This window comes from Sphingomonas beigongshangi (genome assembly GCF_016820445.1).
Taxonomy (GTDB): Bacteria; Pseudomonadota; Alphaproteobacteria; order Sphingomonadales; family Sphingomonadaceae; genus Sphingomonas; species Sphingomonas beigongshangi.
This window is the reverse complement of the sequence record NZ_JADHDT010000008.1, coordinates 230,207-277,557: the sequence shown is the minus strand read 5'-3', so window position 1 is coordinate 277,557 and position 47,351 is coordinate 230,207. Positions and strand designations below refer to the sequence as shown.

General features: G+C 67.7%; 39 protein-coding genes. 15 read left to right on the top strand and 24 right to left on the bottom strand.

Annotation, left to right across the window (positions count from 1 at the left end; translation table 11 throughout):
- Window positions 1-349: 349 nt before the first annotated feature.
- From IQ292_RS15810 to IQ292_RS15755, 12 genes are all read right to left on the bottom strand, one after another.
- The gene (locus IQ292_RS15810) at window positions 350-2,014 is read right to left on the bottom strand and encodes a putative bifunctional diguanylate cyclase/phosphodiesterase (protein ID WP_203311265.1); all 1,665 of its coding nucleotides are present in this window, start codon (window positions 2,012-2,014) and stop codon (window positions 350-352) included.
- Between the two features lie 136 nt (window positions 2,015-2,150).
- On the bottom strand, window positions 2,151-2,312 hold the full coding sequence (locus tag IQ292_RS15805) for a hypothetical protein (RefSeq protein WP_203311264.1): 162 nt from the start codon (window positions 2,310-2,312) through the stop codon (window positions 2,151-2,153).
- A gap of 105 nt (window positions 2,313-2,417) precedes the next feature.
- Window positions 2,418-3,482 (bottom strand): ACR3 family arsenite efflux transporter, encoded by a 1,065-nt coding sequence (arsB, locus tag IQ292_RS15800; protein WP_203311263.1) that lies wholly within the window; start codon window positions 3,480-3,482, stop codon window positions 2,418-2,420.
- Window positions 3,482-3,910, bottom strand: a complete 429-nt coding sequence (gene arsC / locus IQ292_RS15795) for an arsenate reductase (glutaredoxin) (RefSeq protein WP_203311262.1) — start codon at window positions 3,908-3,910, stop codon at window positions 3,482-3,484. The genes arsB and arsC overlap by 1 nt, the downstream gene beginning before the upstream one ends.
- Window positions 3,911-3,924: 14 nt before the next feature.
- A complete protein-coding gene (locus IQ292_RS15790; RefSeq protein ID WP_203311261.1) occupies window positions 3,925-4,254 on the bottom strand; it encodes an ArsR/SmtB family transcription factor in 330 nt (109 codons plus the stop codon).
- 73 nt (window positions 4,255-4,327) lie between these two features.
- A complete protein-coding gene (locus tag IQ292_RS15785; RefSeq protein WP_203311260.1) occupies window positions 4,328-6,154 on the bottom strand; it encodes a DUF885 domain-containing protein in 1,827 nt (608 codons plus the stop codon).
- A gap of 271 nt (window positions 6,155-6,425) precedes the next feature.
- On the bottom strand, window positions 6,426-7,778 hold the full coding sequence (locus tag IQ292_RS15780) for a transporter (RefSeq protein WP_203311259.1): 1,353 nt from the start codon (window positions 7,776-7,778) through the stop codon (window positions 6,426-6,428).
- A 38-nt stretch (window positions 7,779-7,816) separates the two neighbouring features.
- Window positions 7,817-8,539, bottom strand: a complete 723-nt coding sequence (locus IQ292_RS15775; protein WP_203311258.1) for a hypothetical protein — start codon at window positions 8,537-8,539, stop codon at window positions 7,817-7,819.
- Between the two features lie 2 nt (window positions 8,540-8,541).
- Window positions 8,542-9,249 (bottom strand): C39 family peptidase, encoded by a 708-nt coding sequence (locus tag IQ292_RS15770; RefSeq protein ID WP_203311257.1) that lies wholly within the window; start codon window positions 9,247-9,249, stop codon window positions 8,542-8,544.
- Window positions 9,246-9,614, bottom strand: coding sequence for a hypothetical protein (locus IQ292_RS15765; protein WP_203311256.1), 369 nt, complete (start codon window positions 9,612-9,614; stop codon window positions 9,246-9,248). The genes IQ292_RS15770 and IQ292_RS15765 overlap by 4 nt, the downstream gene beginning before the upstream one ends.
- 83 nt (window positions 9,615-9,697) lie before the next feature.
- Window positions 9,698-11,227: a hypothetical protein gene (locus tag IQ292_RS15760; protein ID WP_203311255.1), complete on the bottom strand. Its 1,530-nt coding sequence runs from the start codon at window positions 11,225-11,227 to the stop codon at window positions 9,698-9,700.
- Window positions 11,228-11,421: 194 nt separating this feature from the next.
- On the bottom strand, window positions 11,422-12,132 hold the full coding sequence (locus IQ292_RS15755) for a helix-turn-helix transcriptional regulator (RefSeq protein ID WP_203311254.1): 711 nt from the start codon (window positions 12,130-12,132) through the stop codon (window positions 11,422-11,424).
- 57 nt (window positions 12,133-12,189) lie between these two features.
- Here IQ292_RS15755 and IQ292_RS15750 point away from each other — a divergent pair, with 57 nt between their 5' ends.
- The 5 genes from IQ292_RS15750 (at window position 12,190) to IQ292_RS15730 (ending at window position 17,871) form a co-directional block, all read left to right on the top strand.
- Window positions 12,190-12,672, top strand: coding sequence for a hypothetical protein (locus IQ292_RS15750; RefSeq protein ID WP_203311253.1), 483 nt, complete (start codon window positions 12,190-12,192; stop codon window positions 12,670-12,672).
- Window positions 12,673-13,158: 486 nt separating this feature from the next.
- Window positions 13,159-14,622 carry a TolC family protein gene (locus IQ292_RS15745; RefSeq protein WP_238941154.1) on the top strand — a complete coding sequence of 488 codons (1,464 nt, stop codon included), beginning with the start codon at window positions 13,159-13,161 and terminating at the stop codon, window positions 14,620-14,622.
- Entirely contained in the window at window positions 14,622-15,623 is a 1,002-nt protein-coding gene (locus IQ292_RS15740) for an HlyD family secretion protein (protein ID WP_203311251.1), read from the top strand. The genes IQ292_RS15745 and IQ292_RS15740 overlap by 1 nt, the downstream gene beginning before the upstream one ends.
- Complete coding sequence (locus tag IQ292_RS15735) at window positions 15,620-16,765, top strand: ABC transporter permease (RefSeq protein ID WP_203311250.1); 1,146 nt, start codon at window positions 15,620-15,622, stop codon at window positions 16,763-16,765. Before IQ292_RS15740 ends, IQ292_RS15735 begins: the two co-directional genes overlap by 4 nt.
- The gene (locus IQ292_RS15730) at window positions 16,762-17,871 is read left to right on the top strand and encodes an ABC transporter permease (RefSeq protein WP_203311249.1); all 1,110 of its coding nucleotides are present in this window, start codon (window positions 16,762-16,764) and stop codon (window positions 17,869-17,871) included. Before IQ292_RS15735 ends, IQ292_RS15730 begins: the two co-directional genes overlap by 4 nt.
- 55 nt (window positions 17,872-17,926) lie before the next feature.
- On the opposite strand, the gene IQ292_RS15725 is transcribed toward IQ292_RS15730, so the two are convergent.
- Window positions 17,927-18,934 (bottom strand): zinc-dependent alcohol dehydrogenase family protein, encoded by a 1,008-nt coding sequence (locus IQ292_RS15725; protein ID WP_203311248.1) that lies wholly within the window; start codon window positions 18,932-18,934, stop codon window positions 17,927-17,929.
- A gap of 328 nt (window positions 18,935-19,262) precedes the next feature.
- Between IQ292_RS15725 and IQ292_RS15720 the strand changes: the two genes are divergently transcribed.
- A complete protein-coding gene (locus IQ292_RS15720; RefSeq protein ID WP_203311247.1) occupies window positions 19,263-19,823 on the top strand; it encodes an alpha-ketoglutarate-dependent dioxygenase AlkB in 561 nt (186 codons plus the stop codon).
- Window positions 19,823-20,491 (top strand): 3'-5' exonuclease, encoded by a 669-nt coding sequence (locus tag IQ292_RS15715; protein WP_238941153.1) that lies wholly within the window; start codon window positions 19,823-19,825, stop codon window positions 20,489-20,491. The genes IQ292_RS15720 and IQ292_RS15715 overlap by 1 nt, the downstream gene beginning before the upstream one ends.
- A gap of 33 nt (window positions 20,492-20,524) precedes the next feature.
- Here the strand turns inward: IQ292_RS15715 and IQ292_RS15710 are convergent, their stop codons facing one another.
- Complete coding sequence (locus IQ292_RS15710) at window positions 20,525-23,524, bottom strand: TonB-dependent receptor plug domain-containing protein (RefSeq protein ID WP_203311246.1); 3,000 nt, start codon at window positions 23,522-23,524, stop codon at window positions 20,525-20,527.
- Between the two features lie 111 nt (window positions 23,525-23,635).
- On the opposite strand from IQ292_RS15710, the gene IQ292_RS15705 reads away from it, so the two are divergent.
- From IQ292_RS15705 to IQ292_RS15695, 3 genes are read left to right on the top strand one after another with little or no spacing between them, the layout of a single operon-like run.
- Window positions 23,636-24,958 carry an extracellular solute-binding protein gene (locus IQ292_RS15705; RefSeq protein WP_203311245.1) on the top strand — a complete coding sequence of 441 codons (1,323 nt, stop codon included), beginning with the start codon at window positions 23,636-23,638 and terminating at the stop codon, window positions 24,956-24,958.
- Window positions 24,955-25,836: a carbohydrate ABC transporter permease gene (locus IQ292_RS15700; RefSeq protein ID WP_203311244.1), complete on the top strand. Its 882-nt coding sequence runs from the start codon at window positions 24,955-24,957 to the stop codon at window positions 25,834-25,836. Before IQ292_RS15705 ends, IQ292_RS15700 begins: the two co-directional genes overlap by 4 nt.
- A 5-nt stretch (window positions 25,837-25,841) precedes the next feature.
- The gene (locus IQ292_RS15695; RefSeq protein ID WP_238941152.1) at window positions 25,842-26,678 is read left to right on the top strand and encodes a carbohydrate ABC transporter permease; all 837 of its coding nucleotides are present in this window, start codon (window positions 25,842-25,844) and stop codon (window positions 26,676-26,678) included.
- Here IQ292_RS15695 and IQ292_RS15690 read toward each other — a convergent pair.
- From IQ292_RS15690 to IQ292_RS15680, 3 genes are all read right to left on the bottom strand, one after another.
- A complete protein-coding gene (locus IQ292_RS15690) occupies window positions 26,668-27,756 on the bottom strand; it encodes an ABC transporter ATP-binding protein (protein ID WP_275298335.1) in 1,089 nt (362 codons plus the stop codon). The genes IQ292_RS15695 and IQ292_RS15690 overlap by 11 nt on opposite strands.
- Before the next feature lie 49 nt (window positions 27,757-27,805).
- The gene (locus IQ292_RS15685; RefSeq protein WP_203311242.1) at window positions 27,806-29,614 is read right to left on the bottom strand and encodes a glucan ABC transporter ATP-binding protein/ permease; all 1,809 of its coding nucleotides are present in this window, start codon (window positions 29,612-29,614) and stop codon (window positions 27,806-27,808) included.
- A 220-nt stretch (window positions 29,615-29,834) separates the two neighbouring features.
- Window positions 29,835-31,385: a cation:proton antiporter gene (locus IQ292_RS15680; protein ID WP_203311241.1), complete on the bottom strand. Its 1,551-nt coding sequence runs from the start codon at window positions 31,383-31,385 to the stop codon at window positions 29,835-29,837.
- Between the two features lie 200 nt (window positions 31,386-31,585).
- Between IQ292_RS15680 and IQ292_RS15675 the strand changes: the two genes are divergently transcribed.
- The 3 genes from IQ292_RS15675 to IQ292_RS15665 are packed head-to-tail and all read left to right on the top strand — an operon-like array spanning window position 31,586 to window position 35,270.
- Entirely contained in the window at window positions 31,586-32,932 is a 1,347-nt protein-coding gene (locus tag IQ292_RS15675) for an alpha/beta hydrolase (RefSeq protein WP_288937546.1), read from the top strand.
- Window positions 32,929-34,455, top strand: a complete 1,527-nt coding sequence (locus IQ292_RS15670) for a GMC family oxidoreductase (RefSeq protein WP_203311240.1) — start codon at window positions 32,929-32,931, stop codon at window positions 34,453-34,455. Before IQ292_RS15675 ends, IQ292_RS15670 begins: the two co-directional genes overlap by 4 nt.
- An 11-nt stretch (window positions 34,456-34,466) precedes the next feature.
- Window positions 34,467-35,270 (top strand): SDR family NAD(P)-dependent oxidoreductase, encoded by an 804-nt coding sequence (locus IQ292_RS15665; protein ID WP_203311239.1) that lies wholly within the window; start codon window positions 34,467-34,469, stop codon window positions 35,268-35,270.
- Between the two features lie 51 nt (window positions 35,271-35,321).
- Here IQ292_RS15665 and IQ292_RS15660 read toward each other — a convergent pair whose 3' ends face one another.
- Together IQ292_RS15660 and IQ292_RS15655 are read right to left on the bottom strand one after the other, a co-directional pair.
- Window positions 35,322-36,215: an SDR family oxidoreductase gene (locus IQ292_RS15660; RefSeq protein WP_203311238.1), complete on the bottom strand. Its 894-nt coding sequence runs from the start codon at window positions 36,213-36,215 to the stop codon at window positions 35,322-35,324.
- 46 nt (window positions 36,216-36,261) lie between these two features.
- Window positions 36,262-38,085 carry a glycoside hydrolase family 15 protein gene (locus tag IQ292_RS15655; protein ID WP_203311295.1) on the bottom strand — a complete coding sequence of 608 codons (1,824 nt, stop codon included), beginning with the start codon at window positions 38,083-38,085 and terminating at the stop codon, window positions 36,262-36,264.
- A 212-nt stretch (window positions 38,086-38,297) separates the two neighbouring features.
- Between IQ292_RS15655 and IQ292_RS15650 the strand changes: the two genes are divergently transcribed.
- Both IQ292_RS15650 and IQ292_RS15645 read left to right on the top strand, forming a co-directional pair.
- Window positions 38,298-38,867 (top strand): Dps family protein, encoded by a 570-nt coding sequence (locus tag IQ292_RS15650; RefSeq protein ID WP_203311237.1) that lies wholly within the window; start codon window positions 38,298-38,300, stop codon window positions 38,865-38,867.
- 21 nt (window positions 38,868-38,888) lie between these two features.
- Entirely contained in the window at window positions 38,889-40,376 is a 1,488-nt protein-coding gene (locus IQ292_RS15645; RefSeq protein ID WP_203311236.1) for an FAD-dependent oxidoreductase, read from the top strand.
- Here the strand turns inward: IQ292_RS15645 and IQ292_RS15640 are convergent.
- The 5 genes from IQ292_RS15640 to IQ292_RS15620 all read right to left on the bottom strand — a co-directional run bounded on the left by IQ292_RS15640 (window position 40,373) and on the right by IQ292_RS15620 (window position 47,281).
- The gene (locus tag IQ292_RS15640; RefSeq protein WP_338057647.1) at window positions 40,373-40,765 is read right to left on the bottom strand and encodes a hypothetical protein; all 393 of its coding nucleotides are present in this window, start codon (window positions 40,763-40,765) and stop codon (window positions 40,373-40,375) included. The two genes, IQ292_RS15645 and IQ292_RS15640, sit on opposite strands and share 4 nt — an antisense overlap.
- 8 nt (window positions 40,766-40,773) lie before the next feature.
- Window positions 40,774-43,920, bottom strand: coding sequence for a TRCF domain-containing protein (locus IQ292_RS15635; RefSeq protein ID WP_238941150.1), 3,147 nt, complete (start codon window positions 43,918-43,920; stop codon window positions 40,774-40,776).
- Window positions 43,921-44,118: 198 nt separating this feature from the next.
- Complete coding sequence (locus IQ292_RS15630) at window positions 44,119-45,138, bottom strand: SDR family oxidoreductase (protein ID WP_238941149.1); 1,020 nt, start codon at window positions 45,136-45,138, stop codon at window positions 44,119-44,121.
- A 68-nt stretch (window positions 45,139-45,206) separates the two neighbouring features.
- Window positions 45,207-45,788, bottom strand: a complete 582-nt coding sequence (locus tag IQ292_RS15625) for a phosphatase PAP2 family protein (RefSeq protein ID WP_203311234.1) — start codon at window positions 45,786-45,788, stop codon at window positions 45,207-45,209.
- Between the two features lie 5 nt (window positions 45,789-45,793).
- Window positions 45,794-47,281 (bottom strand): aminotransferase class I/II-fold pyridoxal phosphate-dependent enzyme, encoded by a 1,488-nt coding sequence (locus IQ292_RS15620; RefSeq protein WP_203311233.1) that lies wholly within the window; start codon window positions 47,279-47,281, stop codon window positions 45,794-45,796.
- Window positions 47,282-47,351: the final 70 nt, after the last annotated feature.

The window sequence follows — 47,351 nt, the reverse complement described above, 5'->3', positions numbered from 1 at the left end:
CGGGGTGGAGCAGCCCGGTAGCTCGTCAGGCTCATAACCTGAAGGTCACAGGTTCAAATCCTGTCCCCGCAACCAACGTATCATCATCCGCACCGCCCTAGGACTAGTCCAGGGCGGTTTTTTGCGTGCCATTCCGCTTGAGGCTTGGCGTCCGGCCTGTCCTTCTTCGTCGGATCGGCCGTGAGGCGCAGCGGCCGCCCCGTACGGGGGGACGATTCTGTCGAAGCCGTGCAGCTATGTGGCGCCGGCGATGTCGTACTGTCCTACGCCCGGGCGACGTGCGGCACGCCCGGTCGACGGTCGGGCGTTCGCTGGGCCATCCTCGCGCGCGCGCATCGCCACGCTGCGATCAGAGGGCGTAGCGGCTGTCGACGGTCGGCGTCGGCGACGTCGTGCGGGCGAGGAACCAGGCGGCTAGCTCCAGCGCGGGCATCGGTTTGGCGAAAAAATAGCCCTGAACGCGCTGGCAGCCGAGGTTGGTGACCCATGCGAGTTGCGCCTCGGTTTCCACGCCTTCTGCGACGCAGTCGAGTTCGAGCGTCCGGCACAAGGCCAGGATGCCCGAGAATATGTTGCGGCCGAAGGATTCATCCATGTTTTCGACGAAGCTGCGGTCTAGCTTCACCTTGTCGAATGGGAGGCGCCGCAGGTGCCCCAAGCTGGAATAGCCGACGCCGAAATCGTCCAGCGCGAAGCGGGCTCCCAGCGCCCGCAGCGACTGTATCCCCCGGACCGCCGCCTGGAAATCGCGCATCAGGGCCGTCTCGGTCAGCTCGAAGGTGATGCGCTTCGGATCGATGCCGCCTTCTTCAATCAGATCCATCAGTTTTCGAAGCGTTTCGGGGGACGTGATGTCCTTTGCGGACAGGTTGAACGACAGGCGTATCGACGGCGGCATGGCGCCGAATTCGCGCAGCGCCTTGCGGAACAGTGCGATCGTTATGTCGTGGATGATGTTCAGCTTCTCCGCGGCGACGATGAAGCGGTCGGGCGGCACGGGGCCGAGACTGGGAGACGTCCAGCGCCCGAGCGCTTCGACCGACAGCACGTCGCAGCTGTGCGTGCAGAGGATCGGCTGGTAGCAAACGTGGAGTTCGCGCTCGAGATCGGCCGCGAGCAATGCTGTCTCGACGGCGCGCTCGGATCGGATGAGGTTTTCGTGCTCGAACGAGAACAGGGCGCAACCGCCGCGTCCGTTCATCTTCATGTGATAGGCGGCGTAATCGGATCGGTCGAACAGCTCGTGCACGGCACTGCCGGCGTCGGGACAGGTGGCGATGCCGGCCGAGCAGCCGATCGAAATCGTCTGTCCTTCGATCACGAATGGCTTGGACAACGCATCGCACATGGCCTGGCCGGCGGAGCGTACGTCGCCAATCGGGTCGGCGAACAGGACGCCGAATTCGTCGCCGCCCAGCCGGGCAAGGCTGACGCGCTCGCTCGCGAAACTTTCCAGCCGCGCACCCACCTCGACGAGCAGGCGGTCCCCCCAGGCATGGCCGTAGGTGTCGTTGATCGCCTTGAAGCGGTCGAGATCGAGCACGCCGACCGCCATGCGGCGGTTCTCGCGCTTGGCGTCCTGCAGCCATTGTTCGAAGCGATTGAAGAAGAAACGACGATTGGGCAGCCCGGTGAGCATGTCGGTGTGCGCGAGATGCGCATTGTCGGCGCTGAGGCGCTGGGTCTCCTCCTGCTTGCAGACGAGTTCGGCCTTGGAGCGGATCATGTTGGTGAAGGCGGCGAAGCCATTCAGCAGCACGCGCACCATGACCCCCGTCACCAGGGCGATGTTGAGCGCCATCGCAGTGAACACGGGATCGCCCCGCCAGAGATAGTAGAGGAGATACGGCACCGTGACGATCGCGGTGACGAACATCGCCGCGGACGGCAGATTGTACAGGCAGAAGATGCAGCCGATCACGGTCGCCGCGATGAACAGCGCGACATGGGCCTGCTGTTCCACGCCGCCATATTGGTTCATCAGCATCGACCAGGCCAGGAAGACCGCACCCAATATCCCGGCAGGATCGTGGTGCTGACCAGTTGGGCCCGCGCGGCTTCCACCGTGACGGCATGGGCTTCGGGCGCGCGAAGCCAACAGACGATCCGCCACCCGCACGTCGCGATCAACGCGCCAAGGAACCCGACCGTCACCCAGACCGGCGCATAGGCGAAATGCGTGTAGGTGACGGCAGAGGCGTTGAGGATGAGCTGTACAGCAGCGGCACCTGCCGCTTCAGCTCGCGATATTGCGCCAGAATCAGGCTTGGCTCTCTGGAAATGGCCAGCCAACCGACCAGGGTCTTTGCCATGCGCCCTTCCTATCGGGGGCGGGCTAAAATACTGTAAATCCCGGCGGTTAAGAGAGATCAGGCAGGTGCGCTGCCTGACTTCCCGCGCCTTTCCCGCACCTTGGCTCAGCGGGCTGCATGCTCGTACCAGCCGCGCGTGCGCCTGACGATCGCGACCACGCTGAGCATGACCGGCACCTCCACGAGGACGCCGACCACCGTCGCCAGCGCCGCGCCGCTCTTCAGGCCGAACAGGCTGATCGCCGCTGCGACGGCCAGCTCAAAAAAGTTGGACGCGCCGATCAGCGCTGCCGGCGCCGCTACGCACCAGGCGACGCCCAACCGCCTGGACAGCCAATAGGCGATGCCGGCGTTGCAATAGACCTGGATGAGGATTGGGACCGCGATCAGCGCGATCACGGCCGGCTTGCGGACGATCTGCTCGCCCTGGAAGCCGAACAGCAGGACCAGCGTCGCGAGCAGCGCGACGAGCGAAACCGGCCCGAGCGCTGCCAGCAGCCGGTCGAGCGCCGCGCGCCCGCCCGACGCCAGTATCGCCCTCCGGAGGACTTGCGCGACGGCGACCGGCACGACGATGTAGAGGGCGACGGAAAGCAGAAGCGTAGCCCAAGGCACCGTCACCGAGGCGACGCCAAGGAGCAAGCCGACGAGCGGCGCGAAGAGGAAGACCATCAGAACGTCGTTCAGCGCAACCTGGCTGAGCGTGTAGGTCGGCTCGCCGTCGCAAAGGTTCGACCAGACAAAGACCATGGCCGTGCATGGCGCCGCGGCCAGCAGGATGAGTCCGGCGATATAGGATGGAATCTCCTCCGTCGGCAGCAGCGGCGCGAACAGCCAGCCAAGGAAAATCGTGCCCAGTGCCGCCATCGAGAAGGGCTTTACCGCCCAGTTGACGAACAGGGTAACGGCGACGCCCTTCCAATGCTGTCGTACGCTTCCAAGCGCGTCGAAATCGATTTTGAGCAGCATGGGGACGATCATCAGCCAGATCAGCCCGGCGACGATCAGGTTGACCCGCGCGATCTCCGCGGACGCGATCCTGGCGAAGGCGTCGGGCAGGAGATGCCCGAGCCCGATCCCTGCGAGAATGCAGAGCGCGACCCAAAGGGACAGGTAGCGTTCGAATGCGCGCATGCCGGAGGCAGGCGCCTCGGCCGGAACCGTCGCCATCAGCGTACCCGTCGGCCGTCGGCGTCGACGACCTGTTCGCCGTCTTCCTTGGCGAAGGCGCCGCGCTGCGGCTCGGGCAGGATGTCGAGCACCATTTCCGATGGCCGGCACAGGCGCACGCCCAATGGTGAGACGACCAGGGGACGGTTGATCAGCATCGGATGCGCCATCATCGCATCGACGAGCGCGTCGTCGGTCAGGGACTCGTCCGCCAGGCCAAGTTCGCCATAGGGCGTATTCTTCTCGCGCAGCAATTGACGCGGGGTGATGCCGGCGCGGGTTATGAGATGGGTCAATTGCGTGCGCGACGGGGGCGTCTTCAGATATTCGACGACATGCGGCTCGATGCCCGCGTTGCGGATCAGAGCCAGCGTGTTGCGTGACGTGCCGCACGCAGGATTGTGGTAGATGACGATGTCGATGGTCATAAGCGCTTCCGTCGTCAGCAGCAGGAAAGATCGGCGAGCAGCGGCTCGCACAATTCGGGTCGCCCCTCGCAGCAGTCCCTCGCCAGGAAGGTCATGAGCCTGCGCAGCGTGTCCAGATCGGCATGCTGGATCTGTTGGCGGCCACGTTTCTCGGCGACGACGAGACCCGCCTTTGCCAGAACGGCAAGGTGCGTGGACAGCGTACTCTGCGTCAGCCCGACCGCCTCGACGAGGGCGCCCGTCGAAAGCCCCTCAGGCGCGTGTCGCACCAGCAGCCGGAACGCCTCCAGGCGCGTCGGGTGCGCAAGCGCGGAGAGCGCAACCAGCGCGTCGTCGGTCATCATGCATCGGCATTACCCGATGTTTCGACCATGGTCAAATCCCATCGGAAAATGCCGATACATCTCGCCTGTGCGGTCAGACCATCCGAGCACGCTCCTCGACGATCCGCTCCAGCATGGAAAGCGGCATGGCGCCGGCCTCCAGCACGTCATGGAAATGCTTGATGTCGAACCGTGCGCCAGCGATCGCCTTGGCCTTCTCGCGCGCGCGCAGCCACGCGGCATGTCCGATCTTGTAGCTGCAGGCTTGCCCCGGCGAGACGCAATAGCGTTCGACCTCGCGCTGCGACCGACCCGGTGCGAAACCGACCGTATCCACGAGATACCGGGTCGCCTGATCGTGCGTCCAACGCTTGGTATGGATACCGGTGTCCACCACGAGCCGCGCGGCGCGGAACAGGAAGGACTGCAGATAGCCCGCGCGTTCGACGGGCGACGCATAGCCGCCGAGTTCGTCGGCCAGCTGCTCCGCATAGAGTGCCCAGCCTTCGAGATAGGCGTTGAAGAAGGCGATCTTGCGCAATGGGTGCGTAGGCGCGCGCTGCGCGGTCGAAATCTGCAGGTGATGGCCGGGCACGCCTTCGTGGTAGGTCAGGCTCGGCAGCGAGTATTTCGGCCAGTCGGCAACGCTCTTGAGATTGATCCAGTAGATCGCGGCACGCGAACCATCGAGCGGCGCGCGGAAGTAATAGCCGTTCGGTGCGCCGTCCTGGATCTCCGGCGCGACGCGCTTGATCTCCAGCGGGGCGTTGGGTGGATTGGTGAACGCCTGCGGCAGACGCGCCTGCATCGCCCGTACGCTGGCGTTGAGGCTGGCGAGCAACGCCGCTCGTCCCGCGTCGCTATCCGCAAACAGCTGCGCCGGCAGGCGGTTGAGCTGGTCGAGACGGGCGCCCACGCTGCCTTGCGTCAGACCCTGGCCGCGCAGGATCGGATCGAGCTGCGCGGTGAGTTCGGCGACCTGTTCCAGGCCCATGCGATGCACATCGTCGGGCGACAGGGTCGTGGTGGTCGCCTGCGCCAGTGCCGCGGCATAGAGCCGATCGCCGTCCGGCAAGGCCCAGACGCCGGCCGCGCTGCGAGCCGACGGTCGCAGCGAACGGAGCAAAGTGATCTGCCGGTCGAGCGCCGGATAGACCTGTTCAGCGACGATACGGGCGGCGCGGGCTTGCCAGTCACCGGTGATGTTTGCCGCGCTCGTGCGGCGGGTCAGCGCCTGGACCAGCTGACTGTCCGCGGGGGCGGGGGACCTGAGTTTCGCCATCTGGCCGAGCGCGAGATCAAGCGAGAAATCGGGGGCGACCCGGCCCTTTGCCGCCTCAAGCCGCTGCACTTCGGTCTGGTTGTCCAGTTGTCGAGACATCAGCGCGAGGCGATCGAGATAGGCCTGCGCATCCTCGGCCGTCTTGACCGGATGGGTCGAGGCGAGGAAATCCGGCAGCGAGAAGTAGACGCCATCCTGTTGGGAGATGGGGTAGGGGCGCTGCGGCGAGGACAGGCCGAACTGCTCCGGCCCGACTATGTTCGATTTGATGTTGTACAGAACAACCTCGCGATCGATGCGCGCCTGCGGCGAGAGCGAGGCAGGGTCGACGGCCGTGATCAGCGCATAGGCTTTCCGGTTTCGCGCCAGATCCCTGGCGATGGCGGCATAGCTGTTGTCACCCAGCTTGTGCCGCAGATCAGCGTTGCTGCCGGTGTCGAGGCCAAGCGAGGTGGCGAATTCCGGTGACGCGCGAACGGTTTGGTCGAGCACCTGGTCGAACGCGGCGTTCAGTCGCGCATCGCCCGGCGATGGCGTCGCTGCCGGGCCGGCGGGTGCCTGTGCCAAGCCGTTGCGGGCGGGGAGCGCGGTCAATCCGGCGGTTGCCGCACTGGAAAGAATGAAGGTGCGACGATCCATGCCGATTTCCCCTGACCATACGGTGTTTTGGCGAAAGCTAGGCGACCGAGGGGACGCGATGCAACCCAGCCTTCGCCGGATACCGCTTCCGCGCACTTGGATCAAACTAGGCCGGCGCTGGGTCTAGCGTCCCCGTCGTCATGCGCGACGGGAATGCGTGCGGGGGCACTGGCCGCATCTGGTGGGGCGGGAGCGATCGCTCGGTTGTTCGCCAGGCGCGCCGGCCAGGCCGGCTTGCAGCCCCAGGCAGTTCGGCGCCCGTGTCCCGGCGTTATTTCGGCATGATCAACACCAGCGGGACACGCAGGACGGTTCGCACATCGGCGGCGTCGTCGGTCGCGCCCACCTCCACCGACCAGTTGATGCTGGCGCGGTCGGTCGCACGATAGGTCACGCCGAACAGCAGCCGGGCAAGTTGCAGGTCACGCGACGTCTCCTCGAAAAACGCGGGATCGGTGGGCCGGGGGTTGATCAGCGAGGTGCGCGTCCGGGTGCCGAATGCCCAGCTGTGGGCATAACCCAGATTGATCGACGTGCGCTCGTTGAGCGAAATGCCGATGCCCGCGCTGAACGACAGCGCATCGCCCGGCTTGACGTAGTTGATGCGTACCGGCGGGATTTCGGTATTCACGCTCTTGCCGAAGTTGCGGGTATAGCCGATCGTCCCGAACAGGACCGCCGGATCGCTCGGCAGGATGGCCGTGATGCTGGGCGACACGCCCCAAAAGCCGGCCCCCGTCGCAGCCTTGGTGGCTTCGCCGGTTGCCAGCCGCGGTACGGCGAACGGGTCGCTGCCGGTCGGTGCGACGACCTGAAGATTGCCCACGAGATAGGGAAGACCCCGTCGCCCGGTGAGGATCTGGTAGCGCGCCGACAGTTCGACGTCGCCGATCCCGCTCCCCCGCGTGGAGCTGTTTATCTCGCGCGCGGCATCGTTGTTCGTACTGCCCTGGACAGGCACCAGCACGGAGGTGTCCCAGCGCTGCACGAAGGGTACCCGCGCGCCGAGCTCCAGCCGGTCGGTGACGCCGTAGCGCGCCGCCAGTGACCCGGTTATGATGTCCTGCCGGCTTTCGTTGATGTTGAATTCGCCGACCAGCACCGATTCGACGATTTCGATGCCGCGGAACAATGCCCGGTTACGATCGGCTCGGGCGTAGTCGAACTGAAGCTCGCCGGTAAGCTGGCCCTTGCGCGTGACGACGCTGCCCTCGCTGCCGAGGACCGCCACCTCGGGCGGACGGTCTCGATCGGCGGGACGCGTGCCGACGCTCTCGAGCCGTGGCGTGGGCGTGGCCGCGACCATCGTCGCGGGGTCGCCCGGCGTGCTGGCCGCGCTCGCCTGCGCGACGGCGGCGGCCGGCTGCGTCGCGCCCGGACCGCTGGCGGCGGCCCCCGTCGCCAAGACGAGGCTGCCCATCCGCGCTTCCAGCGCCGCGAGGCGTGCCTCCTGCGCCTCGATCTGCCGGCGCTGGGCCGCGATCTCGGCGCGCGCGGCCTCAAGCTCACGCTGCAGGATCTTCGTCTGACCGAGCGACTGACCGGAGGGCCGCGACTGCGCATGACCGGCAGCCGGCGTCAGGATCGTCGCTGCGATCAGGGCTATGCGCCAGCTTCGTATCATGTCGTTCCCCCCGGCGAATGTTCGTGTTTCCCGCACTGTCAGCGTACCATGCCCCGACCGGCGTCGGCCGCCAGTGCATCCACCTTCAACACCGCGCTGCCGAGTGTCAGTGCGGTCGCATCATGCAGATCGATGCCAATCGTCGTCACCGTATCGATCGTACGATCGTTGCCCGCATTGAGGATCGCGGTCGCGACCGATTGGCCGACCAGATGCGCGACACCGATCTGGTCCCCGACCAGCATCACCTGCGACCCGTTGGGCAGCGTGGAAAGCGAGACGAGGCCATCGGGCGTCCGCACCGCCGGGCCACCTGCCACCACGGCGATCGGCACCAAGCCCGCCTGCGCTTCGGTGGACGTAGCGCCGGTGCGGACGGTACTGACCGTGGGCAGCGTGATCTGCGCGCCCGTCGGGCGGTTGAACAGCACCGACACACCGTTCGCGAGTGTAGGGGCGGTGCCGGCGCCGGTCGCGGTTTCGGTGCCCCCGGCGGGTGTCGCGACGCTACCGTCGCGACCGAAGACCTGCAGCGTGGAGCCCTGATCGATCGTCAGCACGGTCCGCAGGATCGGCGTTCCGTTGAGCAACGTGTCGCTGGTGACCGAGAGGGCCAGCGAGCCGCCCCCCGGCAGAATGAACTTCCCGGTCTGCGTCGCGAGTTCCGCCTCGGGCAGCGGAGGGCCGAAGTCCTGGCCCCGCACGATGGTCGCCGGTGTGGCCGCTCCCACAAGTGCACAGCCGATAAGAAGTGCGCGCATCGTCAGAAGTCCCGGTAGAAGGGCGCGCTCAGCGTCAGCGCCTGCAGACTGAGCGGATCCAGGAAGGGCGTATTGATCGGCGCGCGTGCGAGCGGTTGCCATTGGCGGACGCCGTTGAAATTGCTCGTGCCGACGGGCGTCGCCGAGTTCAGCACGAAATAGACGCCGTTCCACATGCGTTGAAACGCCTCACGCGGCATGGCGTGAAGGCCCAGGCTGGGATCGCCGAGCAGCACCGTATCGGCGGTGATCCCTTTGACGACGACGAAATGACGATAGCCCTTGTAGGTGATCAACGCGATCCCGGGCAGCCGCCGTGCCGCGATCGCATCCAGCGTCACCTTGTAGCCGTCGGACTGGAGATGGCTGTCGGCGAGATAGCGTTTCATGTCGAGCAGCGAGAAGCCGACCTTGCGGATGTTGGCCTGGTCGCCCTGACGCCACATGCCGGTGAAGACGTCCGCCTCCGACCGCGGCAGGCCGTAATGATAGCGCAGCAGCGTGGCGAGTGCGGCGGAGCCGCAGCTGAAGTCATATTGCTGACGCACGACGGTAGCAAACTTGCGCGCCAGCATCGAGGCGACGGGGACCTGATAATCGGCGATCGCACCCGAGGCGCCGGCGAAATGCGGATCGGCAGGCGCGATCGTGGCGGCGCAGCCCGTCAGGCCGAGCATCGCCGGGATCAGCCAGGCCGGCGTCGGCCTCATTGCGGACCGAGGTTGATGACGACGTTCATCGCCGAATTGATCGCGACGTTGTTGCCGCTGTTGGCGCTGATGACGGCGAGGCCGGACAGGTTCGAAAACGCATGGCCGTCGATCGTCACCGACCCCGTCACCGAATTGCCGGTGACCGAATTGTTCGACACCGTGTTGCGCTGGTCGGCGGCGGCGATCTGCGTACCGCGATCCTCGCGGCCCGCAACCGTGCCGAGATCGGCGTCTCCGAGCACGGTGCCATCCGCGAAGGCCGGCGACTGCTGATCCGCCGCCGTCGTGCGGTCCTGGGCCAGGGCAGGTGTGGCAGCGGCCAGGCTGCCTATCAACGAGAGAGCGCGGATGATGCGGCGCATGACGATCCCCTTTGTCCATGCCGGACGGCGACGCTAGGAGGGAGGCGGCCGGCGCAGCGCCGACCGCCCCAGGTGGGCTGCGATCAGCGCGTAATGTTGCCGGCGGTCACCGCCACGCTCACATTGGCGTTCTGGGACGCACCCGCGCCGGTGTTGACGTTGAGCGCCTGCATGCCAGCGAAGTTCTGGAACGCAGTGTCGCCGGTCGTCAGGCTGTTGTTCGTCGTGCTCGATTCACCCGCCGAACCGGCGAAGTTCACCTTCACCCCGCTGACGTAGTTCGACAGCGCCGAGGTCGCGACGACCGCGCTGTCGCCGAACGTGCTGCTTGGCGAGACGGTGGAACTGCCGGCGGTTTCCGTGGTCGTCGTCGTATACGCCAGGGAGGTATTTTCGGTGTTGTAGGTCTGGTTGTTGTTGTTGGTCGTCGCCGTGTTGTTGCTGTTGTTCGTGGACGAGTTGCTGTTGTCGACCTGATTGTTGTTGTTGGTCGTGGCCGTGTTGCCGCTATCGTTGGTCGACGCGTTGGTGGCGTAGGTCTGATTGTTGTTGTTGGTCGTGGTATTGGTGGCGGTGTTGTTGCTGTCGGTCGTGTTGCCGCCGTTGTAGCTGCCGTTGGTCGAACTGTTCGAGTTCTGGCTGTCGGCAATCGACGTATTGCCGCTGTTGTTGGTCGAGGCGTTGGTGTTTCCACTGTCGGCCGTCGACGTGTTGCCACCGTTATTGCTGTCGTTCACCGAGTGGTTCGACGCGTCCGTCAGAGTCACGTCGCCGACCGTCGTCGATCGATCCGTGTTCGTGGTCGACGCGGTGTTGCTGGTGTTGGCGGTGTTGGTCGTGTTCGACGTGTTGCCGCCATTGTAGCTGCCGTTGGTCGAATTGTTCGTATTGTCGGTGGTCATCACGTTGCCGCTATCGGTAACGGATGCGTCGGTGTTGTTTGTCGTGGTGGTCGACGTCGTGGTATTTCCGCTGTTGTTGGTCGAGCTGTTGGACGCCAGCGACACGTCACCGACTTTCGTCGAACTGTCCGAATTGCTCGTCGTGTTGGTCGAGCTCATGTTTGACGTATTGCCGCCGTTGTAGCTGCCGTTGACGGAAGCATCGGTGTTGGTAGTGGTGGCGGTATTGGTGGTGCTGGCGGTATTGCCGCCGTTGTAGCTGCCGTTCGCCGAATTGTCGGTACTGGTGTTGGTGTTCGTATTGGTGGCCGTGTTGCCGCCGTTGTAGCTGCCATTGGCCGAATTGTCGGTGCTGGTGTTGGTGGCGGTGTTGCCACTGTTGTTGGTGGAGCTGTTCGAGGCGAGCGAGACGTCCCCGACGGTCGTCGAATTGTCGGTGTTGGCGGTGCTGCTGGTGCTCGTGTTATAGCTGCCGTTGGCCGAGTTGTTCGTGTTGTCGACCGCGACGGGATTGTAGCTGCCGTTGACCGAGTTGTTCGCGGCATCGGTCCGCGTCGTGTTGCCGGAATCGCTGATGTTTCCGGTCGCGATGCTGTCGTTGCGCGCGGCCGACTGGCCTGCGCCGGAGCTGCTGTCCTGCGCGGCAGCGGCGGAAGCGGTCGCGGCGAGCAGGGCGGCGACCGACGTACTGATGATCAGGCTCGATTTCATGCTCATTGTCCCTTCGAAGGAGTGCGAAAGGAGCGCCGTCCCCCTTTTCGCGAGGATCACCGCCCGTTCCATCGGAACAATGGTTAATTAGTCGTTCAGCTTTGCCTCATTCTCCCTTCATGTGGGAGCAAAACCATTCTCATTCGGGGTTTTTCTGCTCCCCAAAAGGGGGGGGCGCGATGCGGCGCGTCCTGTCAGGCCGCGTCGAACAGCATCTCGCCGCTGACCGCGCGTTGATAGCGGAGGAAGAGCTGCAGCAGGTCGGTCTGACGATGCATGTCGGTCTTCGCGAACACCTGCTTGAGATAGGTGCGCGCGGTATCCGTCTTGATCCGCATGCTTGTTGCCGCCTCGCCCAACGTCATGCCCCGAGCGAGCGAGGCGACGAGTTGGGTTTCGACCGGCGAGAGGCCGTGTAGCTGGCAGATCGTCTCAAATCCGTGCGCAAAGCTGGTTTCCGGGCGCATCAACCGGACGATCGCGGCGGCGCCGCCGGAAGGGGCATCGGCGTCGCCGTCGGCCCCGACGTCACTCGCATGCCCTCGGTTCGCCGGGGCAATCACGGCGATCAGTGGTCGCTCCGCTCCCGTGCGCTCCAGCAGGAGCATGGCGCCCCGTTCCCGCTGGCTTTCCCGATGCCGCGGCGGCGCGACCACCGCATCGAGCGCGGCATGGAACCGCACGGCATCATGATATCGCGTCGGGCGGAGCGCGTTGCGCCGCAATTCCACGCCGTCGCCCGCATCGAGGATGGCCTGAGCCGACGCATTGGCGAAGAGCACGGTCTGATCAGCGCTGATGATGACGACGCCGCACTCGCTTTGCTGCAACGCCGCCTCCAGCGCGCACCGCCGTCGGTCTGCCTGATCGCGTTGCGCCGAGATCGCCCGCATCGCGCCGGCCATCACGCCCAGTCCCGGTGCGAGCGTAAGCAATTGCGCGGTAACGGCGGGGTCTTCCAGATGATCGCGGGCGAAGGCGAGGATCAGATGTCCGTCACGGTCGGCACCACCCGTGGCGACAATCAGCCCGCAATGGTCGGGCGTCGCTGCTTCCCGGATCCAGCTGAAGCCCCGACGCGATATCGGCGGTGCGGCGTCGATCAGCGTCCGCATAGCGGCGCGATCCGTCTCGGTACGCGCCACGAGTCCGATCGCTTGGCTCTGCTCAGGCAATCCCCCGCTTTCGCCAGGCACGACGATGCAGCCGGCAATGGCACCGACCGCGCGGCAAAGGCCTTCGACGAAGCGATCGACCGGGGGAAGGCTGGAGATCGGTATGGGCGACTCGGCGTCCTCGGCGGGCGCCAGAAGAAGCAGCTCGGCAAGATCCAGATCCACCATTGCTCTCTCTCCCGCTTCGACGCTCTCCCAAAAGCGTCAAGTGCCGCATTCAAACGGTTCTCCGGCCGGCATCAGTGTCGTGATCGGTGCACCCTACAATAACGTAAATCATTCAGTCATGGTAAATATTACTCAAAATGGAGCGGGCGCGCCAGCGCCGGCGTCGGTGTCCCCGGCCGACCCGTAGGGAGCATCCGGCGGCATGAGCCACTCTTTTCGCCCCGGAAAACGGCCGGTGCAAAGCCGCGTGCCGAGCATCGTCGCGCCGAGTCGCGCACAGGCTTTTGACCCGGCGGCTGCTCATATTGGGTGCGTCGGCATCCGCGAAACGATGTGCCGTCGGGCCAAATTCGGTGCGCTGCAGCCAAAGCCGATATAAACGCCCTTGCTCGAGCGGTGCTCGGGAGACACCCGAGCGGACGCCGGACATCCATCCGCGGCGCTCGTCCGCGCGTCGGCCAGAGTTGGCAGCGCCGTCTTTCTTGGGCCGCCGATCCGACAGGTCGAAGGATCGTGCGTCCGCACGGATTTCGATTTGCAATCGGACTTCGGGAAGGCGAATATCGTCATCCACGCTGAATGGACGCCATGCATTCCTCCGTCACCCTGATCGCGGCCGTCGTGAGCGCGGCGGCACAGGTGCAAGAACCGTCGCTGACCTATGCGGCGGCTCGGGCGCGAATGGAATCGTCCTCGCCCAGCCTGGCGAGTGCGGAGCACGCCGTGGCGGCCGCGCGCGAGGCGGCGGCGACGACGAGAACCCTGCACCGCCCGACTGTCACCGCATCCGCGCAGGTGCTGGAATATCAGAAGACGCTGGCCGTCGATCTGTCGGATGCGCGTTCCAATGCCCTTGGCGCCACACAGGATTTCCTCGTGGGGCTGCCCAATTCCCTGCCTCCGGCGTTTCAGCAGATCGCCAACGAGGTGGTGGGGCGGATCGATCGCGCCCTGCCGGGGCTGTTCGCGCTCATCCCCGACAGCCTTTCCTATCGTTACCGCGACACGGTGTTTCGGCCGACCGTGCAGGCCGCCGTACCGTTCTACACCGGAGGGGCGATCCCCGCGATCCAGCGGGGTGCGCGTGCCGGCGTGACGATGGCGCAGGGCCGCGCGGCGCAGGCCCGGGATCTGGCGCAGGTGAATCTGGTTCGGGTGTATTTCGGCCGCATCGCAGCACGTGCCCTGCGCGCGTCCGCACAGGAGACGCGGCAGGCGCTGGGCAGCCTTTACGACGATGTGCAGCGATCCGAGATCGCCGGCGTGACGCCGCGCGCCGCGACACTGGAGGCGGCGGTCGCGCGCGACGGCGCGGAGCGCGCGCTGCAGAGGGCGATCCTCGCCGACGAGGCGGCTGATGAAGACCTGCGCGACATTCTCGACATGCCGGGGGCCGCGCCGTCGACACCGCTGTTCGTGTCCAGCACCGCATTGCCGCCGGCCGAAACCTTCATGGGGGGCGAGGGTGATACGCCGCTGAGCCGGCAAGCCGATGCCGCGCGCGAGGTAGCGGGTGCCGCAGCCGATCTGGCTAAGGCGCGGTATCGCCCGCAGGTCTTTGGCTTTGGCGAGTATAACGCCAACAGCCGCAATGCGCTGCCCACCGAGCCCGACTGGGTGGTGGGTATCGGCGCGCGCGTGACGCTGCTGTCCGGACTCGATCGCGGGCATACGCTCGCGGCGGCACGGGAGGGAGAACGTGCCGCGGCAGAGGCAGGAAGGGCTGCGCGCAAGGAAGCGCGCGAGGCGATACGTCGTGCCTGGAACCTCGTCGAAGGCGCGCGGCGCTCGTTTCTGCTGCTCGACAGTTCGATCGCGGCGGCAAGCGAGAATCTGCGCGTGCAGCGCGTCGCCCTGCGCGAGGGGGAGGGGACGGTGACGCGGGTTGCGGGTGCCGAGGCGGCGCTTGCGGCCGCGCGCGCGCAACGCGTGTCGGTGGCGTATGAATATGATCTGGCGCTGGCGGGGTTGTTGACGGCAAGTGGGCGGATGGACGAATTCGAGATGTATCTGCGCCGCGCCGATCAGCATGTAACGGCCGAAGGCGCGTGATGGTCGAGGTCGTGGACGATACCGGTCCGTCCCGGCGAGGGCGGCTGATCCTTTACGGCGTGCTGGCAGCCGTCGCGATTCTGCTCGTGGCGGGGCTGTGGCTGGCGAGCCGCCCCGCGACGCCGCCGCTGCAAGGCGAGGTGGAGGCGGACAGCGTCAATGTCGCGACCAAGGCGCTGGCGCGCGTGGACAGGCTGATGGTCGACGAAGGGGACCGCGTGCGCGCGGGGCAGGTCGTGGCGACGCTGTCGAGCCCGGAGCTGGGCAATGCCGCGGTTCAGACCGCGGCAACGCTCGAGGGCGCGCGCGCGACGCGGTCGTTGACCGACGAGGGCGCGCGGCGCGAGGATGTCGCCTCGCTCCGGTCCACGTGGCTGGCAGCGCAGGCTACCGCGGACCTCGGCGCCGTCAGCGCGCGGCGCGCCGAGACCCTGTATGCCGAAGGCGTGATCGCCGCACAGCGGCGGGACGAGGCGCGCGCGGCGCGCGACAGTAGCGCGCGTGCGGCCGAGGCGGCGCACGCCCAATATGCGAAGGCGGTGGCCGGCGCACGTCCGCAGACCCGCCGCATCGCCGATGCGCAGGTTCGGGTCGCCCAGGCGGCAGACGCCACGGCACGCGCGCTGCTCAACGAGACGCGGCTGGTGTCGCCGATCGCGGGCCAAGTTTCGCGCCGCCTCGTCCGTGCCGGCGAGATCATCGGCCCCGTGCTTCCCGCGTTGCAGATCGTCGATGTCGACCACCCCTATGTCCTGCTCACGGTGCGCGAGGACGACCTGCATGGCCTTTCCGAGGGGCAAATACTGGAGGGCCGCGTGCCCGCGCTCGACCGTACGATCGCGTTCCGGGTTCGTCACCTGGCGGTGCAGGGTGAGTTCGCGACGTTCCGCGCGGATCGACAATCCCGTGGCTACGACGTGCGCGGTTTCGAGGTGCGGCTGGTGCCGGCCGGCCCGGTCGTTGGCCTGCGGCCGGGCATGAGCGTCCTGTTCACGCGATGACGCGCGGTGCGGCGTCGGCACCGGCCGCAGCGATAGCGCGGGGCTGGCGCGCCGAATGCACACGGCTCCGCCGCTCGAGACTCGACCTGATCCTGCTGACCCTAATGCCCGCGGTGCTGCTCGGCCTCATGGGCGCGATGATCGCGCGCGGATCGGTGCGCGACGGGCCGGTGGTCATCGTCGATCATGACGGCGGTGCGCTGGCACGCGCGATCCGCAGGACGGTGGACGCGTCGCCGATGCTGAGCGTCGCTGCCGTCACCCCGGACGTCGCCACCGCCATGACGATGGTACGATCCGAAAGGGCGCTCGCCATATTGGTCATTCCGCGCGGTATCGGGCTGGCCGGATCGCCGCCGGCGGAGATCCTGTACGAAGCGCAGTTCCTTGCCGCCGGGTCGACGGCACAGGCGGCCTTGCGGGCTGCCGTGACCCTGCGCGTCGCGGAGGCGGCGCCGCGTTCCGCCGGGGTCGACGGCATTTCGCCGGGGCGCGGACCTTTGCCGGGCGTCCGCCTGACGCTTCTGGGCAATCCGACCGCCAGCCTCGGCTGGTACCTGGGATTGCTGCTTGGTCCAGCAGTGATCCACCTGTTGTTCGCAGTCTCGGCGATCGGCGCCGTGGCCCCGCTGCTGGCCGGCAAGACCTTCGCCGGATATGCTCGTGTGACGGTGCGCCCGTCGCTCGATCTCGTCGGGCGGCTCGCCCCGCATGTGCTCGCCTGCTGGTCGTGGGGCACGGCGTGGATCGTCGCGCTGACGCTGCTCGGTGACTATCGCTTCGTCGGCAGCATATGGGCGGTGGCGGGCGGACTTCTCCTGCTTGCGCTGGCGACGGTGGGCGTCGCCCTGCTGCTGATCGTGACGACGCGGGAGATGGCCACCGCCCTGTCCGCCGCGGTGATCATCACCGGATCGGCGCTCGCCTATTCGGGTGCGTCGCTGCCGATCAACGGCGCGCCGCGGCTGGCACAGGTGTGGAGTGCCGCGCTGCCGCTGACGCACTATATCCGCTTCGAGATGGACGCGCTGATCGGTGCGCATCCGTTGCCGCTGTCAGTCGAGGCGGGGGCTCTGCTGCTCTATCCGCTGATCGCCGGAGGTTTGGGCCTTTGGCTGGTCGCGCGGAGCGCACGGGCATGACCCTGCGCGAAGCGTTCGAGCGCACGCTGATCGAGATCGCGACGACGCGCGAACTGGTGTCGCTCGCGATCGCCTCGGTGCTCTTCTACGCCTTCTATTATCCCGCGCCTTATGCGCAGCAGGCGGCGGAGGGCATGAACCTCGTCGTCGTCGATCAGGGGCATTCGCCGCTCGGTCGGTCGATCACGCGGGCCCTCGAGGCGAGCCGCTCGGTCCATGTGGTGGGCGAAGCCGTCGATCTGGCAGCGGCGGAGGATGCGGTGCTCGACCGGCGCGCGGACGGTATCCTTTTCCTGTCGCGCGATCTCGACGCGATCGCGACGCATCCTGCGGCGATCAGGCCCGGGGCCGGTGCCATGCTGGTGGTGAACGCCGCCTATGCCGTGCGCGCGGAGGCGATTGCGCTGACCCTTGCCGATACGCTGGTCGACGCGATCGCGCAGCGGGGCAAGGCGATCGACCGCAGGCTGCCCGATCCGGCAGGCCTCGTCCGCGTCCAGCCGCTGTTCAACACGACCGCCGGCTATCGCGATTACATTTTCCCGGCGGTCAGCAACATCATTCTCCAGCAGACGCTGCTGTTCGCGTCGGCGCGGCTCGCCGCCGAACGACGTAGACGACGCGCGGCGTTCGGCGGATTGCGGGCATCGCTGGGGACCTGGGCAGCGATGACGCTGATCGGGATTCTCGCGCAATCGTTCTTCTTCGGCTTCGCCTATTGGATCCAGGACGTGCCGCGGGCGGGAAACATCGCCGGGGTGGTGATGGCCATGCCGCTCTTCGCCGGCGCCGTGTCCGCGCTGGGGCTCGCGATCGGCCATGCGCTCGGCGATGGCGACGCCGCGCTCAAGCTGCTGATCCCGACCTCGGTGCCGCTCGTCTTCCTGGCGGGCTTCGCCTGGCCGCTGGACCAGATGCCCCCGTGGCTGGCGACGCTGGCCTGGGCGTCGCCTGCTACGCCGGCCATGCACCTCTTCGTCCGCTTCAACCAGATGGGGGCAAGCGTCGCGGAGGCGGCGGGGCCCCTGGCAGTCATGGCGCTGCTGGCCGCGGCATACGGCATGATCGCGATGACGATGCTGGCGAGGAAGGCCGCGGTGGCCTGACCTTCCGCAGAGCGACGTGCCGCCCGCCGGCGGCGTCCCTCAAGCCGGGAGCGCCCTACCACTCGATCCCGATCTTGCCGAAATGGCCGCCGCTCATCTCGTAGCGGAAGGCGTCGGCGAGATCTTCCAGACGGAAGCGGCGGTCGATCACCGGGCGGATGCCGCTGGCGTCCAGGGCGCGGATCATGTCCTGCTGCTCGCGGCGGCTGCCGACGATCAGCCCCTGCAGCCGGGCCTGCCGCGCCATCAGGGCGGCGGTGGGAACCTCGCCGGCGCCGCCGGTCAGGACGCCGATCAGCGAGATGTGGCCGCCGACCCGAACCGCCTCGATCGACTGGGCCAGCGTGCCTGGCCCGCCCACCTCGACGACATGGTCGACGCCGCGGCCTCCGGTCCAACCGCGTATCGCGGCCCCCCAATCTGGCTGGCTACGGTAATTGAGCGTGAAGTCGGCGCCCATGTCCTTCGCTCGCTGCAGCTTCTCGTCCGACGAGGAGGTGATGGCAACGGTCGCGCCCATCAGCTTGGCCAGCTGCAAGGCCCAGATGGACACGCCGCCCGTGCCGAGCAGAAGCACGATGTCCCCGGCCTTCAGCTTGCCGTCGACGACCAGCGCACGCCAGGCGGTCAGACCCGCGGTGGTGATGGTCGCCGCTTCGACCGCGTCATAGCCCCTGGGCGCCTTGGTACAGGCCGTGGCGGGCATGACGACATGGTCGCGCGCGAACCCATCCATGCCGTCTCCGGGCGTGCGGCTGAAATCGCCCACGATGGGCGGACCGTCCTGCCAGTCGGGAAAGAAACAGGACACGACGGTGTCGCCCGGCGCGACGTCGGCGACGCCATCGCCGACGGCCTCCACGGTCCCGGCGCCATCGGCCAGCGGGATGCGCCCGTCGGCGGTCGGCATCCGCCCGGTGGCGACGCCCAGATCGTGGAAATTGAGCGAACTGCCGTGAAGCGCCACGCGGATTTCTCCCGCACCGGGAAGGCCAGGATCGGGGCGGTCCTGAAGCGTCAGGCGGTCCAGCCCGATCGGTGGTTGCAGTGTCATCGCCTTCATCTTCGAACTCCGCCGGGGTGGAGCTAGCTGAACGGATGAAGCGCCAACGCTTTCCCGCGTATGGCACGATGCCCGCGCACGCCGGTCCAAGCTGCCCGGGCCTTAGCCTCCTTGCGGCGGCGTATCCCTCGCCCTACGTGATCCGAGACGGTGCCCCGTCGGGGGGTCAGGGCGTAAAGTCGGCCGGATCCGCACGTGTCGTCGGAGGCGCTGCATGCCTCGAACTTCGACGTGGCCGGACCGGCGGCACGCAAGCAGGAGCATCTCGCATGGCTGTCGGTCGGCGCCGTACCAAGCCTTCTCCCATAGCCATGAAAGTGGCGGATTGATGCTCGATCTCTTCGGGTTACCAGCATTGCCCGGCCTTGCGACCCGCCAAAGCATGATCACGGAGGAGGAGGAAGGCGTGTTGATCGACCGGATCGACGCCACCCACCTCGAACCCTTTCGGTTCCAGGGCTGGACGGGCAAGCGACTGACGACGTCCTTCGGGTGGAGCTACGACTTCGAAGTCGGCCGGCCCAAAGATGCGCCGCCGATACCGGACTGGCTGCTCCCCATCCGCGACAGGATGGCGGCATTTGCGCGGATCGACCCGGAAAAGCTCATCCAGGCGCTGCTGATCCGCTACGATCCGGGCGCGGGGATCGGCTGGCATCGCGACCGGCCGATCTACGGCCATGTCGTCGGTATCTCGCTCGGCGAGCCAGCGACGATGCGTTTCCGGCGGCGGCGGGCCGGCGGGTTCGACCGCGTGGCCGTGCCGCTCGACCCGCGCGGCGGCTATCACATGGACGGTCCCGCCCGGTACGAATGGGAGCATAGCATCGCACCGATGGGACATCCCCGCTGGTCGATCACCTTCCGCAGCCTTGCGGAGCAGTCGTGATGGACGCGGGCTACGATGTGACGGAAGCAGCCGCCGGCCGCGCCGACACACCCGATTTCGTGGTCGTCGACGTCGAGACCGCATGCTCGCAGGTCAGCAGCATCTGCCAGATCGGGATCGTGGGCTTCCGCGATGGCAGGGAGATTTTCGCGTATGAAACGCTGATCGACCCTCTCGACCGTTTCTCTTCGTTCAACATCCGCATCCACGGTATCACGTCCGACCGCGTGATTGGTTCGCCGACGTTCGCCGAGGTCCACGGGATTGTGGCAGGACATCTGACCGGCCGCATCGCCGTCGCGCATTCGCTGTTCGACAAGGGCGCGCTGGCGGCGGCATGCCTGACCCACGGGCGCGAGCCGATCGAGGCGACGTGGCTCGACAGCGTGCGGGTGGCGAAACGCGCATGGCCGGACCTGCCCAGTCACCGTCTCAACGTCCTGACGACGTTCCTGGGCTTGCCCCACAAGCACCATGATGCGCTCAGCGACGCACGCGCCGCCGGGATGGTGATCGTCCGTGCGATCGAGCACACAGGCATGGACCTCGCCGGCTGGCTCGCACCGGCAAGTCCCAGGCGACGTTCGCGATCGTCCAAACGTGTCGACGGCGATGGCGTGTCGAACGGCGCGCCGGCCGTATCGACCGAACGACGGCCAGAGCCGTGAGCGCGATCGTCCGGCCCAGCCTGGGCCGGACGGTCAGCGCCGACCGCCGAGCTTCACGCCGATGTAGAGATAGCGCCCGAGGGACGGGATCGGATAATCGTAGCTGTCGACGTCCGGCTTCTGCCCCGTCAGGTTGTTGACGCCGCCGTACAGGGCGAAATCCGGCGTCACGGCATATTGAACCTGCACGTCATGCTGCCAGAGCTCCTTGTAGCGCAGCAGGTCGGGGGCGGCGTAGTCCGGGTTGGCGTCCGTCGCCGCCTTGGGGAAGCGACGGGTGCGGTCGAACCAGCGCAGGTTGTAGCTGATCGTCAGACGGTCGAGCGACCAGGTCGGCGAGGCGACGAAATTGAACTTCGGACGACCGGGCTGGTCGACCTGATCCTCTGGCTGCGCGCCTGGCGTCGCGATCTGCTCCAGCCGGTCGAGATAGCCGCCGACGAAGCGCAGGTCGAACGTGCCGGCGCGCGACGCGCGGATGACATAGCTGAGGTTGACGTCGAGTCCCGCGGTCCGGAAGCTCGCGACGTTCTGCGGCTGGACGGAAAAGCCGTTGATATAGCCGGTGCCCTGCCGGCGACGGATCGCGGCGCAGAAGACGTTGGCGAGCGTCGGCTGATCGACGCAGAGATTGGCGATCGTGTTGGCGTCGGCGGTGTTGATCGCGTCGCGCAGGCGGATGTCGTACCAGTCCGCCGAAACCGACAGGCCGGGCAGGAAGCGCGGGCGCAGGACGGTGCCGGCCGTCCAGGTGCGGGCGGTTTCTTCCTTCAGCCCGGGATTGCCGGTGCGCGACCCATTGATCAGCACCGCGGCATCGGGATTGTTGTTGGCGGTGAAGGTCGCGGGATTGCCGCCGAGGGTGTTGATCAGCGCGACGCAATTGGTGGCACGGGTCGCCGACCCGGCGTTGCGGTTCTCCAGATAGCATGGATCGACGAAGTAGTTGGTCGTCGGGCTCGTCGGCTGGAACAGCTCGCCGATATTGGGCGCGCGGACCGACTGTCCGTACGAGCCGCGAAACGTGATGTCCCGGATCGGTGCCCATACGCCGTTGAACTGCCAGGCCTGGGTCCGTCCGACGGTGGAATAGTCCGACAGGCGACCCGCCGCGCCGACGGACAAAGTCTGCGCGAACGGCTGATCCTTCAGCAGCGGCAGGTTGAGTTCGCCGAACGCCTCCCAGACGTCGAAGGCACCGCGCGAGCGCGAGATGACATAATTGGGGTCGAAGCTGTCCCCCTCGTCATACTGGTACCATTGCTTCCCGGTCAGGAAGCCGTTGGGATCGAAGCGGCTCGTCTCGCGCCGGTATTCGCCGCCGACCGCGAACTGGATCGGGCCGCCGGGAAGCGTGAACAGCGCGCCGAAGTCGCCGGTGAGTTGCGCGCTGACGACGGTCTGGGTCAGGCGCGCCGTGCTGACGTTGTCACGGTTGGTCGCCCAGGCCAGCGCGGCAGGGTCGTAGACTCCGGAGCCGAATGTATTGAGCGGCAGGCAGCCACTGCCGGCACCGGGCGTGAAGCTGTAGGCCGGCACCTGCAGCGCCGCGGGATTGAGGTTGGACCGGCAGGTCGGGCGGCCGGTCGACGGGTCGGTGACGACGTCGAGGGCGGCGGTGAAGCGATCGTTCCAGCGGCTGTTGAGCTTGGTGATACGCACGTCCGTCTGGCCGTAGGTCAGCGACACGTCATATTGCGCATGGTCGGTGACGCGGCCGCTGGCGTCGACCACGCCCCGCCACGTGCGGCGGCGATCGCTCTCGCCAAGCCGCGGAAAGTCGGTGTTGTTGCGGTTGGAGACGATCGTCGTCTCCCCGGCAAGCAGCGCGGCGTTGCGCAGCGCCGTGGGGATATAGGGATTGTCGAGCGTGAAGACGGCCGGATAGTTTCCGGAGAAGCCGCCGAACGTCGTCGCGGTGCTCTGGACGAACTTGCCCTCCAGGCTGAGCTTGAACGCATCGGAAACGTCATAGTGCGTGAGCAGATTGACGGCGTGGCGTTCCGTCGCCGCCAGCAGGTCGCCGACATAGCCCGCGACGGGCGTCGCGCTGCCGCCGCTGACGAAGCCGCCGCCGACCTGCGTACCCGGGTCGTAGCGGGTGCCGTCGCCGTTATAGGCGTTGCCGCCGATCTCTATATAGCCGCTGGGCGTGCCATAGGGGTAGCGCAGGTCGCCGGCGAGCACCTGCTGATACGACCCGGCTGCCGGGCCGTTATACGCCAGGTTGGGGACGAGATATCGGCGGTTCTCGCGTCGCAGGAACGCGCGGTCGTCGTTCCGCAGCGGGCTGTCGGCATTGTATTCGTAGAAAAGGGTAACGTTGCCGCGGCCGCCCGCGAAATTGCGTCCTGCGCCGATGGAAGCGAAGCGATTGCCGGCGTCGCCCTGGTCCGAGATACCCATCTGCGCCCGCGCGGTGACGCCGTCGAAATCGCGTTTGAGGATGAAATTGACCACGCCGGACACGCCGTCGGCGCCATAGACGGCGGACGCGCCGCCGGTCAGCACGTCGACGCGCTCGATCAGGTCGGTGGGTATGGCGTTGACGTCCACCGCGGCACTGTCGATCTGGCTTGCGACGTGCCGGCGACCGTTGACGAGGACGAGGGTACGCGCGGTGCCGAGACCGCGCAGGTCGAGCAGGTTGAGCCCCGCCGCGCCATAGAGCTGGCCACCCGGGCGATCGGATCCGGCGGATTGCGTGCTGTCGACCGAGTTGGTCAGCGCCGGCACGCGCTGCAGAAAGGACGTGACGTTGGTATTGCCCGACTGCTGGATGTTCGCCGCGCCGAACGATACGATCGGATTGGGCGCCGCATAGTCCGGGCGCGTGATGCGCGAGCCGGTCACCACGATGTCAGCAGATCCGGACGTCTGGTCGGCGGGGGCAGCCCTGTCGTCCGAGCCGGACTGTCCGACGGGCGCCGCGACGGGTGGTTGGGCGGGCGCCTCCTGCGCGGCCGCCTGGCCGATCGACGACAGCAGAACGCCCGCGACGATCGCGGCGCGGCAGCTTGCCTTATCCTGCATCCCATGTACCCCTTTGATGCGCCACGCGTTTCTTTTCTTGAGGCGCCAGCGGGAGGGAACGTTTCGGCTGCGCAATCGCTCCACCAACATGGGTTATATATTCGTGGCAGGATGATAAAGCTCTTCCGGCGGCACATTGCGGTGCCGTCGGGCACGTCCCGTTGGGCGGACGCGAACGCCAGCATGCCGACGGCGCCGACGCGACGCACGGTCATCGCCGCACTGCCGGCCGCTCTGCTGGCGGGGTGTTCGAACCGCCGCGACCCGCGTGCCTTGTCGGTGTGGGCGATGAGTTATGAAGGCGATTACTCGCCCCTGCTCATGCCCGCGTTCACCCGCGCCACCGGCATTCCGGTGGAGGTCCAGACGCTGCCCTGGACCGCGGCGCACGAGAAGCTGCTGACGGCTTTCTCCGGTGATTCCCTGCCCGATGTGCTGATGCTGCCCAATGGCTGGGTCGGCGAATTCGCCATGATCGGGGCCATCGCACCGCTCGCCGATCCCGCGCTCGTCGACGACGTGTTCCCTTCGGTGCGCGCGGCGATGCGCTATGGCGCCCATGACTATGGCGTCCCATGGTCGGTCGCCCCGCAGATGCAATATTATCGGGCCGACCTGCTCGCCCGCGAGGGTTTCGGTGCGGTTTCGCTCGACTGGGCTTCGTGGCGGCGCATGGGACTGGCGCTCAAGCGGCGGCGGCCCGACGACTATGTCGTGCTGTCCTACCTCAACTGGCCCGATACGTTGTTCACCTTCGCCGGTCAGGCGGGCGCGCCGCTGCTGCGCGATCGCGACACGCGCGGCGACTTCGCCGGCCCCGCCTTCACCGAGGCATTGCGATTCTACAAATCCCTTTTCGACGACGGACTGGCGCCGCGCGCGCTGTCGACCGAGCTGCAGGACCCGATCGCCGCGTTCGCGCGGGGCTATTTCGCGATCTATCCGGGCGGACCGACCTTGCTGCTGGACCTGCGCAGACGGGCGGCGGAGATCCCGCCGGACCGCTGGGCTGTGACCAGAATGCCAGGTCCGCGCGGGCCGGGCGCCGTCGACGGGATCAGTGCCTGCCTCGCGGTCGCCCGCAGCAGCCCTCGGCCGACGGAGGCCTGGGCGCTCGTCCGCCACATGACGTCGGCGCGGAGCGAGCTGCAGTTTCAGGCGATGATCGGCAATTTGCCGGCGCGGCGCAGCGCCTGGTCGTCCCCCCAACTCGCCACGCCGCGACTCGCGGCGTTCGCCGCGCAGATGCGACAGCCGGCATCCCAGCCCGCGATCGTCGAAATGGAGCGGATCCGTGCCGAGGTCCAGCTGATCGCGGAGCGCGTCGTGCGCGATCAGCTGACGGTGGAGGAGGGCACGCTGCTGATGAACCGCCGCGTCGATGCATTGCTCGCGAAGCGCCGCGCGTTGGTCGAGGCAGGACGGATCGCATGACCCGGCAATCGCGCACCGCATGGCTTTTCACGGTGCCGGTTCTGGCCATCATCCTGCTCGTGTTCGTCGTTCCGACCGCGCTGGCGCTGGGGCTTTCGGTCACCGACTACAGCATCTACGCGCTTGCCGATCCGGCCAATCTGCATTTCGTCGGCCTCGGCAATTTCGCTGATTTGTTCGCGACGCCATTGTTCTGGCGGGCGATGGCGAACACGGGATTGTGCGCGCTGTTGGGTGTGCCGATGGCGATAGGCACGTCGCTGGCGGTGGCCCTTCTGCTGCATGATCGCACCGTGCGATGGAAGCCGCTGTGGCGCGTGCTGCTGTTCGCGCCCTACGTCACCAGCGTGGTCGCCACCTCGGTGGTTTGGCGTTTCGTGCTCAACACGCAATTCGGCCTGCTCAACTATGCCCTGCGCGCAATCGGCGCGCCCGGAGTCGACTGGCTCGGCGATCCGCGCGCCTCGATTCCCGCCATCCTGCTGTTCGTGACGTGGAAGGTGTTCGGCTACAACATGATCGTCTTTACCGCCGCGCTTGCGGCGGTACCCGTCGACCTGATGGAGGCTGCACGACTGGACGGCGCGGGCCGCTGGATGCGCTTCCGTCACGTCACGCTGCCGGCGATCGGACCGACGCTGCTGCTCGCCGCGGTGATGAGCGTGGCGGGCTTCCTCCAGATCTTTGCGGAGCCTTATGTGATGACGCTGGGCGGGCCGTCGCAGAGCACCACGACCGTGCTCTATTTCATGTTCGACGAAGGGTTCAAATGGTGGAACCTCGGCCAGGCGTCCGCGGTGGCGTTCATACTCTTCGTGCTGATCCTGCTGCTGACGATGATCCAGACGCGTATCGGGCGCCGCTACGAATGGCTGTGAGCCCGATGCGGCGGCTGCTGGCCAATGCGGCGGTGGCGCTGGTCACCGCGGTCACGATCCTGCCCCTCGTCTGGATGGTGCTGGTGTCGTTCATGCCGCGCGGCGCCTCGAGCGCGTATCCGCCACCGTTGTGGCCGACGCGCTGGACGTTGGAAAATTATCATGAGCTGCTCGCGCGTCGGCTGATCGACGGCGCCTGGTTCGACTATCGCGTGTTGCCGGCGCTGTGGAACAGCGTACTGGTCGCGGTGATTTCCACCATGCTCGGCCTGCTCCTCACCGTACCGGCGGGTTATGCCTTCGCCAAGCTGCGCTTCCGCGGGCGCGAACGCCTGCTGCAAGCGCTGATCGCGGCGCTGGTCGTGCCGGGGCAGGTCGCAATGCTGCCGCTGTTCCTCATCTTCAAGGAACTCGGGCTGGTCAACAGCTATGCCGGCGTCATCCTTCCCAGTCTCGCCGGTATCTTCGCCGTGCTGTTCGTGCGGCAGGCGACGCTCGCGATCCCGGACGAAATGCTGGATGCGGCGCGCCTCGACGGCGCCAGCGAGATACGAATCTTCGTCTCGATCGTGCTGCCGCTGCTCGCGCCCGTTACGGTGACGCTGGCGGTCTTCCTGTTCCTGGGAAGCTGGAACGATTTCCTCTGGCCGCTGATCGTGCTCGCCGACCAGCACCTCTACACGTTGCCCGTCGCGGTGGCGGCGATCGGCCGCGAACATGCCGCCGATGGGGAGTTGATGATGGCCGCCGCTGTCGTGACGACCCTGCCGGTGCTCGCCATCTTCCTGGCGTTGCAGCGCTATTACATCACCGGCCTGCTGGGTGGCAGCATCAAGGGGTAGGCCGGGCAAAGGCGCGTCCGTCACCGTCGAACAGCAGCACGTCGGACGAGGCCGCGCCCATCCGCAGCGGCTCGCCCAGCGTCGCCTGCCGGTCGCCCGGCAGCTGCGCGACGATCGGCTCCCCACTTCCCGTGCCGAGATGCGCGAAGGAGAGGGGGCCGAGCCGCTCGAACAACTCGATCAGCCCTGCAAAGGGGCCATCGGGCGATGGGGTCAGATGCTCGGGCCGGATCCCCAGCGTCACCGATCGTCCGATCGCCTCGCGGGGCACCTGCGCCGCCACCGCCTGTGTCGCGCCACCGGCGAGCCGCACCGTCGCCCCGGCGCCGTCGGCCGCGACGATCTCCCCCGGCAGCAGGTTGATGCCGGGCGACCCGATGGCGCGGGCAACCGCAAGCGTCGCGGGCCGGTAGTAGAGATCCATCGGCGCGCCGACCTGCTCGACATGGCCATGCGCCATCACGACGATGCGGTTGGCAAGCGTCATCGCCTCCAGCTGGTCGTGCGTGACGTAGATCATCGTGCAGCCGAGGCTCTGATGCAGCCGCGCGAACTCGTGGCGCATGCGGACGCGCAGCGCCGCGTCGAGGTTGGACAAGGGCTCATCGAGCAGCAGGACCTGCGGGTCGCGCACCACCGCGCGCGCGATCGATACACGCTGACGCTGCCCTCCCGACAAGGCACGAGGACGGCGGTCCAGCAGACCGCCGAGGTCGAGCGTCGCCGCCACCGCCGCCACGCGGCGCGCGATCTCCGCCTTCGGCCGCCCGGCGACCTTCAGCGGAAAGCCGATATTCTCCGCAACGGACAGATGGGGATAGAGCGCATAGGATTGGAAGACCATCGCCAGCCCGCGCTCGGCGGGCGGGACGTTCGTCACGTCGCGTCCGCCGATCAGGATGGTCCCGCCCGATGCTTCCTCAAGCCCCGCGATCAGGCGCAGCAGCGTCGACTTGCCGCAGCCGGAAGGCCCGACGATGACGACGAATTCACCGTCCGCGATCGAAAGGCTGGTCGGCTGCAATACCGTCGTGTCGCCGAAGCGCTTGCTTACCCCCTCGATCGCGACGCTCGCCAAGCCGGCACTCCTTGATGAGCGCCGGTTGTCCACGTCTTTGCGGGGCGGTTCAAGCGTTTGTACGGATCGCCACGCGACCGGCCCGTGCCGCGTCGGCGTCGTCATTCGCGGCGGCCTGGGTGAGCCCGCCATCGCGGGCGAGCGCCGCGAAGGCGCCGCCGGCGGCGAGCAGCGCGTCGAAGCCGCCCTGCTCGATGATCCGTCCCTGGTCGAGGACGATGATGCGATCCGCCGCCCGCACGGTCGACAGGCGATGCGCGATGACGAAGGTGGTGCGACCCTGGCGAAGCCGGTCGAGGCTTTCCTGAAGCCGTGCTTCGGTCGCGACGTCGAGCGCGCTTGTCGCCTCGTCGAGCAGCAGGATCGGCGCGTCCTTGAGCAGGGCGCGGGCGATCGCGATCCGTTGGCGCTCGCCCCCGGAAAGCCCCTGACCGCGGTCGCCGACCGGCGTGGCGAATCCCTGTGGCTTGCGTGCGATGAAATCGTAGGCGCCGGAGATGCGGGCGGCGTCCTCGATCGACTCCAACGTCGCAGCGGGGTCGCCCATTGCGATATTCTCCGCGATGGAGCGGTTGAACAGTCCCGCCTCCTGGAAGACGACCCCCGTCGCCGCGCGCAGCGAGGCGAGGGTGACATCGCGGATGTCCTGCCCATCGACGAGGATGCGGCCGGCGCCTGGATCATAGGCCCGTTGCAGCAGTCCGAGCGCCGTCGACTTGCCCGATCCGGTTGGTCCGACGATCGCGACCGTCTCTCCGGGCGACACGGTGAAGTCGAGGTCGTGCACCGCGCCCGATCCCGTCGGATAGCGGAAGGACACGTTCTCGAAGCGCACCTCGCCGGCGGTGACGCGCAGCGCGGGGGCGCCGGGCCGTTCCGCGATATGCGATTCCTGATCGAGCACGGCGAAGAACTGCCCGAGGGTCGGCAGCCGCTGCGCCACATCGACGATGAAGGTGGTCAGCATCTCCAGCCGCGCGATCATCAGCGTCGCGAATCCGACAAAGGCGACGACATCGCCGATCGTGGCGAGCCCCCGCGCCACCAGCATGGAACCGACGCCGAAGATGGCCACGATCGCTATCGACGAGGCGCCGCGGGTCAGCACCGCCGACAGCGCCCACCAGTTGAGCACCGGATATTGGGCATGCAGCAGGTCGTGCAGCGACATCTTCACCTGGCGCAGTTCGCCTGGCACCGCGAGAAAGCTCTGCAGGACGGAGACATTGCCGAGCAGGTCGCCCAGCTGCCCCGACAGGTCGGTGAAACGCGTCTCCACCTGGGCCTGACCACGGGCGGTATGCTGCATGACGATCAGGTTGACGAGCGCGTAGACGACGAGCAGCGCGACGAGCACCAGCGCGAGGCGCCAGTTGGTCAGCAACGCGATCGGCAGAACCGCGAGCAGCACCACCGCGTTGGTGACCTGATCGCGCAGCAGGGGCAACCAAACGAAGAACAGGCTCTCGCACCCTGCGATCATGATCCGCATGAGTCGACCCGACCGGGCCTGATGGTGGAAGGACGGCGGCAGCGCGAGAAGATGCTCGACGAAGCCGGCCATGGACGCCAGTCGCCGCCGATGGGCGAGGCGGTCTGACCCGAGCGAGATGACCATCGCCGACACGAAAGCGGTAACGCTGATCGCGCACCACAGGGCGACATAGTCGAGCGGGTTGGCACCCTTCGCCAAGCCGTTGATGGCGCGCCCGAACAGGACGGGCTCCAGGACCTGGAGGAGGGCGATGAGGGCGCCCGCCGCAACCAGCGCCGTCACCTTGCCCCGCTCGGGGTGCAGAAGCGCGAGCGCGCGGCGGAAAACGATGCGCGGTCGCGCGGTGGCTCGGGTGAAAGGCATGGTTCTGCTCGGGAAATTGCAGCCGGACGACGGCGTGCGCGGCGTTGAGCCGGGATGGCGGCAGGATTGTGAACGCAAAGCCAAAAACGCATCGTATTGCGCCGAGGCGTGGCAAATCAGCGTCTTTTCGAACAAGGAAGCGGAACAAACAGGTCCGTCATGCGTGCTGCGCGGCCGGACGGTGGTTGGCGACGGTTGGAACAGCGCCGGCCCGGAGCGTTCAGCCGGCTATGGTCGTATGCTCGTCGAGGAACAGGCGTATCTGTCGTTCCTCCAGGTCGAGTTCCTGCGTCAGGGTCTGGAGGGTATCGCCGTCGATCTCGTCACGGCGTTCCTGCAGTTGCTTGCGTGCATGCTCGATGGCCGCGAGTTTGGCCTCTGCGCGCGCGACCGTCCGCGCGCTGGGACCGGTCCGATCGACCGCCTGTGCGCGCTGGCGCTCGTTGTGGAAAGCGTCGACGGGATCGGTCGTCGCCGTGCCGAGGCCGACGCCGGCGATCGCGGCCGCCACCATCTCACGTGCGGCGATGGTTGCCGGGTCGACCGCCGCGATGTCGGGATCGCGGACGTCGCACCACGCGATGAGCAGCTTCAGCGTGGTCCCCTGGATCACCAGGGTCGAGAAGATCGCGCAGAAAGCAAGGAAGACGATGATATCGCGGCCCGGAAAGGAAACCGGCAGCGCCAGGGCCACGGCGAGGCTGACGACACCGCGCATACCCGCCCAGGAGATGATCGTCGGATAGCTGAGCGGTGGCGTAAAGCTGCCGCCGCGGATCGCCGCGACCAATGCGGAGGCGGGATAGAAGGTGACGAACACCCAGACGAAGCGCGACGCGATCAGCACGGCGGAGACGGCAGCGCCAAGCAGCAGCAAGTCGCACGCCGCATATTCGCTCAACCGCGCGAGGATACCCCGCAATTGGAGACCGACGAGCAGGAAGACGAGACTGGCAAGGACAAATTCGACCAATTCCCATGAGCTCGTCGACTCCAGCCTGGTCTGTGCCGCAAGTCTGATCTGTGCGCGACCGATCATCCCGCCGCACGCGACGGCGGCCAGCACGCCGGACCCGTCGATCCATTCAGCGGCAAAATAGCTGGCGAAGGCGGCGAGGAACGACGTGACGATCTCCAGGAAACGGTCCTTGAGGTGGAGCATCAACCAATTGGCGCCCGCGCCGGCGATCAGGCCCGTACCGACGCCCACCACGGCGGGCAGCGCGACCGAGCTTGCCAGGCCGTGAAAGCGGAACGCGCCAGCCAGCGTAGCGGCCACGGCGATCCGGTAGAGGATCAGCGCCGACGCATCGTTGATCAGGCTTTCGCCCTCCAGGACCGCGATGATGCGCTTGGGCAGGCGGAAGCGCTTCAGCACCGACGTGGCCGCGACCGCGTCCGGCGGCGCGACGATCGCCCCGAGCGTGATTGCCGCGGGCCAGGACATATCGGGGATGAGCTGTCGTGCCGCCACCGCCACGCACGCGGTCGTGAACAGCACGGCGCCGAATGCCAGCAGAACGATATAGACGATGTTCGAGCGGAAGGCGCCCCAGTCGGTCCGCAGGGCGCTCGCCTGCAGCAGCGGCGGCAGGAACAGGGCCAGCGCGACCTCCGGCTCCATCACGATCGTGGGCAGCCCTGGCATGAACGCCAGTGCCATGCCGCCCAGCACCAGCATGACTGCGGCGGGTACGCGCAGCCAATTTGCCGCCAGCGTCAGGGCGAGCGAGGCGGCGATCAGCGACAGGGTGATCTCGAGCGTCTGCATGGTCTCCGCCGGCGGTAGCAGGTTCCACTGTAACGCATGTGATGCTCGGTTCGTCGCAGACGCCGGGGGCTGTCAGCGGCCGGGATGCGCTTCGTTTTTGGCAGATTAGCCGTCCGCCACCGGATTTTCCGGTGATCTGCGGAACCGAAAGCGGCGGTTCGGCTTCATCATGGGTTAGTAATCCACATGAAAGTCCCAGCGTGGCAAGTTTGTATTTCCTCCACGCGCTGGGGGGTAGCGCGCGCGAATGGGATCGCGTGGTCGCGGCATTGAGCGACGATTTTGACTGCATTCCCCTCGACTTGCCGGGGTTCGGCGGAAGCGCCGACGCGGCATCCGACGTTACTGGTCTGGTCGACTGGTTTGCAGCGGAGGTCGGGCGTCGGCAACCCCAGAGCTGGGCGGTGATCGGGCATAGCATGGGCGGCAAGATCGCGACGCTCGCCGCCGCCCGCGCCCGCGGGGGTGATCCGTCCTTCGCCGGGCTGGCGGCGGTCGTGCTGCTCGCCGCCTCGCCGCCCGCGCCGGAGCCGATGGCGGAGGATCGTCGCGCCAAGATGATCGGCTGGTGCGCGGGAGGCGGGATCGGCACCGCCGATGCGGAAGCGTTCATCGACGCCAATACCGCCGCGTCGCTGTCTGGCCCGGATCGAGCGCAAGCGATCGCCGACGTCGAGCGATCCGGCTGCGCCGCCTGGACGGCCTGGCTCGAGCGGGGCAGCCGCGAAGACTGGCGGTCGGAGGCGGGCATTATCGCGTTGCCCGCGCTCATCGTCGCCGGGGGAGAGGATGGCGATCTGGGCGTCGAGGCGCAGCGGCGGCTCAACCTGCCGCATTATCGCGATGCGCGCGTCGAAGTGGTGGACGGCGCGGCGCATCTGCTGCCCTACGAGCGACATGCGGAAGTGGCCGCGCTGATCCGCGATCACGTTGCGCCAGCCTTTGCCCGCGCGCTGCCGGCCTCGTTTGCTGCGCTGCTCGCATCGGATCGCGTCAGCCGGCGAGCGCGTGCGGCGATGATGGATCGCCATGCCGCGCCGGACGCGGCCGGAACGCTGTCCACCGCGCAACGGGCGACGCTGGTCGCGCTCATCGAAACCCTGCTGCCGGGAGCGGTCGACGCGCCCGACCTCGCACGGCGCATCGATGCTTCGCTGGCGGAGGGGCGGGGCGACGGATGGCGCCTCGCCGACCTGCCCGCGGATGCGCTGGCGTGGCAATGGGGGCTGGACACGCTCGAAGCCCAAACCCTCGGTTTCGCGAGCGCAAGCGCGGCACGGCGCGAGGAGGCGCTGCGTGCCATCGGCGAGGACTCCGGTGAGGATGGCGGCGGCGAGGCGCTAATCGAGCGTCGGCACATGCGGCTGTGGTTCGCCGAAGCGCGAGCCGAGGTTGCGCGTCAGTGGGTGGCGCTGCCGGCGACGATGGCGCGTATCGGCTATGACGGCTTCGCGGTGGGCGGCGACGACATGCCGTTGCCGGGCTATCGACTGACCGCGGCGAACACGCGCGAACCGTGGCAGTCGCCGCTGGGCGCGCCGGCATGAGCGGCCCGAAGGATCCGGCGGATGTGGTCATCGTCGGTAGTGGCGCCGGCGGCGCCCCGCTCGCCGCGCGTCTGGCGCAGGCCGGACTATCGGTCGTCGTCCTCGAGGCGGGACGTGCCTTTTCGCCCCTCGACCACGTCCCCGACGAACTCGCGGCCGACATCTACTGGATGGAAGAGCGGCTGAGCGGCGGCGCGGACCCCACCGCCTTCGGCGCGAACAATTCGGGCATGGGGGTGGGCGGCTCGACCTTGCACTGGGGCGCGTTCTGCCCACGCCCGGACAAGCGCGACTTGATGCTCCGCAGCGAGACCGGGCAGGGAGAGGACTGGCCGATCTCCCACGACGAATTGATCAGCTACGTCGATGCGGTCGAGCGTTTCGTCGGCGTATCGGGGCCGGCGCGCTATCCCTGGGATGCCGACCGGCGGTACGAGCTGCCGGCCGTCGCCCGCAACGCCCCCGCCGAAGCGATGGCACGCGGATGCGAACGGCTTGGCATCACCGCGACCGACGCTCCCGCCGCTCTGGTATCCCGCGACCGGGTCCAGCCGCATTGGGGCAGGCGTCATGCCTGCATCAACTGCGGCACCTGTCATCAGGGTTGCCGCACGGCGGCCAAGGCCAGCACCGACACGACGTGGCTGCCGCTCGCCGTCGCGCATGGCGCCGAGGTTCGCGCGGAGAGCCGCGTGATCGACATCGAGCGCGACCACGCCGGTCGGGTAACCGGCGTCGTCTATGATCGCGGCGGCGAGCGGCTGCGGCAGGGCTGCGGCGCGCTGTTCCTGTGTGCGGGCGGCATCGAGACGCCGCGACTGCTGCTGAACCTCGGCCTCGCCAATTCGAGCGGCCAGGTCGGCCGCAACTTCATGGCGCATGTCGCGACGCAGGTCTGGGGTCGCTTCGACGCGGAAATGCGGATGAACCGCGGCTATCCTTCGTCGCTGATCACCGAGGACATGGTGCGCGCCGAGAACGCCGGCCATGCCGGCGGGTATCTCATCCAGAGCCTCGGCGTGATGCCGGTGACGCTCGCCGCCAACCTGGCGCGCGGAGCTGGCCTGTGGGGGGCGCCGCTGGTGGCGATGATCAACGATTACAACCGTCTCGGCGGGATCGGCATCAATGGCGAATGCCTGCCATCGGAGGACAATCGGCTGACGCTGGCCGAGGAGACCGACGCCTTCGGCCTGCGCAAGGCGCGCATCAATTTCAGCTATGGCCCCAACGAGCAGGCTATCGATTTGCATGCACGACGGACGATGACCGCGATCTGGGAGGCAGCGGGCGCGCGCGATATCCTCGCCGTCGCCCGTTCCGCGCACACGATCGGGACCTGCCGGATGGGGCGCGACGGCGATCGCGCGGTGGTCGATGCCGACGGGCGAAGCTTCGACATCGAAAATCTGTTCGTGTGCGACAACTCGATCTTTCCGAGCGCGCTTGCCGCCAATCCGGCGTTGACGATCATGGCGCTGTCGTTGCGCACCGCCGACCGTTTCCTCGCGTCGCGGGGGTGAAGGAGAAGATGATGGATCTGGGTATCAACGGCCGCATCGCGCTGATCAGCGGTGCCGATTCCGGAATGGGCAAGGAGACGGCGCGCCTGCTGCTCGAGGCCGGTGTTCGCGTCGCGATCACGGACAAGCCCGATGGCACGCTCGACCGGGCGATCGAGGAACTGTCACCGCTGGGTGAGATCGTCGCGGTGACCGGCGACGTGACCAAGATCGACGAGGTCGAGAAGGTCTGGCGCGAGGTTCGCGAGCGGCTGGGCGAGCCCGACATCTACGTCAATGCAGCGGGCGTGACGGGCGCGACCGGGGATTTCCTCGACGTCGACGACAAGGGCTGGCTGGAGACGCTGAACATAAACCTGATGGGCGCGGTGCGGATGTGCCGCGAGGCGATCCCCGCGATGCGGCGCAAGGGCTGGGGACGGATCGTCCTCTTCGCCTCCGAGGATGCGGTGCAGCCCTATGTCGACGAACTGGCCTATTGTGCGTCCAAGGCCGGGATCCTCAGTCTCGCGAAGGGGCTGTCCAAGGCCTATGGCTGCGACAACGTGCTGGTCAACACGGTGTCGCCGGCGTTCATCGCGACGCCGATGACGGACGCGATGATGCGCAAGCGGGCGGAGGAAAAGGGCTCAACGTTCGAGGAGGCGATCGCGAGCTTCCTGGAGGAGGAGCGGCCGGGCATGGTGCTGAAGCGGCGCGGCAAGCCCGAGGAGGTTGCCGCGGCGGTCGCCTTCCTGTGCTCTGAGCGGGCCAGCTTCATCAACGGCGCAGGCATCCGCGTCGATTCCGGGTCCGTGTTCACGATTGCCGGCTGAGGCGGGACGGCTATCCCGGCATCGAACGGATGCCGGGATAGTGTGCGTGGATCAGGCGACGCCGGCTCCGCCGGTCACCCCATAGACTTCGCCGCTGATGAAGCTCGCTTCCTGGCTGGCGAGCAGGACGTAGACGGGGGCGATCTCGACCGGCTGGCCCGGACGCCCGTATTGGCTTTCCGATCCGAACTGCATCACCGCCTCCGGCGGCTGGCCACCCGAAGATTGAAGCGGCGTCCAAAACGGGCCCGGTGCGACGACATTGGCGCGAATGCCCTTTTCGAGCAGCTGCTTCGCGAGCGCCTTTGTATAGGCGACGATGCCGGCCTTTGTGGTCGCATAGTCGAGCAGGATCGCCGACGGTTCATAGGCCTGGATCGACGCGGTGGTGATGACCGCCGCGCCCGCGGGCAGATGGGGCACCGCCGCCTGTGCGATCCAGTGCATCGCATAGAGGTTGGTCTTGAGCGTCCGGTCGAAGTCCTCCGAAGAGACCTTGGAGATATCTTCGCGGTTCTGCTGCCGACCGGCATTGATGACCAGGATGTCTAAACCGCCGAGCTTCGCCACGGCCTGCGCGACCAGCTCCCGGCACCAGGACTCGTCGGTGATGTCACCCGGCAGGTCGACCGCCGTCCGACCTTCCGCTTCGATCAGCGCGATGACCTCCGCCGCATCGTCGCGCTCGGCGGGCAGATAGGAAATCGCGACATCCGCGCCTTCGCGCGCGAAAGCGATGGCGGCGGCGCGGCCGATGCCGCTGTCGCCGCCGGTCACCAGTGCCTTGCGGCCGGCGAGCCTGCCCGAACCCTTGTAGCTGGTCTCGCCGTGATCCGGCACCGGGTCCATCTTCGCGGCCGAACCGGGCACCGGCTGTGGCTGGCGCGGGAAGGGCGGGCGCGGATATTGCGCGCGCGGATCCTGCATGGTCATGCGATCGGTCATCGTCGTCTCCTTTGGGGGGGGCAGGTATCGGCCGTCGGGCGACCGATCAGTCGCAGGCAGCGATATCGTCGAGGACGGACAGCGCCATCAGATGGGCGAGATGGCTCAATCCCTGCGGCAGATTGCCGAGGAACGCGCCGGTGTCGGGATCGACCATCTCGGCGAGGATGCCATGGCCGTGCGATAGCGCAGCGGTCAGGCGATCGAGCGCGGCGCGCGCCTGCGGGCGTTGCCCGAGCAAGGCGCGCGCCTCGACCATCCAGAAGGAGCAGGCGAGGAAGCAGCCTTCCTCCCGCTGCATGCCGCTGTAGCGATAGTGGAAGGGACCGGCGCCAAGCTCGCGGTCGATCGCGTCGAGCGTCAAGCGAAGCCGATCGGCGCCGTCGAAGCCGAAGCGCACGGCCAGTGCGAGCGACGCGTCGATGGCGTCCGCGCCCGGATACATGACGAAGGCCTGCCGTGCGTCCGACCAGCATTCGGCCTCGATCCACGCCTTGATCCGGTCGCGTTCTCGCTGCCAGCGCTCGCGGCACGTGGTCGGCAACTGGCCCTGGTCGGCGAGCTCGACCGCGCGCGCGAGCGCCTGCCAGCAACTGACCTTCGACATCGTGTAATGGCGTTCCTCCTGAAGTTCCCACATGCCCGCATCCGGAAGGCGCCAGCGGTCGGCGCACTGGTCGGCGAGGTGGGACAGGAACTCGGCGCTCGCACTATCGAGGATGTTGGAATTGGCGACGAAGCAGGACGCGGTTTCGAAGATGTCGCCGTAGACGCCATGCTGCGCCTGATCGGTCGCGAGATTGCCCGTGACGACGGGCTGGCTGCCCCGATAGCCCGGCATCGCCCATTCCGAGACGGGGGGCACGACACCGCCGCCGAGCGTGTAGCAGACGCGTGTACCTGTCTCGCGCAATTGGCCCAGCAGCCAGGTGAAGGCGGCTTTGGCTTCGGCCTGTGCGCCGGCGGTCAGGAACGCCTTGATCGTGTAGCCGGCGTCGCGCACCCAGGCGTAGCGATAATCGAAGTTCTTGCGGCCGCCGACGCCTTCCGGCACCGAGGTGGTCGCCGCCGCCGCAATCGCACCAGACGGCGAATAGAGCAGGAGCTTCAACGCCAGCGCGCTGCGCAGGAACGCAGCCCGGTCCGTCCCCCGGTAGGTGACGCGTGCCGCCCAATCCCGCCATTCCGCATCGGACGTGTCGATCCGCGCATCGATTTCGCCGATCGGGGGAACGACGAGCGGTTCGTCACGGCCCGCGATGATCGCCACCGTCCGCCGATCGCCGGCCGAGACCGTCACCTCGCCGGTGATGCCCTCGTCCGACCAGCGGCAGGTGATGCGGGGATCATGCACGAACAAGCCCAGGACGCGCTCGACATGGAACACCGTGTGCTGGCCGATCGTCGAGTGATACGGGTTGACCGTATCGCCCCGTCGCCCTGGCCGCATGGCCAGCAGGAAGCGCACGGTGCCTTCCAGTCCCTCGACCCGGCGCGCGAGTTCGGCCCAGGGCAGACGCCCGGCGGTGCCGCTGTTGAGCGATTCGGTCAGCCGCGCGCGGCCGGTGGCGGTGATGAAGACGGTCTCCAGGACGTTGCTGTCGTCGCGGTAGCGGCGTTCGACGGTGAAGGCTTCGTCGGGCTCCAGGCTGAACCGACCGCCCTGCTCGGCATCGAGCAGCCGGTCGAAGAGCGGTGGCGAATCCATGTTGGGTACGCACCACCAGTCGATCGAGCCGTCGCTGCCGGACAGGACGACCGAGCGACCGTCGCCGAGCGCGCCATAGCGCGCCAGCGGTAGATAGCCCTCGATGCGCCCGCTCGACGCATCGGCCGCCTCGGGACGCAAGCGGTCGACCAGGGTCTTCAGCGCGCCCAATCGCGCCGTCCGGTCCGGTGTCTCTCGTCCTGCGCCATGTGCAATCGTCCAAGCTACTGAACGATCTATAATGTTTATAACGCAGGTTGGTTCTCGCGCAGACGATCCTGTGTCCGCGGCCGCACCCGGGATGCGGCGTGATGGAACCGCGATCCCGCACGCGCGCTTCGTCCGACACATGCATCAATAACCGGAGTTATACGGTGGCCGCCACGGACGAAGCCCAGCCGCAATACAAGATCGCGTATCGCGAGATTCAGCCGTTCGGTTCGCTCAAGGAGCTGCCGCTCGGCCTGTCGGACAACGCGCGGAAGCAAAGCGTCTCGATCCTGAACCAGGTGCTCGCGGACACGATGATGCTGCGCGACCTGTACAAGAAGCATCACTGGCAGATGTCGGGCGCAACCTTCTACCAGCTGCATCTGCTGCTCGACACGCATTACGAGAAGCAGGTGGAACTGGTCGACATGGTGGCGGAGCGCATCCAGGCTCTGGGCGGTATCAGCATCGCGACTCCCCATGACGTCGCGGAGATGACCCGCATTCCGCGCCCACCCAAGGGACGCGAGGACGTGCCGACGATGCTGGCCCGCCTGCTGGAGGCGCATCGCATCGTCCTCGAGCAGGCGCATGAGGGCGCAAAGGCCGCCGATGAATCGGGCGATGACGGTACCAATGACCTGCTGGTCAGCGACATCATCCGTTCGAACGAGCCGCAGGTCTGGTTCATCGGCGAACATCTCGCCGCCACCGCGCTGCAGCGCGCCGATTGATCTACCGGAAAGGACGAGGCCGTGACTGAGCGCAATCTGGCGGACGGCATCGCCTCGTCCGATCTCGGTGACGATGCGGTGATCGCCGGCAAGGTCGGCGACGAGGATATCGTGCTGCTGCGGAGCGGCGGCAGGCTCTGCGCCATGTCGGGAACGTGCCCCCACGCCGGCGCCCCGCTTGCAGAGGGGCTGGTCGTCGACGGCACGCTGCGCTGTCCCTGGCATCACGCGCGTTTCGACTGCGCGACGGGCGAGGCGGTGGGCGCGCCGGCATTCGGCGCGCTCGACCGGTTCGCCGTGAGCGAAGAGCATGGGGTCATCCGCGTCGGGGCGAAGCTGCCCGTGCAGCAGCCGGTCGCGGCGGCGAATCAACCGGGACGGATCGTCATCGTCGGCGGCGGCCCCGCCGGTCACGCCTGTGCGGAGATGCTCGCCCGCCATGGCGCGGGCAGCGCGGTGACTCTGCTATCCGACGATGCCGATGCGCCCTACGATCGCACGGCCTGCTCGAAGCAATATCTGGCGGGCAAGGTCGGGCGAGACGAGATCGCGCTGCCCGTTCCGCAAGGCGTGCTCGTCCGGTTGGCCACGCACGTGGAGGGGATCGACGCAGCTGCTCGCTTCGTCCAGGTCGCGGGCGGGGAATCGATCGCGTACGATCACCTCGTGCTGGCCACCGGCGCCGAGCCGCTCGTGCCGCCGTTCGATGGTGCGGATCGGGACGATGTGCACGTCGTGCGCACGCTCGCCGATGCCGACGCCCTGGTCGCCTGGGCGACGGAGGGAAAGCGGGCGCTGGTCATCGGGTCGAGCTACATCGGGCTGGAGGTCGCTGCGTCGCTGATCGGCCGAAAGCTCGAAGTGACGGTCGTCGCCGACGCGGACGTGCCATTGGAGAAGACCGCCGGGCCGGAGGTCGGATCGATGATCCGGCGGTTGCACGAGAGCAAGGGCGTCACGTTCAAGACGGGGCGGACCGTCAAGGCATGGGACGGCCATGCCGTAACGCTCGACGACGGCAGCCGTGTCGAAGCCGATCTGATCGTTGCCGGCACCGGTGTGCGGCCGCGCATCGCGTTGGCGCGCGCGGCGGGCTTGGCGCTGGCCGAAGAGGACAATGGCGGGGGAATCACGGTCGATTCGACGCTGCGCACGTCCGATCCGGCGATCTTCGCGATCGGCGACGTTGCCAATGTGCCCGATCCGCGGCTCGGCCACGCCATACGAGTCGAGCACTGGGTCGTTGCGCAGCATATGGGGCAGTGGCTGGCCCGCCATCTGCTCGGGCTTGTCGATGGCGAATATGACGACGTGCCGTTCTTCTGGTCCGGTCATTACGACGTCAGCCTGCGCTATGTCGGTCACGTCGCGTCGCCGGAGGAGCGACATATCGACGGCGACATCGCCGCCAAGGATTTTGCGGTCTCCTTCGAAGAGGAGGGAAAGCGGCAGGCCCTGATGACCTGCGGACGCGATCGGGAGGCGCTGATCTTCGAGGCGGAAGCCTAAAGGGGGCCGTCGTCAGCCGCGGCGGCGACGCGGGCGGCGCCCTGGTACCAGGCTGCGTAGCCGGTGTTGCGGATCATCCGGCGACTGAGGTCCGGCGCGCCGTCCGTCCACCAGACCGGCCCGCGCTCTCCCAGACCCGTTTTCGCGCGCGCCACCGCCTCGCGTGCACGGCGAAGCGCGTCCTCGTTCCCGGTCCGCAGCGCCGCTCCCACAGCCCGCCGCGCTTGCATCAGGTCCTCGACGAGCGCCTGCCGTTCTCCCGGCGCGAGCGCGGGATCGCTCTTTCGCCAGAGCCGGCCGCGCACGACAAGGTAGCGGCCGTCCGGGGTCGAGAGCGGCGGGGTCACGGTGTCTGGCGCAGGCGGAGCGGGCAGGCGGTCAGACGTCACCACCTCCGTCACTGCGCTGCCATCAGGTCGCCCAGGCGGCTGAGCCGCGCGTCGGGATCCTCCAGGCTTTCGGCGAGCAGGGCGCGGCCGTTCTTCTCTTGCAGGCCGAGTCGCTCCGCCAGCGCCGCGGCATCGCCGCGTGCCGTCAGCGCGATGGCCGCCGGTCCCGCGTCGACCCGGGCGATGTCGGCCTCGCGCGCCTGCAGCCGCAGCCGGGCGATCACGAGCAGCCGCTCCGCATCGGGCGGGATCGCGCCAAACCGGTCCTCCAGCTCCGCCTCGAACGCGTCGAGATCGGCCTGTGAGGCGATCCGCGCCAGTCGCGCGTAGAGGGTGAGCCGGCTGTCCTCGTCCGGTATCCAGTCGGCCGGCAGGTGACCCTGCGCGCCCAGGTGCAGCGCGGGCGTCCATCGCTCCACGCGCTCGCCGCGCGCCGTTCGCAGCGCGCCCTGCAGCAGCTGCTGGTAGAGTTCGACGCCGATGAGCCGCATGTGTCCGGCCTGGGTGTCGCCCATCAGGTCTCCGGCACCGCGCAGATCGAGGTCCCGCGCGCTGATCTCGAACCCCGCGCCCAGACGGTCGAATGCCTCCAGCGTCCGCAGACGCTTCAGCGTGCGCGGCGCGATCGCATCGTCGGCATCAGTGAACAACAGCACCTGACCGCGGCGGCTGCCACGTCCGACGCGGCCGCGCAGCTGGTGCAATTGCGCCAGACCGAAACGGTCCGCGTGCAGGATCGCCATGGTGTTCGCACGGGGCACGTCCAGCCCGGCCTCGATGATGTTGGTCGCGAGCAGCACGTCCCCGTCGCCACGTCCAAACCGCACCATCGCGTCGTCGATCTCGGCGGCAGGCATCTTGCCGTGCGCCGCCACCACCTCGAGCTCGGGGACGAGGCGCGCGAGGCGATGGGCGAGCGGCGCCATCTCGGCGATACGCGGCACGACGACGAAGCTTTGGCCGCCGCGTCCCTTTTCGCGCAGCAGCGCGGCGCGCAACGTCGTCTCGTCGAAACGGCTGACGGCGGTACGGATCGGCTGCCGCCGCGCGGGCGGGGTCGCGATGATCGACAATTGTCGCAGTCCGACCATCGCCGCCTGCAAGGTTCGCGGGATCGGCGTCGCCGTCATGGTGAGGACATGGCCGGCGGAAAGGTCCTGCAATCGCTTCTTGTCCGCGGTGCCGAAGCGCTGTTCCTCGTCCACGACGACCAGAGCCAGATCCTTGTAGACGATCCCCTTGCCGGCCACCGCGCCGGTGCCGACGACGATGCGGACGGAGCCGTCCGCGAGCCCCGCCTTCACCGCCTTCTTCTCGGCGGCGCTCGACAAACGGGACAGGCTGGCGACGGTGATGCCGGTGCCCTCGAACCGGGCGCTGAAGCTTTCCCAATGCTGCTTGGCGAGAACCGTCGTCGGGGCGGCGACGGCAACCTGACGTCCCGACAGCGCCGCCACGGCGACGGCGCGAAGCGCGACCTCGGTCTTGCCGAAGCCGACATCGCCGACGACCAGCCGGTCCATCGGCCGACCGCTCGCGAGATCGGATCGTACCGCCTCGATCGCAGCGAGCTGGTCGGGCGTTTCGGAGAAGGGAAAGCCACCCGCGAACCGCTCATAGTCGGCGGGGGACGGATCCAGCACGGGCGCCGTCTGGTCCGCGCGCTTCGCCGCGAGGGCGGTGAGCTGACGCGCAGTCTCCGCGATCGCCTCGTCGATCTCGCGCCGTCGCTTGTACCAGCTCGAGCCGTCGAGCTTGTCCAGCCTGACCGCGTCCTCCTCCGCACCATAGCGCCACAGTCGATCGGCTTCCGCGATGGGCACGAGGCGCGTCGCGTCGTCGGCATAGCGCAGGGCGATCGCGTCGCCGCCTTCCGCCGCGTCGCCTGGCATCGGCTGGATGCCCATGACCACGGCGAGGCCATGATCCTCGTGGATGACGACATCGCCCGTGCGCAGCTCCACGCCGGCATCGAACCCCGGTACGGGGCGGGCCGCGGGCGCGCCGGCCAGTTCGGCCCGGCTGCCGATGAGATCGGGGGCGGCAACCGCCAATATGTCGTCACGGCGAAAGCCGCGATCCGCACATGCCTCCAGCGACAACAGCGTGCCGGGGGGCGCCGCCGCGATCTCGGCCCAATCACGGGCGGCGCGCATCTCGCATTTTACCGCATTGGCAAGTCGACGGCCGAGGAAACGCAGGTCGCGCTCGCTTCCGATGAGGACGGCGCGATCGCCGGAAGCCAGCGCATCGCGCACCAGTTTCGCGCAGGCACGAAGTGGTGCATTCTGCTCGACGAAACGGGGCGGCGGATCGCCGATGCGCTGTACGGCGACGACGGTGCGGTCCGCGAGCGCCTTTCGCCAGGTGTCGTCGCGCACGATGTCCTTGCTGGCTCTCCGGGAGCCCCGCTTCTCGCTGTCGGCGACCAGCTTCAGTAGCCTGATCCTGCGTTCGTCGGCCGCGGCGGTGATCGCCACCTGTGCGCCGGGCAACTGGTCGAGCAGGGTTGCCGGAGCCTTGCCCGGCGACGGTTCCGTCACCCGGCCCAGTTCGCGCCGTTCGATTTCGTCCGTGCTCCGCTGGTCGACCGGATCGTAGCGGCGGATCGCGGCGATTTTCCCGTCGGCCACCTCGACCCGCAACGGCTGGCTGGCGTCGGCCGGGAAGACGTCGAGAACCTGCCCGCGAAGCCCGATCTCCCCCGGCTCGTCGACCCGCTCGTCTGCGATATAGCCGATGTCCAGCAGCGTTTGATGCAGTGCCGCAAGATCAATCTCGTCGCCGAGCGCGATTGCGGGCGGAGCCGCAGCAAAAGCGTCCGGCGAAGGATAGACACGCGCCGCCGCCTCGCCCGTGCTGATCAGCGCGATCGTCGGGCGGTCTTCCCGTTCGAGAAGGCGGCGCAATCTGTGCAGGCTGGCAACCCGCTGGCCGACATTCGCGGGAGAAGCCGGGGCAGCGTCGCCGGGCAAGGCGTCGCTGCCGGGACAGACGAGGATGGTGCTGCCGGGGCACAATGCCGTCAGCGCTTCGGCGACGGCGCCAGCCGCGATCTCGTCGCGGACGATGGCGATCAGGTCTCCGTCCAGCAGCAGCGGGGCCAGCGCTGCGGCATGTTCCAGGCTGCCGAGCGGAGTCTGGGAAGCGGACATTTCGGGCGATGGGGGCATATTGGTCCTTCTGAGGACCTTGGCGAACGAGCCGCCAGCCTCGGCGTTCCTGCGGGATCGTGTCTGGTCGGGTGCCGGCGTGGCGCGGTCAGCCACGCCGGAGAATGCCGGCGGCCGCACTGGGCCGCTTCAGCGACGCGGCGGGAAGGGCCGATGACGTGCCGATCCCGCCGCCCGCCATCACGGTTGACCGGAGCCGCCGGCGGCGCCGTACACCTGCCCGTTGGCATAGCTTGCGTCCGACGCCGCGAGCTGCACGTAGATGGAGCCGAGTTCGGCTGGCTGTCCCGGCCGGCCCAGCGGCGTGTTGCCGCCGAACTGCTGCAGCTTCTCCATCGTGGCGCCCCCCGACACCTGCAGCGGCGTCCAGATCGGCCCCGGCGCGACGCCGTTGACGCGGATGCCCTTCGGACCAAGCTGCTTGGCGAGCGACTTGGTAAAGTTCATCATCGCCGCCTTGGTCATCGCATAGTCGACCAAATTTTCGGACGGGTCATAGGCCTGTTCCGACGTCGTCTGGATGATCGCCGATCCAGGCTTGAGGTGGGGCAGGGCGGCCTTGGTCACGTAGAACATGCCGTACAGATTGGTCCGCATCGTCGCGTCGAAATCCTCGTCGGAAATGTCGAGCAGCGACTGCCGCTGCTGCTGGCGGCTCGCGTTGTTGACGAGGATGTCGAGCCCGCCGAGCTGGCTCACCGCGCTTTCCACGAGCTTGCTGCAATAGCTGCGGTCGCGCAGATCGCCCGGGATGGCGACCGCCTTGCGGCCTGCCTGGCGGATCAGCGCGACGACCTCGCGGGCGTCCGGTTCCTCGGCCGGCAGGTAGGCGATCGCCACGTCCGCGCCCTCGCGGGCGAATGCGATCGCGGCGGCGCGTCCCATGCCGGAGTCGCCGCCGGTGATCAGCGCCTTGCGGCCCTGCAACCGTCCCGATCCCCGGTAGCTCGTCTCGCCATGATCGGGGCAAGGGTTCATCTTGCTCGCAAGGCCCGGAAAAGGCTGCGACTGCTTGGCGAAGGGCGGCCTGGGATAGCGCGTCGTCGGGTCCGTCAGGGGGACTGTCGGCGCCGACCCGGTGGGCTGCTGCGCGCCGGCCGAGGTGGCGGAGGCCGCAAGTCCGACCGCTGCGCCCCCGACCATGGCCCGGCGGCTGATGCCCGCGTCGCGAGGCACGTCGTTGCTGGATGCATCCGTCATTGAATCTTCCTCGTTCTGCGGTTTTCACGGGTAACAGCGCTGCGATGGCGCGGTTCCGGTGCGATGAGTCACGGTACGGAGCCGGCCGCGGCGGGCCGTGCCGCGCCCCATACGGTATTGCCCAAGCGGTCGGCGGCCAGCCCGATCGCCATGCCCGCCAGAACATCGCCGACATAATGGCGGCCGCGCGGGACCTGCACGATGGAGACCGCGATCGCCGCGGCGCGGGCAGCGGCCGCGCATGCTGGATAGGCGCGGGCGAATGACTCCCCGACGGCGATCACGCCCGCGCTATGGCCGGAGGGAAAGGCGTTGTCCTCATGACGATCGCTCAGTCCGTGCCTGACGCGCGGATCGTCGCCGCTATCCGGCCGCCGCCGGTCGACCACGGCCTTGATGCGACCCTTGCCCCAGGTGGCGATGGTGTGGGCCGCCAACATCCGCACGCCGGTCGCCGCCAGCCGCCGGTCTCGTCGGATGACGCCCGCGGCAATCGTGGCGGCGCACAGGAGCCGCATCTGCGGCTGATCGCCGATTTCGCTCACTGCCCCGACGAGGCGCATGACCGGCGTATCGCGCTTCTTGTTCACGGCCGTCGTGATCCGATGATCGGCATGCTCGAGTTCGCTGGCTGGCCGCTTGCTACCCATGGCCGTCACCGTCCGGATCGGCCGTTCGACGCCGCCGCCACGACGCGCAGGCGGCGCTCGTCGGGATCGGTCGGGTCGAGGAAGAAGGCACCGGCATCGCGATTGGCAACCAGCCACGCCACGTGCGCATCGTCGATCCTCTGCCCGGGCACGAGACGGGGGACGCCCGGCGGCGCCGGTGCGATCATTTCGGCCGCAACGCGCCCGCTCGCCTGTTCAAGGCTCACCAGCTCGGTCGGCCCGAAAAAGGCGGTGGCCGGATCGACCTGCATCTCCACCGTCAGCGTATCGATTCCGGGAAGCACGGCGGGCGCGGCCGGCAGGTCCAGCGTGCCCGCCTCGACCTGTCGGGCGGCATCGCGCAGGCCGCCGACCAACGCTTTGACATCCCGCGCGCTCGTACCCGGTGCGAGTATTGCGAGGATGTGCCGCGCATCGGACAGGCCGACGCTGACACGGTGCTGTGTCGCCAGCCAGTCGTCCAGCGCATAGCCCGTCACGCCCCAGGCCGAAACGTCGACAAGCACCTTGGTTTCGTCGAACTCACTTGCGGCCGGCAGGTCGCCGCTGCCGAACACGCGTAACTTGTCGATCCCGGCAACCGCCTTCCGAAGCCTGGCTGCCAAGCGCAGGACTCCAGCCCATATCGCCTCGCCATCCAGCGCATGATCGCGCCGGACGGCATCCAGGCTGGCGAGGATCGGCACCGAGGGGCTCGTCGTCTCGAACAGTTCGAACGCGTGCCACAGACGCTGGAGATCGACGATGCCGCTCTTGGCCAGCAAGGCCGACCCTTGCGTCAGCGCGCCCATCGTCTTGTGCAGGCTGTAGACGGCGACGTCGGCGCCCTTGGTCAGCGGGTCGTGGGGCAGCGCCTGGCAGAAGGCGAAGGCACCGCCCCATGCGGCATCGCAGATCACCGCGACGCCCCGCGCATGGCACAGGTCCGCCAGCGCGGCGATGTCGCTCGTCACGCCATAATAGGTCGGGGACACGACGACGAAGGCCTTGGCTTCCGGATGGCGATCGAGAGCCTGCTCGAGCGCCGCCGGGGAGACGCCATGCTCGATGTCCCAATCTGCATCGATGACGACCGGTACGATGCGTGCATCGAGACCCGTCGCCAGCGCATGGGCACGCTCTGCCTTGTGGACGTTGGCGGCGAACAGCACCGTATCCCCCGGGCGGGCGACGGCGGCCAGCGCGGTGTGCAGGCTCTGGGTCGAACCACCCGTGACGAAGCGGCAGAAATCTGCCTGCCACGCCTCTGCCGCGATCTCGTGTGTGCGCTGCAGGACATGCGCCCCCTCGGTACGATCATCCAGGCCCTTGGGCGTGATCACATCCGCCTGGAATACCCTTGCCCCCAGAAGGGCGCGCGCGCCCTTCGGGATCGTGCGACCCTGATGATGGCCCGGTGCGCCGAAGCCGTGGATGCGATGCCGCTCCAGGTGTTTCAGGGCATCGAGTAGGGGGGCCTCTCGCTGATCCATCGGGTCTGATCCAATTCGACTTTGCCCGTGCCGACGAGGACCGATGCGCGGCCAGCGCGCGGGTGCACGG

Coding starts and splice junctions, on each gene's coding strand:
- IQ292_RS15805 (WP_203311264.1), bottom strand. CDS start 2,312: ATGGCAAAGACCCTGGTCGGTTGGCTGGCCATTTCCAGAGAGCCAAGC.
- arsB (WP_203311263.1), bottom strand. CDS start 3,482: ATGGCGACGGTTCCGGCCGAGGCGCCTGCCTCCGGCATGCGCGCATTC.
- arsC (WP_203311262.1), bottom strand. CDS start 3,910: ATGACCATCGACATCGTCATCTACCACAATCCTGCGTGCGGCACGTCA.
- IQ292_RS15790 (WP_203311261.1), bottom strand. CDS start 4,254: ATGATGACCGACGACGCGCTGGTTGCGCTCTCCGCGCTTGCGCACCCG.
- IQ292_RS15785 (WP_203311260.1), bottom strand. CDS start 6,154: ATGGATCGTCGCACCTTCATTCTTTCCAGTGCGGCAACCGCCGGATTG.
- IQ292_RS15780 (WP_203311259.1), bottom strand. CDS start 7,778: ATGATACGAAGCTGGCGCATAGCCCTGATCGCAGCGACGATCCTGACG.
- IQ292_RS15775 (WP_203311258.1), bottom strand. CDS start 8,539: ATGCGCGCACTTCTTATCGGCTGTGCACTTGTGGGAGCGGCCACACCG.
- IQ292_RS15770 (WP_203311257.1), bottom strand. CDS start 9,249: ATGAGGCCGACGCCGGCCTGGCTGATCCCGGCGATGCTCGGCCTGACG.
- IQ292_RS15765 (WP_203311256.1), bottom strand. CDS start 9,614: ATGCGCCGCATCATCCGCGCTCTCTCGTTGATAGGCAGCCTGGCCGCT.
- IQ292_RS15760 (WP_203311255.1), bottom strand. CDS start 11,227: ATGAAATCGAGCCTGATCATCAGTACGTCGGTCGCCGCCCTGCTCGCC.
- IQ292_RS15755 (WP_203311254.1), bottom strand. CDS start 12,132: ATGGCCGGCGCGATGCGGGCGATCTCGGCGCAACGCGATCAGGCAGAC.
- IQ292_RS15750 (WP_203311253.1), top strand. CDS start 12,190: ATGATCGCGGGCGAAGGCGAGGATCAGATGTCCGTCACGGTCGGCACC.
- IQ292_RS15745 (WP_238941154.1), top strand. CDS start 13,159: ATGCATTCCTCCGTCACCCTGATCGCGGCCGTCGTGAGCGCGGCGGCA.
- IQ292_RS15740 (WP_203311251.1), top strand. CDS start 14,622: ATGGTCGAGGTCGTGGACGATACCGGTCCGTCCCGGCGAGGGCGGCTG.
- IQ292_RS15735 (WP_203311250.1), top strand. CDS start 15,620: ATGACGCGCGGTGCGGCGTCGGCACCGGCCGCAGCGATAGCGCGGGGC.
- IQ292_RS15730 (WP_203311249.1), top strand. CDS start 16,762: ATGACCCTGCGCGAAGCGTTCGAGCGCACGCTGATCGAGATCGCGACG.
- IQ292_RS15725 (WP_203311248.1), bottom strand. CDS start 18,934: ATGAAGGCGATGACACTGCAACCACCGATCGGGCTGGACCGCCTGACG.
- IQ292_RS15720 (WP_203311247.1), top strand. CDS start 19,263: ATGCTCGATCTCTTCGGGTTACCAGCATTGCCCGGCCTTGCGACCCGC.
- IQ292_RS15715 (WP_238941153.1), top strand. CDS start 19,823: ATGGACGCGGGCTACGATGTGACGGAAGCAGCCGCCGGCCGCGCCGAC.
- IQ292_RS15710 (WP_203311246.1), bottom strand. CDS start 23,524: ATGCAGGATAAGGCAAGCTGCCGCGCCGCGATCGTCGCGGGCGTTCTG.
- IQ292_RS15705 (WP_203311245.1), top strand. CDS start 23,636: ATGATAAAGCTCTTCCGGCGGCACATTGCGGTGCCGTCGGGCACGTCC.
- IQ292_RS15700 (WP_203311244.1), top strand. CDS start 24,955: ATGACCCGGCAATCGCGCACCGCATGGCTTTTCACGGTGCCGGTTCTG.
- IQ292_RS15695 (WP_238941152.1), top strand. CDS start 25,842: ATGCGGCGGCTGCTGGCCAATGCGGCGGTGGCGCTGGTCACCGCGGTC.
- IQ292_RS15685 (WP_203311242.1), bottom strand. CDS start 29,614: ATGCCTTTCACCCGAGCCACCGCGCGACCGCGCATCGTTTTCCGCCGC.
- IQ292_RS15680 (WP_203311241.1), bottom strand. CDS start 31,385: ATGCAGACGCTCGAGATCACCCTGTCGCTGATCGCCGCCTCGCTCGCC.
- IQ292_RS15670 (WP_203311240.1), top strand. CDS start 32,929: ATGAGCGGCCCGAAGGATCCGGCGGATGTGGTCATCGTCGGTAGTGGC.
- IQ292_RS15665 (WP_203311239.1), top strand. CDS start 34,467: ATGGATCTGGGTATCAACGGCCGCATCGCGCTGATCAGCGGTGCCGAT.
- IQ292_RS15660 (WP_203311238.1), bottom strand. CDS start 36,215: ATGACCGATCGCATGACCATGCAGGATCCGCGCGCGCAATATCCGCGC.
- IQ292_RS15635 (WP_238941150.1), bottom strand. CDS start 43,920: ATGTCCGCTTCCCAGACTCCGCTCGGCAGCCTGGAACATGCCGCAGCG.
- IQ292_RS15630 (WP_238941149.1), bottom strand. CDS start 45,138: ATGACGGATGCATCCAGCAACGACGTGCCTCGCGACGCGGGCATCAGC.
- IQ292_RS15625 (WP_203311234.1), bottom strand. CDS start 45,788: ATGGGTAGCAAGCGGCCAGCCAGCGAACTCGAGCATGCCGATCATCGG.
- IQ292_RS15620 (WP_203311233.1), bottom strand. CDS start 47,281: ATGGATCAGCGAGAGGCCCCCCTACTCGATGCCCTGAAACACCTGGAG.